This is a genomic window from Rothia sp. HMSC058E10, from assembly GCF_001809415.1.
Classification (GTDB): Bacteria; Actinomycetota; Actinomycetes; order Actinomycetales; family Micrococcaceae; genus Rothia; species Rothia dentocariosa.
Window position 1 is genome coordinate 116232 of the sequence record NZ_KV797613.1, and the last position, 57671, is coordinate 173902.

Here is a 57671-nt window from a genome sequence, read left to right on the forward strand (position 1 = left end):
TCTGACCATCGAGCCAGACGAAATTTACAATACCTTTGCGATTAACGCAGCATCCGCATCAACCGCGTTATCAGGTGCACCCTTTAGCGGGCCTATCGGTGGTGTGCGTATGGCCCTTATTGATGGGCAGTGGGTGTGCTTCCCCAAATACTCTCAGCTGGAAAACGCCGTATTCGATATGGCTGTGGCCGGTCGCATCGTGACTAAGGCCGACGGCAGCGAAGACGTTGCGATCATGATGGTAGAGGCAGAGGCAACCGATAACTCCTGGAAGCTTATTAAGGAAGACGGCCATACTGCCCCCACCGAAGAGATCGTAGCCGAAGGTTTGGAGGCTGCGAAGCCCTTTATTGCTGCTCTGTGCAAGGCGCAGGCTGATCTTGTTGAGCGTGCCGGTAAACCCGATCTGGAGCTTCCCTACTTCGGCGGGCATGGTGAAGACGTTGACGCCGCCGTGAAGGACTTCGCAGGCGAGCGCCTCGTGGAAGTTTACTCCATCGCGGGTAAACAGGACCGTGAAGCCGCTGCCGCTGAGCTTGAAGCCGAGCTGATGGAAGTCCTCACCGGGGAAGGTAAAGAGTTTGAGGAGCGCGCTAATGAAGTTTCAGTGGCGTTTGCGGCTCTTACCAAGCACACCGTGCGCCAGCGCATCCTCACCGAACAGGTGCGCATTGATGGTCGCGGACTCACCGATATTCGCCAGCTGACCGCCGAGGTTGAGGTGCTGCCGCGCGTGCATGGTTCGGCAATTTTCGAGCGCGGCGAAACCCAGATTATGGGCGTGACTACCTTGAATATGCTCAAGCTGGAACAGCAGCTCGATTCGCTGTACCCGGTCACGTCCAAGCGTTACATTCACCACTACAACTTCCCGCCGTACTCTACCGGCGAGACCGGCCGTGTTGGCTCGCCCAAGCGCCGCGAAATCGGCCACGGTGCACTTGCGGAACGTGCGCTTACCCCGGTGCTGCCCTCGCGCGAGGAGTTCCCCTACGCGATCCGCCAGGTCTCTGAAGCTCTGGGCTCGAACGGCTCCACGTCGATGGGCTCGGTCTGCGCTTCGACCCTGTCGCTGCTCAATGCCGGTGTGCCTCTGCGCGCGCCCGTTGCAGGTATCGCAATGGGTCTTGTCTCTGATGAGGTTGATGGCGAAACTCGTTACGCCGCACTGACCGATATTCTGGGTGCCGAAGATGCCCTAGGCGATATGGATTTCAAGGTTGCCGGTACCAGCGAATTTGTGACTGCTATTCAGCTGGACACCAAGCTCGACGGCATTCCTGCATCTGTGCTGGCAGGCGCACTGACCCAGGCACGTGAGGCTCGTCTGCACATTCTGGATGTGATCACCGCAGCTATTGATGCCCCCGATGAGATGAGCGAATTTGCGCCGCGCATCATCTCGGTGAAGGTTCCGGTCGCTAAGATCGGCGAGGTGATCGGCCCGAAGGGCAAGATGATTAACCAGATCCAGGAAGATACCGGTGCCGATATTTCGATTGAAGACGATGGTACTGTCTTTATCGGTGCAACCGACGGTCCTTCGGCTGAGGCTGCACGCACCGCTATCAACGCGATCGCGAACCCGCAGGTTCCCGAGGTCGGCGAGCGCTACCTGGGTACCGTTGTGAAGGTGACCGATTTCGGTGCGTTCATTTCGCTTACCCCCGGTAAGGACGGTCTGCTTCATATTTCTGAGATGCGCAAGCTCAACGGTGGTAAGCGTGTGGTGGATGCCGAAGACGTTGTTTCGGTGGGGCAGAAGGTGCAGGTTGAGATCACTAAGATTGACGATCGCGGCAAGCTTTCGCTCTCCCCAGTGATTGATGCTGAGGATGCCGAGTAGAAACTCTCCCCGATATAAACCGCACCTTGACTAAGGAACTTGCTGGTTTTTCTGTCGGATAAGCAGCGCCAGCTCGTCCTGAGACTCCTGAGGGTTGTTCTCATGATGGGCTGGCGTTTACTCTGACTTGTACGGCTCGCTATATACATTTGGTTTGCTAAGGACTATTCACTAATGCCTATTTCTCTTCCCGTTGCGCGCGATGAGATTACCGCTGAGCTCGACTATGAACGCGGTCGCCTGGTTTACGAGGGTATAAATGGTAATGAAGTTCGCCGATCGATTTTGCCCGGCGGTGTTCGGGTGATAACGGAGCGGATGCCTGGCACCCGCGGCGTTTCCCTCGGATTCTGGGTGGGGGTCGGCTCCCGGGATGAAGCACCCGGTATGTTGGGGTCTACCCACTTTTTGGAGCATCTGCTCTTTAAAGGAACTCCGTCTCGAACTGCTTTTGATATTGCCCAGGCATTCGATGCGGTGGGAGGCGAATCAAACGCCCTCACTGCGAAGGAACATACCTGCTATTATGCGCGTGTACTTGACGATGATACCCCGATGGCGGTTGATGTTCTGGCTGATATGGTGAGTAACGCTTTGCTCGATCCAGAGCATCTGGAGCAGGAGCGCGGGGTGATTCTGGAAGAGATTGCCATGGACCAGGATGATCCTACGGACGTTGCCTTCGAGAATTTTGTAGAACAGCTTATGGGCCAGAACCCCCTGGGTCGCCCGATCGGTGGTACTCCGCAGGAGATTATGCAGGTCCCGCGGGATGCTGTGTGGGAACATTACAAGCAGTATTACACGCCGGATCGCCTTGTTATCTCGGCGGCTGGGTCGCTGGAGCACTCGCACATCGTAAACCTTGTGTTGGATGCGCTCACCCGCTACGGCTGGAACCTTCTTGAGGGTGTGGCTCCGGTACCGCGCCGTGTGCGCACAGAGAGCGGTATTGTCCCGTTTTCCGAGCTGTACGAGGTGCAGAAGGGCTTTGAACAGACCAATATTGTGATGGGGTGCCCGAGTATTATCGCTGGGGATGAGCGCCGCTACGCGATGAGTGTGCTGTCGAGTGCTTTTGGGTCGGGCATGTCTTCGCGGCTTTTCCAGGAGATTCGCGAAAAACGCGGGCTGGCGTACAGTACGTTTGCGTTCTCGGGTGCCTACTCCGATGCGGGATATTTCGGCATGTACGCAGGGTGCTTGCCCGCTAAAACCGAGCAGGTGTGTGAACTCTTGCAGTATGAGTTTGATAAGTTGGTGTCCGCAGGAATTACTGAGGAAGAACTCAGTAAAGTACGCGGGCAGCTGGCCGGTTCAACTGTTTTGGGCAGTGAGGACTCGGGTTCTCGGATGTCCCGACTGGGACGTGCCGAGCTGGACTCAGGCAAGTTCACGAGCACCGATGAGTTATTGGAGAAAATTCGTGCGGTTACCCTTGACGATGTGCACGACCTTGCCAGGTATCTGGGGGAGCAGCAGATGATCACTACGATTGTGCGCTAACGTCCTTTATTATTCTCGCAAACCCCGCAGTGCGTAGACGTTCTCGTTTCTGATGACGAAAACGTCTGTGTCCCTGCGGGATTTGTTATACGGTGGCATGTAATGCGGTAGGAGTATTCATAGTAGAGAGAAGCTTGGGGGAGGAAAGAAGCTTATGCGAGACCTATATATTGACGTATCGCACGAAGTACTTGAAGACCTGAAGGTCCGTTTGCGGGGTGCACGTTTTCCTGTTGTTCTAGATGAACAGGAGAATAGCGCAGGAATCTCGGTCGAGTTTGAAAAATCTCGTGGACTATTGGCTTACCGAGTATGATTGGGCGGCGCATCAGAAAATATTGAACTCGTATCGGCATGGCATCTATACAATACAGGGCAAAGAGCTGCACGCTCTTCATGAGCAAAGTCCACAAAATCTTGGTACAGTTCTGCTGATTCACGGCTGGCCCGATTCTTTCTTACGGTATATTCCGGTGATTCATCCTCTCGTTGAGGCGGGGTATAACGTTGTTGTTCCCTCGCTTCCCGGATTCGCTTTCTCGGAACAGTTGGAAAAACATACTGTCGCAGATATTGCCGAACGGCTCCATACGTTGATGGAACAGTTGGGCTATGAGCACTATGCGGTACACGGTGGTGATTGGGGAGCCTCGATTGGTCAGCAGATGGCGTTGCGTTATCCGCAGAGTATCCTGAAACTTCACTTGACCGATGTCCCGTTTTCAAACCAGTATTCTCTCGATAAGAGCACGCTTTCGGACGCAGAACAAGATTATCTGAGCCGGGTTGCGCGTTGGTCGCAGGTTGAAGGCGGTTACTATATGCTGCTTTCCACAAAACCTTTGACTGTTTCTTACGGCTTTGCCGATTCACCAGTATTTTTGGCTGCTTTTATGGCGGAGAAAATGCAGTCGTGGAGCGAAAACGGGATTTCATGGGATATTATCATCGCAAATACGATGCTGTACTGGATAACGAATACCGGGCACTCTGCCGCAAGGATATATCGGGAGGCTTTGGGCGCCGGGAATATACAGCGGGGTAGGGTAGAGGTTCCAACCGCATTCGCGATTTTCCCGCACGATATCAGTAATCCTCCACGCGAATATGCGGAACGGTTTTTCAATGTTGTCAGGTTTACATATCCTGAGCGCGGCGGGCACTTTGCGACCTTGGAGGAGCTGGAGCTTTTCGTTCAAGACCTACTGGAATTTCTGGCAGCCTCATCGGGCTGGTCGTGATCTTTTACCGATCTGCTAGATATGCCTCTGCATCAGTGCAAAGCATATCGGCAGTGTAGTCCTCCGATAAAAGAATCCGCAGAGCCTTCAGGAGGCGCGTTTGCCCTTCACATGCGAAGAACAGCTCGTACTGGGCGTGGGCGACGCGGGCAGCAAGATCAACTTGAGAATATGCGGGGCTGCTCAATTCACCAAGCGTATCCGCGAGAATACTGTACTTTTGCATGAGCCGCTCACTGTCGGCAAAAATCTCATCGTCAGACGTGCGAAACAGCTCATGCCAGTCAAGCTTGGGAATACCGACTGGATTCACCACATCCTCCGAGCCTATTTCCTGAAGGAAGGAACGCAGATCATCCACGGGCCAGGTGACGGATTCAAGAAGACGTATACCAAGGTCCGCGAAGAATGCCAGATCTTTACCCTGATCCGCCAGCTCGCGGCAGAGGTCCGGTAGTTTAAGCAGACACGCATGCCGATCAAGGTAATCTTGAAGATCACGTGTGAGGTCTTCAACCGAATAATCTTTTCCCACAAGCCCCTCAATCGCACAGGTAACACGCCTGCGCGGGTCTGGCTCAAAATACGAGCTGTAGTGGGCATTGACGATTTTCCACAGGATGCGAAGATCGTATCCTGCCAGGGTCGTATCTCTTGGAGCGGCAGTGGATATGTGATGGGAAGTTCCCGCCTCATCGAAAGCTTCTAGAAGGATAGAATATTTGCCCATAAGCCATTCGCTCTCCAGAAACTTTGGGTTTGTTCGGAGCTCGGCAGGATCGCGTGGAGCTGCCATATCTTCGGGCTCTAAACCCCGCATAAAAGCCCTAACATCCCAACCATGCTTTGGAGACCGCGCAAGCAGACGAAGACAGAGACTTATGTAGAAACTAAAGTCTTCTCCACGCTCTACAAGCTCTTGAAGAAGAGACTCTAATATATCGTGTGATGTTTCCTGCTGTGACTCCATAGAATCCCTTTAATATCGGGTGTAGAGACGGTGCTTTTATGGTAGAGATTATCGTGTACAGCTTTCACGAGTTTCTCATGAGGAGATTCCTCCCTGTTTCACTTTACCCTTGTGCTAAGGTTGAGGGAATTCGCGAAAGGAACCCCGCTATGTTCACTATCGTTGTCCCTCCCGACTATACCGAAGAACTACAGCAAATCTGCGGTCTAGATGCATCACAACGTGAGAAACTTATCAGCCTTTTAGCATTGGCGTGGCTTGACTGGAAACAGCAGCACCTTTCAGCGCTTGAGGTGGCTGAGGATATTGTGCGTATAGTGCGTGAGCAAGAAATATTCTCCCACGCCGAACGTCTCCAGCAGTGGGCAGAGAGCATGGACGAGATGTACCTTGAGGAGCTCGACGCCGATAAACCGTACGATATTGTACAACCGCTTTTCTACCGTGCCCGGTTTGCCGCCTCTTTATCGTATGCTCAAGACGCTCTTACGGAGGATAGAAGCCTGGAATATCTGCTCTACGAGTACTCCTTCTCACAGGAGACCGACACAGATCACCTGATGCTTGATGCCTTGCGGGTAGCTCGTCAAGGCTCTTAGCGGTAGAGAACTTTCTGAGAGATTTTTAGCGACATCACCGTCTAAGAGACAACTAACATCACCGCTGGCGTATTTTCAGCATGTCAGAGAGAAAACCTATAACTCATGATGAACTTCGAAGATTTTGATCAAGCTTATGATTGGTTTGCGCCGCGTCATGAGCCGATACCATTCAAGGAAATGACTAGAGCCCAACTGCGACAGGTCGTTAAACTATTCAAAGAGGATCAAGGGCCAAGGACCGCGTATGTTGCAGAGTATCTAGGCTCTACAAGTGGCAAAGATTTTCCTACTCTCAGTGATTTAGAACAGCTGTTGCGGTTGGGGAGGGAGTCCTTAGATAGGACAGGGCCGCAGATGGATGATATTTCTGGCACTTTTTTCAGCCTGGCCAATGATTTTGCTTTCTGCCTGTGTGTATTCTTGCAGAAATACCGGAGTGATGTGGATTGGGTGGCATCGAAAACCTCAAAGAAGTCAGGTGCGTACAATCGACCATTGATAGCTCGCCCTAATTATGAAACCTCAAAAGGGTATATTGATGGTCTGCAGTTCTTTCTTGGATCAATAAGGTCATCTGTTCGGCGGGAGGAAACGGTTGATGATGTGATGGATGAGTTGAAGTTTGCAATCAAAAGGAATTTTGACATAGATCTCAGCTAACGCCTTCAGGCAGCAGGAGGGAAGACACATGCCAGACTTTAGTGAGATGATGCGCCGCAGCCCAACCATCAAGGAATTCTATTTTGAGTGGGAGGGGCTGCAGATTTTCGGAGCGATTGATATCACGGACGTCCCGAAAGAGCTGGAAATACGGTTCACGTCACCGCATCCGGCTGGAGAGGTAGCTTTACGATTAAATGCCTATGGCTGTAAGTTCACCCACCCAGACGGAAAGCTATCGGAGAGAATCAGGCTGGTTCATGGTGAGGTGAACCCGACACCGGGCGACGAGAATTACGCCCGAATACCTATTCATGGTGCCACTCAAGAATCATCAATCCTTGTGTACAACGAGTATTTAGCTGGTCCTCGGGGACTCACGGATGTAAAGCAACTAGAGTCTTTCACCGGTGATAGCGGAATGCTAGTTGAGCGCTGTGAAAACAGCATTTTGTTTCGCTGCAATTCGTGGAAACCTGCCGATAGGAAGGCTTTTACTGATATGCAGGGGAGTATTACTTTGTTGAACTAATATACCAAGCAAGCCAAAGCTGGACCCCGAAGATGTCTTGACGAAGCGGAATGGATTTAGCAGGTCATGCAGACGTACACATGATAGTACTCCAGGTAGGTGAAGTTCTTTGAAAGGTTCAATTACTCTTAAAACTCCCTCCTCCAACCTGCCAGTATCAAAACGGTTTGATTCTCTTGACCTGTGGTTTGGGGCATGTGGATTCAAAAGGTTTAAAAAACGCCACCAATACACTACACGTACGATTTCCTCCTAACTTTGTGCCCGAGCAACCGCCTCCGTCAGAATACGGGCGTAGAGCATCTGCCCCTTAACCTCCGGATGCACACCGTCCGAAGTCATCAGGCTTGGATCGCTCCGCACCGCCTGCGTTATTGCACCGTTCCAGTCTGCAATATAGACGCGGGAAGAATTTTTCTGCGCAAACTCACGAATCAGATTATTTGAAGAATCAATCCAGGTGAGGGTTCGCGGACCGTACCCCGTTGCGAGCACCAACTTCGTGTCTGCCGGAAGCACCCGCAAAACCTCTTCAAGCTGACCGGGCATCAGCGTCGAGTTAGCGGTTACCGAGAGTACTAAAACTTTCCCAATTTTTCCCTGCGATGACCAGGATTTGACCATGGGCAACGCCTGAACAATGGTGCGTCCCTCTGCCGCGTCGATCGTGGCGTCCGGCATCGCATCATAAATATCGGGCTCTGCAGAAAGCACTACAGAATCGCCGATCACGGTTACATCAGCAGAATTCACCTGCGGATATTCATCCGGCACCGCCGGGGCTGCAGAGCTAGGGGTCGCTGCTGCCGCACTTGCTGTTGGCGAGGCGCTCGCATGTGCTCGTTGTTCCTCACGCGCTTTTAAACGTTCCTGGGCGCGCTTTTTGCCTTCTTCAACGGCGCGTTGTGCACTAGTTTGATCAGGAGCAGTTCGTACCGCGACGGCAGTCGCTGAGCCTGCGCCCATCACAAGGACTAAAGCAATAACGGGTAGAGCACGATACCTGCCGTAACGAATGCTTCCAAAAAATTGTGCGAACGAGCTACGGAAACCATATCGCCGTACTGGAGTTTCAAGGTAACGATAAGAAAGCTCAGCAATAATGACGGTAACCAGCAGAACGACAACGTTCCACAGCGGTGAACGATCCACACCCAGAAGATAATGCGCCATAACGGCAAGCGGCCAGTGCCAGAGGTAAAGTCCGTAGGATCGCTGCCCAATCCAGGTGAGGGGACCGAAAGATAACACCGAACGTAATAGAGACGATGCCCCGGCGAGCATATCCGGCAGGATTCCTTGAATAACTCCAAGAGTCAGCAGCGAAGCGCCGAGGAGCCCCCAGGGGATAGTGCCCGGTGCCTTCTCCGGCATAAGAAGAGCAAGCGAAATGAGAGCAACCAAGCAGAGCCAGCTGAGAATTACACGCAGGAAAGTCACCGCTCCAAAGGGTTGCGCCACTCGATATATAACGTGTTTATCACGAGGTGGATAGAGCGACCACGGGATCGAAAAAGCTAGTAAAACACCTAGAAGCAGACCGTAAACATGGGTATCGGTACCGTAATAAATACGGCTGATGGGCGCTCCAAACGCCAACATAACCGTGCCGCTTGTTAAGGATGCAATGATAGCTATAAAGATAATGAGGCTGAATCGTCTCCACCGTCTGCCGAGGATAACACCCGCCGCCACCAGGAGAAGAGGCCAGAACAGATAGAACTGCTCTTCAACGGCAAGCGACCAAAAGTTCGTGAAAAGTTCGGGAGAAGTCTGAGCAAAATAGTCGTTACCGCTGAAAATAGAGAGCCAGTTAGATGAGAAGGTGCCTGCGCCAGTAAGTTGTCTGCCCAGATTGACCTGTATATCGCCGCCTATTGCTAGTGCGATGGGTCCGGTTACTAAAATGAGTAGCGCTATCGCAGGGAGGAGCCTGCGAGCGCGGCGCTTCCAGAAAAGGAACAGGTTAATGCGCCCGGTTATCGCCCCTTCACGGAGTAAGAGGGCGGTGATCAAATATCCCGAGATGACGAAGAAAATATCGACCCCGATCATACCGCCCGGCACCGCAGTAGGCCAGAGATGGTAAACAATTACCAAGAGTACGGCGATGGCCCTCAAGCCGTCGAGCCCGGGCAACATAAAAGAGCGGTTAGCCTCATGGGGACTGACCGCGGACGGAAAAAGTTGCTTCATGATGTGTTGTTACTCCGGGGTGATGAAAGAGTGAAGAAAAATACTGTTTACTAGTATAAAAGTTTATTTGTTAGATAGAGACGTTTGGAGCCATCGGGAAGTTTTGTGAAATTTAAGAAAAGCGGTTACCAGATATTTTGGTATCTATAAGGGTGTTGTGCTGGTACTTGAACGTTGATGGGGTTTTAGGACATAAGCAACATAGTGTCTCGATTCGTGCTGTACACCACATGCGATAATAGGGTAGAGATAACTGAGCTATTCGTAATTTTTGGAGGCAACAGAATGGTAGAAGCAACGCAGACTAAAATACGGCGGGTGGCGGTTCTCGGAGCATCGGGGCGTATGGGATCGGAAGCGGTCAAGGCTATTACCGATGCCCCCGATTTTGAATTAGTTGCCGCTTTAGGGCGTGAAGACTCTCTTGAAAAGCTCGTTGAAACCAATGCTGAGATTATGGTTGATTTGACCGTGCCGAGCGCTACCGAGACGAACGTCCGTTTTGCCGTAGAGCACGGGGTGCATGCTGTTGTGGGTACTACCGGCTGGACCGAAGAACGTGTGGAATCCTTGCGTGAGCTTCTTGATGAGCACCCGCAGGTGGGTGTGCTGATCGCCCCGAATTTTGCGTTGGGATCCATTTTGGCGACGGAATTTGCGGCTATGGCGGCACCGTATTTTGAATCGGTTGAGATTATCGAGATTCATCACCCCAATAAGGTGGATGCCCCTTCGGGAACAGCCGCTCACACAGCACGTCAAGTTGCGGCTGCGCGAGAGGAAGCTGGGCTTGGAAACAGCCCGGATGCTACCGAGAGCGATCCTCTGGGGTCTCGCGGCGGTAAAGTTGAGGGTATTAATGTGCATGCGGTGCGGCTTCGCGGCATGGTTGCGCATCAGGAAATTCTGCTGGGCGACCCCGGACAGCTTTTGACAATCCGCCACGATTCTTTCGACCGCGCATCCTTCATGCCCGGTGTGCTCTTAGGCGTTCGTCAGGTCGCGGCGCATCCGGGGTTGAGCGTTGGACTCGATAAGTATATGGATCTGTAGATCGTGCGGATACCGACTCCAATGACCTCTGAACAAGAAACGGTAAAACCCGTGCGGGGCGCCTCATGGCTGACATCGTTGAGATTATGGGTTGCGATTGCCTGTCTCTTATTAGTCTGTACCGTGCTTCTGCTGCCTCTGCCGCTGGGTATTCGTGCGTCAATACTGGGCGTGCTGATTTTTAGCGGAGTATTTATGCTGGTGGATGCGGGCGGTAAAGGTAAAATCTTTGCGGCGCTCACAGTGGCGCTCTTGGGGCTGTATCTGCTGTTTACGGCACAGCGTGGGGTCGTGCTCATTGCGTCGGGGAATATCCCAGGTATTCTGCTCGGAGCGGGACTATTGCTTTTGCCCGCAGTGGGTGCGTGGGCGCTTGTGCGCGAGGTGATATTTGGTGCGCGTATACAGCGAATGGCTCAGGAGCTTGATGTCCAGGGTAAACTTCCCGAAGATACGCTGCCGCGAAGTCCTTCCGGAAGGGTTGATCGTGAGACCGCTTCAGTAGAACTTGAAAAATTTGCCGATGTTCTCGAAGCAAATCCGGACAGCTGGGAAGCCTGGTTTAATCTCTCGTGCATGTACGATGTCTGCGGTGAACGTAAACGTGCCCGCGCCGCTATGCGAAATGCGATTTCTCTGCGCCGCGGTCGTGGTGTGACCGACCTGAAATAGCGTGTCTGTTAGGGGAGTCCATGCGTGTTCATGAAGAGTGCTTGAAGTTGTGTTTTGAGCTCAAGAACGCAGAATTCCATAAAAAGTGAAAATTTTTCGGGACAAAAGCAAAATTAATGTAGCGTAAGAATAGCTTAAGATAGTACTCTGGGGTGTATGGCTGAGAACGTGATGAACCCCGGTACTTTTGTAAACCCGCCTTTTGGGCGTCTGCTCACGGCGATGGTAACGCCCTTCGCTCAAGACGGATCTGTGGATGAAAAACAGGTTGCACACCTGGCGGAATACCTCATTGACAATGGTCATGACGGGTTGATTGTCTGTGGCACCACAGGAGAATACTCGACCATGACCGATGATGAGAACGAGCGAGTTTTCGCCATCGTCAAAGAAGCTGTAGGAGACCGTGCCTCTATTGTTGCTGGCGTGGGCTCGAACGACACCGCGCATACCATTGAGCTTGCCCGTCGCGCCGAAAAGGTTGGTGTTGACGGTTTGCTTGTGGTGACTCCCTACTATAACAAGCCCACTCAGCATGGCGTTTACGCGCATTTTAGCACCGTAGCAAAAGCCACCAGTACACCCATCATGCTCTACGATATTCCGGGGCGTGCCAGCATCCCGATTGCCCCCGACACCTACCGTCGGCTGGCAGAACTTGATAATATTGTTGCTGTTAAGGATGCGAAGGCTGACTTTGGCGCCGCAACCGACGTTATGGCAACCACAGATTTGCATTACTACAGTGGTGATGATGGTTTGACTCTGCCTTGGATGGCAGTAGGAGCCGTAGGCTTAGTTTCAGTTACCGCGCATGTGGCACCCATGCTCTTCCGTGAGCTTATTGATGCCGTTGTAGCGCAGGATCTTGTGAGTGCGCAGCGCATTAACCTGCAGCTTGTGCCCATTGTGAACGCCACCATGGGACGAGCCCCCGGCGCCGTTGCTGCCAAAGAAATCCTGGCTTGGCAAGGCGTTCTTGGCACACCTGTTGTACGCCTGCCTCATGTACTTTCCGAACCCGAAGTGGCGGAGTCTATCCGAGCGGATCTGCTTTCCTCCACTATCGCGCAGACTCTTAAAAACGCATAAGACTTTCTGCGGCTAGTTTCGGGCGGACCCAGCGTGACTCGTATGTAGCGAGAAGATCACGCGGGTCCGCTTTCCGTGCAGAAGCGGAACGTGAAGGCGTGGACCCCTCCTCTAGAGGCGAGATGCGTCCACGACCTTTAGCGAACGGACTCTCAGCCCCTCAAGCCGCATGAGCAGCACCCGCGAAGCAACCCGATACGCTTCAGAGTCTGATACTTACGGCGGGTGCGCCCTTAGACGACACGAAAAATAGAATCATAGAAAATAAGGAGATACGCATGAGCGTTTTTGAAAATGATCTGCCGGCGCCTCCCAAACTGCAGAAAGATACCCTGCGCGTGGTGCCTCTCGGTGGTCTGGGTGAAGTCGGTCGAAATATGACCGTCTACGAAATCAACGGCAAACTGCTGATTGTAGACTGCGGTGTGCTCTTCCCTGAAGAGTCCCAGCCCGGTGTAGACCTAATCCTGCCCGACTTCAGCTATGTGGTCGATCGCCTGGATGATGTAGTCGCCATGGTTCTCACTCACGGGCACGAAGACCACATTGGGGCGGTACCTTATCTGCTTAAGAAACGTCCCGATATTCCCCTCATCGGTTCCGAACTCACTCTCGCGCTGGTAGAAGCGAAGCTTGCCGAGCATCGCATCAAGCCTTATACGCTCACCGTAAAGGAACACCAGATCGAAAAATTTGGTCCTTTTGAATGCGAGTTCATCGCGGTTAACCACTCTATTCCGGATGCACTCGCCGTATTTATCCGAACCGCTGCAGGAACTGTGCTACACACCGGCGACTTTAAGATGGATCAGCTTCCACTGGATGGGCGCATCACCGACCTGCGTCACTTCTCGCGTCTGGGCGACGAAGGTGTGGATCTATTCCTGCCTGACTCCACAAACGCAGAGGTTCCCGGGTTTACACCCACCGAAAAAAATATCGGACCTGTTATATCGAGCGTATTCCGCGATGCGCCCAGCCGCATTATCGTGGCCTCGTTCTCCTCACACGTTCACCGCGTGCAGCAGGTGCTCGATGCCGCAGTCGAGCGCGGGCGCAAAGTTGTGCTGGTCGGACGCTCCATGGTGCGCAACATGACCATCGCTGAGAAACTGGGTTACCTCAAGGTACCTGAGGGCGTTCTTGTAGATTTGAAGAAGGTCGATGAATACCGCCCCGATGAGCTTGTACTCATGTGTACCGGTTCGCAGGGCGAGCCGATGGCAGCTCTGTCGCGTATGGCTAATGGCGATCACAAGGTTCAGCTTGAACCGGGCGACACCGTCGTGTTGGCTTCTTCGCTAATTCCGGGTAACGAAACCAGCGTGTACCGCATCATTAATGCCCTGATGAAACTTGGCGTGACTGTTGTGCATAAGGGCAACGCGAAGGTTCACGTTTCCGGTCACGCTGCGGCGGGAGAGCTGCTGTACTGCTACAACATTCTGGAACCGAAGAACGTGATGCCTGTTCACGGCGAGGTTCGTCACCTGATTGCTAACGGGGAACTGGCGAAAGAGACAGGTGTTCCCGAAGAAGGCGTGCTCCTGTGCGAATCCGGTACCGTTGTGGACCTCAAAGACGGCGTAGCGAAGATCGTTGGCGAAGTTCCCTGCGAATACTTGTACGTGGATGGACGTTCTGTCGGTTCGGTGACTGAGGACGATCTTAAGGCACGCCGCGTTCTGGGTGAAGAAGGATTCGTCTCTATCGTGACGGTCATCGATCGTGCTACCAAACGTGTGGTAACCGGGCCAGATATTCATGCCCGCGGTATCGCCGAAGACGATTCGGTCTTCGACGAGATCACCCCTAAAATTACCGCCGCCCTTGAGGATGCGCTTCACCGCGCGCCCGAGAAGGTGCATACGGTACAGCAGCTTCAGCAGATTGTGCGCCGTACCATTGGTGCATGGATCTCCCGCCGCCTGCGCCGTAAGCCCATGATCGTCCCGGTGGTCGTTGAGACTAAAACGGATGAGGAGCCTAGGCCGACGGTGCAGTGAGCGCATAGCCCACGGTAAAAGGCGGTGCGGGCACGCTCTGTGCGAACGCCCCCCGCACAATACATGACAAACGGGGCCGATAGCTGCTTGAGCGGTCGGTCCCGTTCCCGTGTACGGTAGCATATGAATACTATGGATGCGTATCACGTTCTTGCCCCGATTGCATCGGTCGCGAGAGAAAGACGGCATCTAGCCCCAAGCACATGGAAGGTTGCTAACCTAGTAAATATGGCTTCACGGAGTAATCAAGGGCGTAAAAGCAAAACCGGATCAGCCAAGAAAAACTCGGCACGCGGCTCCCGAGGCACGTCTAAGCGCGCGAACACCCCAGAAACCAACCCCGTAGCAAACGCTATTGCGAAAGTCTGGTTAGGCATTGCCCACACGGTGGGCGGCGCGGTGCGTGCTCTTGGGGTGCATCGCACAGATTTAGATCCACAGGCACGCCGTGACGGCGGAGCGCTCTTCATTCTGCTTTTCGGCGTTATTACGGCGGGGGTCGAATGGTATAGCTGGCGCGTCATATCCGCACCGGCCATTATTCATGCCCCAATTTCGGCATGGCACACCATGCTGGGCGGCGTTTTCGGTCAGGGTGCTATCTTGGTACCGATTCTGAGCTTTATCTTGGCATGGTGCGTTTTCCGTACGCCAGATGATGTTCGCCGCACCAATCGAGTCTCGCTCGGTCTGCTGCTTATCCTTATTGCAGCGTCGCTTTTCTTCGCGATGAATGCCGGATACCCCAGTTTTTCGGGCGGTTTTGAGGCTGTCTGGGCTGGGGGTGGCGCCATTGGTGCGCTTCTTGGACCTCTCATGCAGCGCATAGTATTTGTGCAGTGGCTCGTTATTCTGGCTCTCTTCGTCATGGGGCTCATGGTATTGACGGCTACTCCGGTGCGTCAGGTTATTCCGCGACTTACACATCTCGTTCGCATGGCCTTGGGCGAAAAGCCGGTTGCCTCCACCGATGACGACCCGACCATCGCATACCCGCAAGACGGCTATGATGCGGATTCCACGGCAGCGACTCAGACAGTCGATTTGAGTGCCTCGGAACATGATCGTAGCTATCTTTACGGTGATGAGGAAGAACGCCGTACGCCTCGCGGCGGTATCTTCGGGTCAATTAAGCGGTGGTTCGGATTCGGCCGTTCCCAACAGGCCGATCAGGGATTGGATGAATACGTTGGCGATGAGGCATTCGCCAGCCCCGTGGTTAATACTCATGAAGAGTTTTCCGCAACCTCTGCGGATGCCCCAGCGCCGCATTCTTCGGCATCGTCTCAGGGTAGGTTGAGCCGCCTGCCCAAACGCCGCACCGAGAACACCGTGTTCGATCATGAGGCTTCGGACGCGCCCTCGGCACGCCTGGCTCAGGCTCAGCGTGCCGCCGTTGAACACGGTCGTGTGGCACCAGATGCACTCTTTGATGTAGAGGCTTTTGATGACACATCGGTTCAGTCGGTTGTGCCCGCCGCATCCGAGCAGAATGTTGCGACAAAGCAGATAGCAAGCCCTCAGACGCAGCCTCCTCAACAGTCACAGCCGGAAGCAGTGCAGCAGCAAGGTACATCGGCTAAACCGCAGCAAAGTAGTGGTGCATCCCGCATGCCGCAGACGAAGCCGCAAGCTACGGTCAGCGGAACAGCGGCTGCCGGTACGGGGGCGTCACGACCCCTGCAAAACAACACGCGCACCGCGCATACCGAGCAGGCCCGCCCCGAACAATCCGTCGAGTCTTCGCAGGGCACTTATAACCTGCCCGCAGAACAGATGCTGGTGGCGGGTCCCCCTGCTAAGGAATCATCCGAAGTGAACGAACACGTGGTCGAAGCACTGACCAACGTTTTAGAGCAGTTTAAGGTTGATGCGGTTGTCACCGGATTCTCGCGCGGTCCGACCGTGACCCGCTACGAGATCGAGCTGGGTGCCGGGACGAAGGTTGAACGTGTGACCGCGCTGAGTAAGAATATCGCCTATGCAGTCGCCAGCCCGGATGTGCGTATACTATCGCCTATTCCCGGTAAATCGGCGATCGGTATTGAGATTCCAAATACTGACCGCGAGACGGTATCTCTGGGCGATGTCTTACGGTCCCCGCAGGCTCACTCGAACCCGCATCCGATGGTTATGGGCGTGGGCAAAGATGTCGAGGGCGGTTTTGTGCTTGCGAACCTGGCGAAAATGCCGCATATGCTGGTTGCGGGTGCAACCGGCGCCGGTAAGTCTTCGTTCGTGAACTCGATGATCACCTCGATTCTTATGCGTTCTACACCTGATCAGGTGCGTTTAGTGATGGTGGACCCCAAACGCGTGGAGCTTACCGCCTATGAGGGAATTCCACACCTGATTACGCCTATTATTACTAACCCGAAGAAGGCAGCGGAGGCGCTTCAATGGGTAGTACGTGAAATGGATGCACGCTATGACGACCTGGCGCATTACGGGTTTAAGCATGTGGACGATTTCAACAAGGCCGTACGCGAGGGTAAGATTCAGCCTGAGCCGGGGAGTAAACGAAAAATTCACGAGTACCCGTACCTGCTGGTTATCGTGGACGAGCTTGCCGATTTGATGATGGTTGCCCCGCGTGACGTTGAAGAGGCGATTGTTCGTATTACGCAGTTGGCGCGTGCAGCTGGTATTCACCTGGTGCTTGCAACTCAGCGTCCTTCGGTTGACGTGGTAACCGGTCTGATTAAGGCGAACGTTCCTTCGCGTATGGCGTTTGCGACATCATCGGTCACGGATTCGCGTGTGGTGCTGGATCAACCAGGCGCTGAAAAACTGATCGGTCAGGGCGATGCGCTCTTCCTGCCAATGGGTGCCTCGAAGCCGATGCGTGTGCAGGGTGCGTGGGTCTCTGAATCCGAGATTCATGCGGTTGTTGAGCACGTGAAGCAGCAGGCTCCGACAATTTACCGTGAAGATGTTATGGTCTCAGCCGCGAAGAAGCAGATTGATGAGGAAATCGGCGATGACCTTGATGACTTGCTCCGGGCGGCTGAAATCGTGATTACCACGCAGTTTGGTTCTACCTCAATGCTTCAGCGTAAACTCCGCATGGGCTTTGCGAAGGCGGGGCGCATTATGGATCTGCTGGAGTCTCAAGGCATAGTTGGTCCTTCTGAGGGGTCGAAGGCGCGCGATGTGTTGGTGCGCCCAGACGATCTGCAGAATACCTTGGCACGCATCCGGGGTGAAGAGGTGCCCGAACCCGTTGAGGAAACTTTTGAAGACCCGTATGCGCAAGCGGTGAACCCCGCAGAGCCTGCCGAATATGCGGTGGAAGAGAGCGATGAGGGCTCGGAGGACGCCTGGCAGCTCACGGGGCGATAACCCAAACAGTCGTATTCAAAGTAGTTCTCACACCCTAGAGAGATTCCCGCTTCTGCTGGCATATCGTGCTACGGAAGCGGGAATTTTTCTATTACTGCGAGCCCGAACAAGGATTTATCGGAATGCCATTCTTATAGGAACGATACCTCGTATACTGGAAAGATATGAGGCGAGGGCTACGCTCTGGGAGCTCCTTGCAGCCAACAACGAGTCGTTGGTACCAGACTGTAGAGACGAAGGGTAACAGTGAGTCAGGAATCAGCATCGGCGGTATCGCAGACCGAGCGTCATGTATCTAACTGGAATTTGCCGAATATTCTGACGGTTGTGCGTATTATTGCAGTTCCTTTTTTCGTTGTAGTGCTCCTTGCGGGCGGAACATTCGGAGCTGAAGATGTAGCACAGCGGTGGCTTGCTTTTGCCCTCTTTATCGCCGCGATGATTACCGACTGGGCGGACGGTTACCTGGCTCGAAGCCGTAACCTCATCACGAGCTTTGGGAAGATCGCTGATCCTATTGCTGATAAGCTCCTCACCGGTGCGGCGTTCATTACCCTTTCTTGGTTGGGCGAGCTGTGGTGGTGGGTAACCGCTGTAATTCTCCTTCGGGAGTGGGGAATCACCATCATGCGTTTTTTCGTTATCAAATACGGGGTTATGGCGGCAAATAAGGGCGGAAAGATCAAAACCGTTTTACAAACCATTGCTCTCGTGGTGATGCTCTTACCCTTAGGACTCCTCGGCGAGCCTTGGTTGGTTCCCGGATGGGTTCTTATGGCGGCGGTAACCGCTATTACCGTCTGGACAGGGGTAGTTTACGTGCGTGATGCCCATCAGCTTCGCCAGACATGGCTGGCGCAGCATCCCGCACAGTCATGAGGCTGGGGACGGTTCTAGATGGAGTGTCCCGGTATTTTATACGCCGGATATATCTCGTTGGGAGGAGTACTTATGGATGTACTCAAAACGGTACCGCATAGTGCGAAGGAAGCCTCTCAGATGCTTCACGATGCGTTGGTCGGTACAGGCCTGACAATCGCCACGGCGGAATCCCTCACCGGGGGAGACGTCGGGGGTACTATCTGCACCGTTGCAGGAGCCTCGGAATACTACCGCGGCGGGGTTATCTCATATGCGAGCGCGGTCAAGGCATCCGTTTTAGGCGTAAACGAGGAGCTTTTAGCTAAGAATGGTTCCGTTGATCCGGAAGTTGCCCGGCAGATGGCGCAGGGAACCGCACGAATCTGTGGAGCTGACTACGGGGTTTCGACCACTGGAGTTGCAGGGCCAGAGCCGCACGATGGTAAGCCCGTTGGTACCGTATTTTTGGGTGTGCACACTCCAGAGGCAACCTATGCCGTACAGCGGCACTATGAGGGGGATAGGGTACAGATTCGCGCCTCGGCAACGGCGGATGCAATTCTCCTGCTGACCCAGGCTGTGCACGGTGCTAAGGACGCATCGTAGCCTTATCTAGAGGTCAGCTGAAGTATCTTTTCACGGGATACTTTAATCAAGTTTCCAGGAATTTCCCAGGTACATGGGAATAAAACTATAGCTTGGTAAGTTTGAATATATACTAGCTAGGCTCATATAAACGGTACAGTACCCGAGGCTAGCCGAGAACTAAAAAATGAGTTAGGCTTAATAACTGTAAGAACCGAACACTGGTTGACCTACGTACGAGGAGAAACAACGCATATGACCAAGAAGCGTGTATCTATTAATGGTATTACCCGGTGGAAAGAAATTAACCCAGCTCCGCAGCAGGTAGCTCCCGTTGTGGAAGAGGCAAAGACTGTACCTCTGCGCCAGGCTATTGGCGAGGTTCTTCGTGACGTTCGTCAGCGCCAGGGTCGTACCCTACGCGAGGTTTCACAGAGCGCACGTGTTTCCCTGGGTTATCTCAGCGAAGTTGAGCGTGGGCAGAAGGAAGCTTCTTCGGAGCTTCTGGCATGGATTTGCCAGGCGCTTGATATCCCGATGTACCAGATGCTCCGTGAAGTCGCCGACCGTATGGCAATTCTAGAGGGCGTACATGTTCCGGATACCGTTCCCGCCGAGCTTGCTGAGCAGTACCGTAACGATTACATGATGGCTTCGCTCTAAGAGACCTATGTGAGCGAACCGCGCATCCGTTATGATGCGCGGTTCGCTTTTTTTATGCACTGACAACGGTAGAGGTCTACCTTCATAGGGGACTCTGATTGAAGCATTCTCGTAATTTTTTCTCGGACGTGCCCTGAAACAGGAGAGCGTAAGGAGGTACGATGAAACTCAGCGAGTTTTGGACAAATATGGACTACGAATTCGGTGCTGGATATGCCCGAGTTTTGGCGGGCGATTTGGTGCTTGGGTCGCTTGGGAATATGACGGCTTTAGAGGCACTTGAAGCTGGGGTTGCGCCGAAGGATGTTTGGCTTGCGGTCTGCGAGACACAGGATATTCCGGAGGTTCGCCGTTTGGGACCCGACCGTGAACCGCGCAGGTAGCCGGAATCCATGAATTGCTGCGGAATAAGTCCGGTTTTAGGGGCTGTTGAGATACCACATGGGGAGACTCTGAGATGGGCACGGCGAGCATAAATTCGAAAAAATTTGCCGAAAATTTGTGCGATTTATAGGATTTTTGTTCGAGTCATGCTAATCTATCCACAGAGTAAAAATATCTGTACTTTCTGGGGGATTTTTCCACATTCTTCCGCCGCCGGTCTTAAAGTGTCAGGCGGACTTCGTAGAGTAGTGTGCAGAGGGTGGCGAGAAGCACCTCCCGAAGAATCATTGAGACCTTCTATTGATAGAACGAGGTAACTAATCGTGGCAAAGAACAGCAAGGCACAGGGCGTCGCTCGTGTTCCTGAAGAAGGCCGTGCTAAGGCACTTGAAGCCGTAATGGCTAAAATCGACAAGGATTATGGTAAAGGCGCGATTATGCGTCTAGGCGATAAAGAGACCGTGAAAACGGAGGTTATTTCAACCGGCGCTATCGCTTTGGATGCTGCTCTCGGTATTGGTGGACTGCCTCGCGGCCGTGTGATCGAAATTTATGGTCCTGAATCTTCCGGTAAGACCACTGTCGCTCTGCACGCTGTAGCGAATGTGCAGAAAGCGGGCGGTATTGCGGCGTTTATTGATGCTGAACATGCGCTCGACCCGGTCTATGCTGCTAAACTCGGCGTTGACACCGATGCCCTCTTGGTATCGCAGCCCGATACTGGGGAACAGGCACTTGAAATTATGGATATGCTGGTTGGCTCCGGCGCTGTAGATATCGTTGTGGTCGACTCTGTAGCGGCTCTCGTTCCCCGCGCCGAGATTGACGGCGATATGGGTGATTCTCATGTGGGTCTGCAGGCTCGTTTGATGAGCCAGGCTCTCCGTAAAATTACAGGTCGCCTGGCATCCACCGGCACTACAGCAATCTTCATTAACCAGCTTCGTGAGAAGATCGGCGTGTTCTTTGGTTCTCCCGAAACCACGACCGGCGGTAAGGCTCTGAAGTTCTACGCCTCGGTGCGTATCGATATTCGACGTATTGAGACCCTAAAGGACGGGGCGAACCCCATTGGCAATAAAACCCGTGCCAAGATCGTGAAGAATAAGATGGCTCCGCCCTTCAAACAGGCCGAGTTCGACATTCTGTATGGTGAGGGTATCTCTGTCGAAGGCGGTATTCTTGACCTCGCGGTAGAGCATGACATCGTCAAGAAATCTGGCGCCTGGTTTACCTATGATGGTGAACAGCTGGGGCAGGGGCGCGAGAACGTGCGTAAACTGCTCAAGGATAACCCGGAACTAACTGAAGAACTACAGTATAAGGTCCTCGTAAAACTCGGAATTATTGATCCTGAAGGTGAGCAATCTTCGGAAGAGGCTGAAGCCACATCGGTTGAAGCCGATCCTCTCGACGAGCTCGCAGAAGAATTCTAAATAAGATGGCGTGTGCCGCGCATCCACGATAGATAGCCTAGCTTTGAGGATACGCGGCACACGCTCTAGCATATCTGCGAACACTACAAACCTTTGAGGCGTTGTACCTACAGGATTACAGCATCGAACCAGCACAGGAAGGCGGCATGGGTAACGATTGGTTGGCGGATGCCTGGGGTGATAACCCGTTGAGTGATCCTGCGATTTCTGACGCTGAAAAAACTTCTGATACTGCAGAGGACAAAGCCACAGGATTTTCTGATTGGCATCCCGCCGCACACGGATATGTGGAAGACAAACCCGACCCCGATTCTGCACCCTATCGTTCTTCCCCATCGCGCTCGTTCCCACGCACACGAGGGGGAGGGGCGGCAGCTCAACATGATGCAGAAACCCGTACACAAAACGCTTCGTCAAAACCCTCAGTAGGGCGTACATCGGGCGCCCGTAAGAAGCGTCGAAACCCGGACTGGAAAAAAGGATTCCGGCGCCCCAAGAACACCGAAAAATCCCCTTTCGCCCCGGCTATTGGGGCTCATCGTGCAGAGGAAGAACATCCAGAAAAAGTACGGAAGAAGAAACGGTCATCAGGCCCATTATTTCGTGAGGGGAGTGCCCTCAACGAACCTTTGAACACCGAAGAAGAAGCTCTCATTCGAGGTATCGCTGCCGAAGAAAAGACGAATGTTCCGGGCACCAATCGCTCAGGACGTTGGAAACAGCGCGAAGAGCCAGATCCGTACACGCAAGCAAAGACTCTGGTTTATAATCAACTGGCGTATTCCGCTAAATCCCGCGCGCAGCTGCATAAAAAACTTGCCGATAAAGGGTTTGAGGAAAGTCTTATAGAGCCGCTACTCGATAAGTTTGAGGCGGCTCACCTGATTGACGATGCCGAGTATGCGCGTTCCTTTGTGGAACAGCGGGGAAAACATAAGAAGCTTTCCCGAACCGCTCTGCGCCGTGAACTCAAAGAGCGAGGAATTACCGGAGAACTTGCTGAAGATGCGCTCGCTGCACGCACAGATGAAGATGAACGTCAGGACGCGACGGAGCTCGTGCGCAAAAAACTGCGTCCTTCCATGAACTTCTCAGATCGTACCGAGAAGGAGAAAATCATGCGCCGGCTAGTAGGTATGCTGGCACGTCGAGGATATTCTTCATCTGTAGCGTTTTCGGTGGTAAAAGAAGAAATCGAGAGGTACCGCAGCGAGCAAGAAGAAGACTGTTGAGTATTCTTCATCAGAAGAGTATCCAGCGGATCCAGCAACAGATAAGAGGTAATCTATGCAGCCGTTACAAGAACTTCGTGCCAGGCGTATGATCGCCCAGCTCCTCGCCCCAAGCGCAGCGCATCGCGATATAGGGGTAGACGCTGACACTCTGTACCAAGAGACAAGCGCCCCGATACATGTGTTAAATCATCTCTACGCTGTTCAGGGGCAAAATTACAATGCCGGTGTGCGCGCCATTGCGCTACGAGCTGCGTGCAGTGCTGAAACAGTTCTTGAAGGCATTCACGACTACAGCATTGTGCGTTCGTGGCCCATGCGCGGGACACTCCACTTTTTGACTCTCAATAGTGCAGATTCGCTGTATGCTGCTGTCGCCGGCCGAGGCGCGAAGCCTCAGCCCGCCTATATGCGTCAATGTAACTTTACGCTCAAAGACTTCGAACGGTGGCGTGAGCACCTTCATGACGCTTTACAAACCAGGGGACATCTTGAGCCGCTCACCCGCACTGATCTCTACACCATTCTGTGCGAATACGGCTATAGCGGGCCAAGTTCGCGACGTAGTCACCTCATTCGGCTCTACGGCGGTGAGGGCACGGTTCTCCAGGGGCCGCTTCGGGAAAAAGAAGAAAGCTTCGTGCACCGTGACTCCATACCTGTGCCCCGCACAAAATACGAGCGAAAACAGGCACTGGCTGAACTGGGTACACGTTATATATGCGGTCACGGGCCGGTGACCGCGGAGGATCTGCGCTGGTGGGCTGGGATTACAATAACCGATGCCCGGTATGCATTTGAACATGCTCGCCGTACCCAGACTATTGTGCTGGGTGGACAAGAATATGCGGTAGGTTCCTGGCAAGAAGGCGTTACCCGTTCGGAGCTCAGAGATGCACTCAACCGAGAGCTTAGCCTCCCGGCCTTCGACGAGTACCTGCTGGGGTACGCCGATAAGAGTTTTGCGTTGCGTGAGGAACTACGTCCGCAGGTTCTCACCTGGAACGGAATTAGTTGGGATTTTACGCTTGCCGCCGGTGAGGCAACTGGACGTGCCGTCTAATCTACTTTTCGAGGTTCTTACCGTAATCGCCAAGGCGCTGGATGAGATCGTAAAGCGCGGGGTCTTGAGTGTTCCCAAGAGTAAGCAGGATGCGCATCAGCTCAACACCCTGGCGGCAAATGCGGGGAAGAACCCGCGCCCGAGCTCCGTCGGCGTAAAGTTCCAAAAGCGTACACACCGTAATAGCTGCGCACACCGCGATGTCTTCTGCAAGCCTGGCATCTAAAGGTATTTCACCGAAGAGGACCGTATAAAATTTAGGAAGCTCCTGTTCCCTGTCTACCCGGTAAAGCGGGTACTGGGGCGACGAGGGAAACCCGAGCATCGCCTCCACAAAAGGGAATCCGCGATGGTGAATACAGGTTCCCTCCGTATCAAAGGCGCGGGTGCCGATACCGCGAGAAGGTGCCGTATCGGCAGGGGAGTACAGCACGTTATGCGGCGAAAAATCTCCCGACGAGAGCATATAGACCTGCCCGCGGCTACGTTTAAACTGCTCGGGTACCGGCGGGCGTTTGAGGAAAAATGGCTGAGTAATGCGATGGAACCGGAAGATTAGTTCTTGGAGATCGTTTGTAGGTTCTTCTACATCTTCGCTCCGTTCTGCTGGGAGATCGGGATATAGGCGTTGAAGCCCCTTCTCTGCGAGTTTCGGGGAGGGCATCGCCCCCGGGAACTGTGCCCTGCGGTCTGCCTTCGCGAGCGACGCGCGATATTGATCGACGGTGTCGTCAAAAATTCCTTGTCGGGCGAATTCACCCCACACTGCCGCGTAAGCCGCAAAAGCGCGTGCCGTATTGTTCTGGTTGAAAAGCTGCGTGGAGGTATCAGCTATGAGGGAGTTTGCAACGGGTACCGACCCTTCAAAAACCACGTCTTCGAGTGCTAAGCAGCGTAAGTCATCATCAACACCGTAGAGGGCAGGGTAAATATCTGGAACCATCTCATCGAGGGCAACTGCACCGTATTTTTCCCGAAGGTATCCAAAACCGCCTGCGTTAGTCGCCGAATCTCCGCGGCGATAACGTTTTAAGATGACAGATTCGGGCTGCCAGGGTGTATGCGGGTTAGATCCATAGCGTACTCGCAGCACTACCGAGCGCATTCCGGTTGAGAGAATCGTCAGCGAGAGCGGAATCCGATCTCCGATAGCCGGTAGGGTTGCCGCCCACGAAAGCATCTTGAGAACACTGACCCGGAACGCCTCAGAATCGGCGGGGGAGTGCGTGGGCGCGGGATGGTATTCCGCGATGGCACGCTCAAGAATAGTCGCGAGGGGATTATCAGGATATTGGCCGGAAGAATTACTAAGGGATACCTGCATAGAGCCATTATCCACCATCCGCTACCCTAATGGCGTGAGCATGACCCTAAATGATTTTTCTGCTGAATCCGCAACGTCCGCCGAAACTCCCCGAACCTATGAAGTTCGCACCTTTGGCTGTCAAATGAACGTTCACGATTCTGAACGTATGTCTGGTTTGCTAGAAGCGAACGGGTATGTACGCGCTGCCGAGGGGGAAGAACCCGACCTCGTGGTGTTTAACACATGCGCGGTGCGCGAGAACGCATCAAATCGTCTCTACGGACATTTGGGACAGTTGGCCTCCGTGAAGCGGCGCCACGAAGGCATGCAAATTGCTGTAGGCGGATGCTTGGCCCAAAAAGACCAGAACACTATTATCGAAAAAGCCCCCTGGGTAGATGTCGTGTTCGGCACCCACAATATTGGCTCGCTCCCCACGCTCCTTGAACGCGCCCGCCACAATCACGAAGCGCAGGCGGAACTGCTCGAATCGCTTGAGGTGTTCCCCTCGACCCTGCCCACGAAACGCGATCATGTGTACTCGGGCTGGGTGTCAATCTCCGTAGGATGCAACAACACTTGTACCTTCTGCATCGTGCCGTCACTGCGCGGTAAAGAGAAAGACCGCCGACCTGGCGATATCCTTGCCGAAGTTCAGGCGCTCGTCGATGACGGTGCGATCGAAGTAACTCTGCTTGGGCAGAACGTGAACTCCTACGGCGTGGAATTTGGGGACCGTCAGGCATTCTCCAAACTATTGCGCGCCTGCGGTGATATTGAGGGGCTGGAACGAGTACGGTTCACATCACCGCATCCAGCTATGTTCACCGACGACGTGATAGAAGCGATGGCAGAAACCCCGAACGTCATGCCTGTTCTGCATATGCCACTTCAATCGGGATCGGATAAGGTGCTCAAAGACATGCGCCGCTCATACCGATCCAAGAAATTCTTGGGTATTTTAGAGAAGGTGCGCGAGCGCATTCCGCACGCTGTCATTACCACCGATATTATCGTGGGATTCCCCGGTGAGAGCGAAGAGGACTTCCAGGATACGCTGCGTGTGGTGGAGCAGGCGCGGTTTTCGTCAGCGTTTACCTTCCAGTACTCAATTCGTCCCGGCACCCCGGCGGCGACTATGGAAAACCAGATTCCAAAAGATGTTGTGCAAGAGCGCTACGAACGCCTAGTGGCTCTGCAGGACCGTATTGCGGGCGAAGAGAACCGTAAACAGCTGGGGAAGACCGTTGAGCTGATGGTTGTCGCAGAGTCCGGACGTAAAGCGCAGCAGACGCATCGTCTGGCGGGCCGCGGACCGGATCAGCGCCTCGTACATTTTTCGGTGCCCGCTGGATGCGAAGAGCCTCGCCCTGGAGACATGGTGACCGTTCCTATCACTGAGGCAGGGTCATTCCATCTGATTTCAGATCCCACCGCTGAGCAGTATCAGCTTCGCCGCACCCGAGCCGGGGACGCCTGGGACCGTTCACAGGCTGAATCCTGCGGTGCCGGAACTACCCAGGCTTCGGGCGGTCCTGTGGGACTTGGCATGCCTACTATTGGGCCTAAGTCTTAGATACTGCGGGGCGTGCGTGTGGCCTTATATTATCTGTAGACCCGTACAATAGACCCATGACGTACCCCTTAGAGCCTCCTATTATCGCTATTGTCGGTGCCACTGGTACCGGTAAGAGCGCGCTCGCAACTGCTCTTGCCCGGCATCTTGGCGGTGAATGCGTAAACGCGGATTCCATGCAGTTCTATCGCGGTATGAATATCGGAACTGCCAAGATTACCGCTGAGGAAATGCAGGGGGTTCCTCACCATCTGCTCGATATTTTGGATATCACGCAGGAAGCCTCGGTAGCGGAATTTCAGCATCAGGCTCGGCAGCTCTTTGCAGATATTAGAGCGCGCGGTAAGTACCCTATTCTGGTGGGCGGATCCGGTCTCTATGTTCGGGCAGCTCTTGATAAACTCGAATTTCCCGGTACGGATTCGGCAGTACGGGCTCGGTTGGAGCAGGAAGCCACCCAGCAGGGGATCGGTGTTTTGCGCACACGCCTGGCTCAGGTCGATCCTGACTCTGCGGCGCGTGTTCACGACGGGCGGCGCGTTATCCGTGCCCTCGAAGTTTTTGAGGTGACGGGGCGTCCCTTTTCTGCCTTCATGCCAGTACGCGAATATGTCTCACCCGCCATACAGATTGGGCTGGATATGAATCGTAAGCGTCTGCACGAACGCCTGTACCGGCGGGTGGTGAACATGGCGGAATCAGGGCTTTTAGACGAAGTACGAACGCTGGAACAGCATGGTCTACGCGAGGGAAAGACCGCCTCACGTGCCATCGGGTACGCCCAGTTTTTGAAGGTTTTGGATGCGCAGACTACCGCCCCCGCCCCCGCGTTGAGCGCGACGTATACTCTGCACGATGCGATCGAAGACACCGCGACGGCAACCCGACAATTTGCGCGCCGTCAGATAACCTGGTTTCGCGGGGACGACCGCGTACACTGGTTTGACGCCGAATCGAAGAACCTGCTCAGCCAAGCGCTTGAGGTCGTGCACCAGGCGAGCCAAGGCTGTAAAGGACCGAAACCCGCTTAAGCAGCGCATCCTCTGCGGTAAACCGGTAGAATTTACAGAGATTTAGTCACGAAGAACGAAGGGTAGAGAACGAGCATGACCGATGGCGTATCCACGTGGGGAGAACTAGCCGGGCGTACTCTGACAAAGGGGCATGGAACGGGTAATGACTTTATATTTCTGACCGACCCAGCCTCTGAGATCCCGCTCGATGCTGACCTCATCGCGCGTGTCTGCGATCGTCATTTTGGAATCGGTGCCGACGGCTTTATCCGTGCAGCGTATACCGAAAATTTCAGGACCGGGCAGAATATGCTGGAAGAGCATCCAGACGCTATCTGGTTTATGGATTACCGCAATGGTGATGGCTCGATCGCCGAAATGTGCGGGAATGGTGTGCGTGCCTTCGTCGATTACTTGCGTACTGAGGGAATGATTGACCTTGAAGTGGGTGAGACCGTCAAGATTGCTACGCGAGGCGGCGTCAAAATCGTGGCGCGCACTGAAGAAGGATATGCCATTGATATGGGTCCGTGGAGTTTTATCCACGGAGACACAGCACGCGAAAGTGGTGAAGATTCGCATGTTTCGGCGCGTGGGCTGATGACTCCACGAGCCGGTCTGTCGATTTCGATGGGTAACCCCCACACCGTGGTAATGCTGGGTCAGGAAGGAAAACTGGACGGGCTCGATCTGAACAGCCAACCACAGGTAAATCCAGCACCCGAAAAAGGGACTAACGTTGAGTTTGTGGTTCCGGTTGATCTAGAAACATCCGACGAGAATAAAAATGTTGGAGCCATCAGGATGCGCGTATACGAACGCGGCGTGGGTGAGACTCTATCCTGCGGGACTGGTGCATGCGCGGCCGCTGCGGCAACCCGTTTTTGGGGCGGCGAAGAGGCGCCCGATGAATGGCTGGTTCATGTTCCCGGCGGCACGCTCGCAGTAACCTTCGTTCTAGGCCCCGACGACCTCGAACACGTCGTTCTAGCAGGGCCAGCTCAGACGGTTGCCAAGATTGAGCTCCTCTAACCCAGGATTTTTGAGAACTTATGCCCGTCAATCTTCTTCTGAAGCGAAGAAGCTGGCGGGCATTATCGAGTGAGCATCCACCTGAAGCCTTTAAGAATCTTTGGAAGAACGTACAACCTCCAAGATACGGAAGCCCTTCGACATGGCATATCGAGATACCGAAAACTCGGGTCCAAAACGTTCGGTGAGCTGCGCATCCAGCCATTTTTGCAGGGAATCAGAACCCAAATTCTTTTGAACGACAAGATAAGCCGCGCCGCCGGGGGCTAGCCGCGGAAGCCACGTGAGCAGAATATTGTGCAAAACCTCTTTACCCACGCGAATCGGAGGATTGGACCAGATAGTATCGAAACGTAACGTGGGATCTATCTCATCGGGGGTGCTCACCGAGACGTTATGCAGCCCCAAAGCGCGGGCATTCTGTTCCGTGAGCGAAAGCGACCGGGAATTGACGTCAATCCCATAAACCTCAGATTGCGGAGCAAGCATAGCTAAAGATAACGCGATGGGTCCCCAGCCGCATCCAATATCGAGCATATATTTTCCGTGCGGCTCAGGTACCTGCGCGAAAAGAACCGCAGTTCCCTTGTCTATTCCCGAAGGACTAAAAATACCGTTCGCGGTCGTCACGGAAACCTGACGACCCGCCAACTCAACCTGAACCCTTCGAGGTTTGAACTCGGCTTCGGGAGACGAGGAAAAATAATGCTGTTCGCTCATGAATCCAGTGTACCCGGATGCGCTCCGCATCATCGCTGCTACGCTGATGCGCCCACAGCGAGAGATAACCGAAAACCGCGACAACTGTGGCATGCGACCGCTAAAATAGAGGAACATATGAAATTAACAGATACCTCTTTTTCCAGCGAAAAGTTGCCCAGTGATGAGCAGCTACGCCGAACCGTAGAACGAGTCCTGGGTCATGCAGACGCAGCGGCACAGACCACTATCTACCCCGAAAGCACCGGTAGCACCGCACAACGCCGCGTGCTCGATACCCGTGCCCGAGAAATTTCCGATAATCAGCGGGAACACTCAGAATTTGACGGCGAGCAGGAAGACCTCGCCGAACGCCGCGCATTACGCCGAGTCGCCGGACTCTCCACCGAACTCGATGATGTGACCGAAGTCGAATACCGTCAGCTGCGCCTAGAACGCGTGGTTCTCGCCGGGCTATGGACCGAAGGGACCGTCGAAGATGCTGAGAACTCCCTGCGAGAACTCGCTGCACTCGCCGAAACCGCAGGATCTGAAGTGCTGGACGGGCTAGTTCAGCGCCGCCTCAAACCAGACCCCGGAACTTTTCTTGGCTCAGGAAAAGCCCTCGAACTCAAAGACATTGTTGAGGCAACCGGTGCTGATACCGTGATCGTCGATTCTGAATTAGCACCCTCACAACGACGAGCCCTCGAAGATATCGTCAAAGTCAAAGTGATCGATCGTACCGCCCTGATTCTAGACATCTTTGCTCAACACGCGAAATCTCGTGAAGGCAAAGCACAGGTCGAACTTGCCCAACTCGAATACATGCTTCCGCGTCTGCGCGGCTGGGGCGCATCCCTGTCACGCCAGGCAGGCGGGCGTGCAGCATCCGGTGAAGGTATTGGTTCACGCGGACCTGGTGAAACCAAAATTGAGATGGATCGCCGCCGTCTACGTGCCCGCATGGCAAAACTCAAGCGCGAAATAGCCGCTATGGCGCCCGCACGTGAGACAAAACGCCTAAGCCGTAAACGCAACAGGGTACCCTCGGTTGCTATCGCGGGGTATACGAACGCAGGTAAGTCGTCGTTGCTGAATCGTCTGACCGATGCCGGTGTTCTGGTGGAGAACGCTCTCTTCGCAACCCTGGATCCGACCGTGCGCAAAGCACAGACTCCGGACGGCATCGGCTATACACTTTCGGACACTGTAGGATTCGTGCGCTCGCTACCCACCCAGCTCGTGGAAGCATTCCGTTCCACGCTCGAAGAGGTAGCCGATGCAGACGTGATTCTGCATGTGGTAGACGCATCTCACCCAGACCCTGAGGGGCAGATTCGCGCCGTACGTGAGGTTATCGCAGATTTAGATGCTCGCCGTATACCCGAGATTATTGTGCTCAATAAAGCGGATGCGGCTGATCCCTTTATCCTCGAACGCATGCGACAGCGCGAACCGAACCACGTCATCGTCTCGGCGCGCACAGGGGAGGGCATTGACGAACTCAAGCAGAAGATTGCGGATACAATTCCGCGGCCATCGCTTGAAGTTAAATTACTGATCCCCTACAACCACGGTGAAGTTATTTCCCGTCTTCATGCTTGGGACGCTGAGATTAAAAGTACTGCGTTTGTCTCAGATGGAACCTTTGTCACCGCTTTGGTGCGTGAGGATGTTGCCGCAGAACTCTCTGACTATGTGATCGACGGCGAGATCCTTGAAGTGCTTGAATTGGAGCTTCAAGACTCTGCCTCTGAACCCGAAAACGTCTGTGAACTCGCGTGATGAGAGCGTGAGCGCCCCATGACCGATAATATTACTGCGCCCACCGGAGCGGAGCTTGAAACTCTGCCCGGTGCAAAACCCGTGTTAGATTTGCTCGATCGTGCGATTGAAAAAACGGGCGGGCAAAAACGCTTCGGACAACGTAGAATGGCAGCCCATGTTGCGCAGGCTTTCGACCTTGAGCGGCATCTCCTCGTGCAGGCAGGCACCGGAACCGGTAAATCCCTCGGGTATTTGGTGCCAGCCCTGCACCATGCGGGTGCAAGTACAAAACCCATTGTTGTGGCGACCGCAACCCTGGCCCTCCAAGCGCAGATCGTAAAACGAGACCTTCCAAAACTTATGGAGGCACTCTCTTCTGAGCCCGAATCTGAAAATCAGGTCGCAATCCTCAAGGGCAGGAACAACTATCTATGCCTGCACAAACTCGACGGCGGATACCCCGAAGAGGAACCCGATACCCTCTTCGACATGCCTCAGCATAGTACGTCTCGCATCGGTGAAGAGGTGCTGCGGCTCAGGTCATGGGCGGAAAAAACCGAAACCGGTGACCGCGACGAACTTAAACCCGGTGTATCGGATCGTGCCTGGGCGCAGGTATCTGTGAGCGCCTCAGAGTGTTTGGGAAAACGCTGCCCCCTCGTTGAGGAGTGCTTTAGTGAGCGGGCGCGCCAAGAAGCATATGAAGCCGATCTCGTGATTACTAATCATGCGCTGCTTGCCATCAACGCTTTTGAAGGTTTAGGTGTACTTCCCGAACACGATATCGCTATTATTGACGAGGCGCATGAGCTTGCAGACCGCGTGACCGGTGCGGTGACGGATTCCCTTTCTGCTTCCTTAATTAGGCGTGCCGCTCGCGATATCCGCAAGAACTCCAAAGCAGACTCCAGCGCGCTTGAACAAGCCGCCGGTTCTTTAGAAACCGCATGTGAAGGTGTTTCTGAGGGCTTGATAGAAAGGCTCGAAGGGCGACTTCTGAACGCACTCGCGGCTGTAGCCGATGCCGCACGGGCGGCGCTTTCCGACTCTAAGAGCGACAATAAAGAGGCGGATGCCGGGCTTCAGATGGCTCGTTCACGTGTCTCTGAGGTACACGATGCCGCAACGCGTATGCTGGAGTCTGCCGAACATCGCGAAGTGCTGTGGTTATCACGCCAGGGTGGTTGGGAAAACGGACGATATACCGCAGCTTCCGATCAGGATCCCGCCACACTCCACGTTGCTCCTTTGAACATTGGAAGCCGTTTGCGTGAGGGGCTTTTTGAGGACCGTACCGTTATTCTTACGAGTGCAACCCTTACCGTGGGTGAATCCTTCGATGCGGTAGCAGGTGCCCTAGGGTTAGCGGGGCCGCAGGCTCCGCGCTGGGAAGGTCTTGATGTGGGCTCTCCTTTTGATTATCCACGGCAGGGAATTCTGTACGTGGCTTCCGACTTGCCCAAACCGAGCTTTGGCGTGAATCCTCAGCAGCTCGAACGATTACGCGAATTATGTGAAGCTTCTGGTGGTGGGGCTCTGGGGTTATTCTCGTCGAAGCGAGGTGCCGAGCAGGCGGCTGAATATGTACGTCAGCACACGGATTTGAATATTCTCTTGCAGGGAGAGTCCTCATTGCGGGCTCTTGTCGAGGAGTTTACTGAAGATATAAATGCTTGTCTTTTCGGCACCATGAGCCTTTGGCAGGGAGTGGATGTTCCCGGAGACTCCTGTCGTCTGGTACTGATGGACCGTATACCGTTCCCGCGCCCAGACGATCCTCTCGCTCAAGCGCGTACCCGTGCCGTGGTAGAAAAAGGCGGGAATGGGTTTATGGCTGTTTCGGCATATCATGCGGCAATCCGCATGTCTCAGGGAGCAGGGCGATTGATACGTTCCGTCCACGATCGCGGGGTAGTTGCGATCCTTGACTCTAGGCTGGCGACTCAGCGATACGGTGGGTACCTGATGCGGGCGATGCCTAACCTTTGGACCACCCAGGATAAGAATGTTGTTTTGGGTGCTTTAGAACGGCTCTATCAGAGTATTGACTAAAAGCAATAAGATACGCGGGTTTAATACACGTTGTATTCCGGTACTGGTACCGAGACATAAACGTAGCGAAGCGTCCATAGATGTAATGTGGGAAAGGGAGGGTACCGTTCGACGGCACCCTCTCTGATGTATTGTGCGTTTATGGCTGCCTATAGTAATTAGTTAGTCTATCGGGGCAACTCGGATACGGTTCCCATCTAGATCACTTGCTACGAAAGTCATCCCAAATACATCACGATGGGGCTCTTCCAATATGACAACCCCTTGTTCCACCCAGGCTTGGTACTGCGTGAGGATTTCTGCATCGGAGCCCTTGAGATTTATACATACCTCAGACGTACGTGTTGAAGTTTCATGAAGAGTATTGCTTGCTCCGGTCCACAACGCTAGCGAGACTCCCGGCGCTAAATCCATGGTGACATAGCGTGGCGAGGTAAAACTGACCTCAAGATTTAGAATGCTCGTATAGAAGGACACTGAGGCCTCGATATCCGATACATAGACAATAAAAACGATCTCACGGTCAATCATTGTGCTGTTGTTCCTTCTGGACATGAGACGGTTGAATACGCAGGAACGGAACCTCTAGCGCGTGTCTTTTGAGAAAAACGCGCGCAGTTCAGAAGGTCCCTGTTAGATGCTTCGCAGAACAGAAACTACTTTACCCATCACCGTGGCGCGGTCGCCGAGTATGGGCTCATATTGGGAATTTCGGGGGAGCAGCCAAGTATGACCATCTACTTGGCGGAATACTTTGACGGTCGCTTCGTCGTCAAGAAGAGCCGCAACAATATCTCCATTATCGGCGGTGTGTTGTTCACGTACAACAACCCAGTCACCGTCGCATATGGCGGCGTCAATCATCGAATCCCCTTTGACGCGAAGCATGAAAAGCTTCCCACTGCCCACGAGCTGGCGGGGGAGAGAGAGAACATCCTCAACGGATTGCTCAGCCGTAATAGGACCACCAGCAGCAATGCGACCTACGAGGGGCACGGGAACCATATCCTCATCGCTCACCTCAAATGTAGGCAGCTCCGGAAAATGGGCTGAAGCGCCCTCAGACTCTATATCGTCAAGAATCTCGATGGCACGCGGTAGTTTTGGATCGCGGCGAATATACCCCATCTTCTCAAGACGACCGAGCTGATGAGTCACCGAAGAAAGCGAAGCCAATCCAACGATATCGCCAATCTGACGCATCGAAGGGGGGTACCCTTTCTGCTCGATTTCTGTACGAATCGCATCCAAAATTTTCTGCTGACGCGGAGTCAGCGGAGGGCGCTGAGCTTCGGGTGTCATGCGGAGCCTTCTTTCTAACTATTTACGCACGCCATGGTTCCTAGAGTATTGACTGGATCCAGGTAAGCATAACGATGAACCGTCTCGATTCTCAGTCTAAAACATCAGAGAGAAAACTTCAAACAAATATTCTATGCAAGCCGAATCTGATCGAAGAAATATTTAGTAACTTTCTACTAGACTATCGAAACTAGATTCGATATAGTTGGTGTCTACGGAAGACATATTCGATAAAAGTTGAAGTCTTTCGGTGAGATGTTCTAGTTCAAGCTCTTGCTATGCAGGGGTTATCGGTCTTCGAAGTACTTCAGTATTTCTAGAGCATCTTGAGAGAATCCGAAAGCAAAATATGTGCTTTCTGCAGGAATATGAACTCATACCAACCGCATTATGAGCATTGAGAATGGTGTGTAACGGCGAGGATATGAACTTGTCACACACCAGAGGAAAGGAAAATACTATGGCAACGGCTGCTTCTTCCTCCCGGATTCCGGCGGGGTTAACCGTCATTCACCCGGCTCGTGTTCGTCAGGGCTCTTATCGAGCACGTACACACTATGCTTCACCGAGCCGTTCCCGTGTGCCTCATCCTCATCCTCGACTGACTTTTCCTCAAGTACAAGCTGTATACGAGACTTCATTCTCAGCTGCACCACAGAAAGTGAACGTCACATCTTCCTCTCAGACTCAGCAGAGCGTAACCGGTAAAACATCAAGCGGACAGCGGCGGGTTCCAGAAAAAATTAAAGGTGTGTCGGTGGTTAATAAGCGCAATCCCTCATTTTTCACACGTGCTATACATCGCTCTAGGGCTCTGAAAAATTGGGTTTTTGGCATTCCGCTGATAACGCTGGCGGCCCTTGTCGTTCTTGGGGCGCTCATTCTTATATCGCCGCATACAGCAAACGCTGGAAATAATTCTCAAGGCGCAGGAACCCGGTACGTGACCGTTCAATCTGGAGATACGCTCTGGGATATTGCACAAGAGGTAGACCCGAAGACTGATCCACGCGACACCATGGTGCAGATCAGTAAACTTAATGATCTGCAGGGTTCAACTGTCAAAGTCGGGCAGCGTCTAGAAGTCCCAAATGTGCGATAGCAGTCATAGTTGCTATCTAGAAAACGTGACTGGATGTGCGCTTATCATAACTATTCTGCATTCTTTGTTCTCATGACTAATTTGAGACTGGTGGCTTTGAAGGGATCTGTATCGCGTAGGGCCCTTTTATGGACATATGGTGCTCAATACAGGCGACGTAACATGCGGTATGCGATGATAGCGTGAGATTAGGGGCAGAAACCTTGGAGTTTGTACCCTAGAGATACATGACATTTGTATGCTCGCCCGGTTGTTCGTCTGGAATCCGGTGGGAGCGGAACTAAGGAGTCTCTATGCCCACACGTCCCACAGTAGCTATACTTGGCGAATTTGGCACATATAGCGAGCTCCAGCAAGCGTGCGAGCGCGTCGGTGCCCAAGCGTTCGTTACCACAGATCTCGATTCTCTACGAGACGCTGATGGTATGGTGATTGCTGGTCATAAGAAATCTCTCGAAACATACGAGGCTGTGCGGAAACTCCATGGTGATCGGGTGCTTGGGAGGCGCGTTGCAGGCGGCCGTCCTGTCCTTGTTGCGGGGGCTGGTTTCGGGATGCTGTTTGAAGTTATCCGAACCGTGAACCCAGAGCTTGGAGACCTTGATATTTCTGCATTGGGAGAGTGGCCGGGTGCTGCACAAGATCTGGCCACCGCTGGGGCTCCTCCAGGACACTATAGGGTTGAGGCTGCTGCGTCCAGTAAATTTTTACAGGATCTTCCTGAACCCTTGAATTTCAAGGCAGAGGATGGCGTGTTTACCTGGGATTTTGACCAGAGTATAGACTATATGGAGCCGCCTGCTGTCAGTTGGACTGATGCAGATCCGCGTTATATTGCAGCTGTCGAGAATGGTCCTCTCACAGCAATTCAATTTTGTCCGGTAGCTTCGGGTGCTGCAGGTGAAGAATTTCTTCGCCGCTGGGTTGCGCATCTTCCCGTCATGAACCGTTTGTAGCATCATAAATTTTACGAAAAACTGCGAAGGAGCATCATATGTCACCTCTATACTCCGGACTTATTCTCATGACTGTTGGGGCATTCTTTGCCGGTGGGGGTATATCTTTCCGTAAACAGGGCATATCTCTTGGCGCGCAGATTGTGCTGTGGATTATTGCTTTAGCCCTCTTTGGGTACGGGGCATATGTAACTTTCGTATACGGGTCACAGGGATAAGAACATGGGTACTCTAGAACTTCTTCCTGCAGTCGATATTGCTCAGGGATGTGCAGTGCGTCCCGTAGGCGGTCGCCTCTCCCAACAGAGTGAGGGTACAGATCCGGTGGAAGCGGCTCTATCGTGGTGTCGTGCGGGGGCACGATGGATTCACCTTGTTGATCTGGATATGGCGTTTGGTCGTGGTAACAACACCCGCATCCTTCGAGAGGTTATTGATCGAGTTCGTGCGACAGCTCAGAATCCTATCAAAATACAGGTCAGTGGCGGTGTTAAAGATGAACGTTCTTTGGAATTCGCCTTGAGTCTTGAACCCGATCGCATCAATGTGACGTCAGCGGCGCTGCAGCATCCGGCATGGTTAGAGAAAACACTAGGGCACTATGGTGAGCGGATAGCTCTGGGTTTGGACGCTCGCAATGGAACCGTTGTAGCACGTGGGACCGAATGGTGTGGCGATTCCGTGCATAACACAGTGCGATGGCTGCAAACTGCGGGAGCATGCCGATATATTGTGACAGATGTAAGCCGAGATGGTACTCTCTCAGGACCTGGGCTACAGCTGCTTCGTGAAGTTCTCAGCCTCACTGAGCATCCCGTGGTAGCTTCGGGAGGTGTTGCTTCACTGGAAGATATTCGCACTCTTCGTGCGCTGACGAATCAGGGCTTGGAAGGTCTTGTCCTAGGGAAGGCACTGTACGTCGGCAATTTTACTTTTGAGGAGGCTCTTAAGGCGGCTAATGATGATGCCTCATAACCCACAAGAACAACGGAATCTGTCTGAACCCCAAAAGCGTGCAGCTACACAGCGCGCGTTGCCGGAGCATATTGTGGCTCAATTGCGCAGCGCTGGGAGGCAAACTGATACTGGCGGACAGCCCTGGAAAGGGAGGAACCTAGGAGAGGGAACGTCACAAACTCATCAATACTATGGAGACGATGGCTTGACGAACCCAGATTTAGCCCGGGTTCTGACCTCTTTCGAAGCTGATGAAGTTGATGAGGCAGCAGTTGTTGAAGCGTTGAGTGAAGTGCGAATATTTGCTCCGATTGTTGCTCAGCTTTCACAAGCTCATATAACCCATGATGGTCTGGTATCTGATAAAGAAGCTGACATGGCATTAGTCAGCCTGCAGGCTCCCGACGGTCGAAAAGCTCTTCCTGTTTTTACGAGTGTTGATGCTTTGACGCAGTGGCACCCACAGGCTCGCCCGGTTGCAGCCTCTATGCGTAAAACGGCATTGAGTGCTGTGGAAGATGATAACCAACTCATCGTTGTGAATCCTGGTCAGAACCTCACCTTTGTGGTACGTCGCCCCGCTGTTTGGTCTTTGGCGCAGGGGAAACCGTGGATCCCTTCGTATCTCAACGACGAGGTACTAAATGAACTAAAGCGCCTTATCTCTACACAACCCGCTCTGGTAGATATTCAGTGTGATACTGGTGATGGCGTACAGGCACGCACAGGCACGGGAAAGATCCTAAGGGGCGGAGGTGCCGGTCCTGAACTTGCGATTAAACTTGCTGTTCTTCCCGGACTCACCCGCGAACAGCTCAATATGGTAATTCAGGATTTTCAGCGGAGTCTGGCGAGCAGCGACCTTATGTCACAGGCGGTTGATTCTGTGCAAATTAAGCTTCTTTCTGCTTCATAGATTTGTGTAGTCTCAGTTGATGATGTCTTGGTGAACTTTAGAGAGTGTGAGATTCTAGAACCATGAGTAACACGACGAATAGTTTTCAATTTGGCGCATCATCAAATGAATCTGTACCTGTACACGGCGGTACAGAGCTAACTGATGAACAAATGCATGCCGTTAGTGAACAGATGCGGGATATTGCCGATGTGCCAGCCGTTGAGATTATCGGTGCTGCGGCTGTCCATCTCATGAGCGCTGCAGCCGTCAAATGCGGTCTGGCTGCCGAAGATAATGCTGCGGAGTTACAGGACTTGGATGAGGCACGCAAACTTATTACTGCATTGGCGGGGTTTGTGACGGCGGCGGCGCCGGAAATTGGTTCGCAGCATGCCGCCCCGCTGCGTGATGGGTTGCGGACGTTACAGCTGGCGTTTCGGGAAGCATCGTCAATCCCAGATGAGCCGGGGCAAGGGCCTGGCGAGAAATTTACCGGTCCTGTGTACTAATTCTGCGTGCTGAAGTACCTTGAACGATCCGTGAATGTAAATCTTCATATGTTCGCTACACAGGTTTTTAGATAAGATTTTGCCTTATGCGGGGTAGCGTAATGCGCATAGTCGTAGCTGCCCCTCACGGCAGGTTTACTGTGCTGACTGACCGGCTTCGCAGGGATAAAACGGGAATATGACGAAGAAGGTTATCGTTCTTGGCATTTTCTTGTGAATTAGCTATAAACCCGGTAGACTAGTGTACTGTTTGCAAGTGGAGTATACTCCCACCCGCATCCGCCCGCATATGGTATGAGGCAGACGGGTTAGATAACCGAATTTTCGGTATTCGATGTGTGCCTTCGCTTGTAAACGGCGAGGGCTTTTTTAGTGCTCGCCACGGATAATATTCACGGGGAAACCCACAGAGCACAGGAGCTACTCATTAGCGAACCACGCATAAACGATCGTATCCGCGTTCCGGAGGTCCGACTTGTTGGCCCCGGTGGCGAGCAGGTAGGCGTTGTTCCTCTTAAAGATGCCTTGCGTCTTGCTGAGGATGCCGAACTTGACCTTGTCGAGGTTGCCCCGAACGCGAAACCGCCCGTTTGTAAGCTCATGGACTACGGTAAGTACAAGTACGAAGCTGCGGTCAAGGCTCGTGAATCCCGCAAGAAACAGGTTAACGCCGTTCTGAAGGAAATCCGTTTCCGTCTGAAGATTGATACCCATGACTATGAAACCAAGGTTGGGCACGCTCGTCGTTTCTTGACCGGTGGGGATAAAGTCAAGGCCATGATTCAGTTCCGAGGTCGTGAACAGCAGCGCCCCGAGATGGGTGTGCGTCTGCTTGAGCGTTTGGCAGAAGAACTGGCTGAGGTGAGCACCATTGAGTCTCGTCCTCGTCAGGATGGACGCAACATGGTGATGGTTCTGGCACCGCTTCGCGGTAAAGCAGAAGTGCGCCGTGGACAGAACTCAAGCAACCGCAAGGGTCGCGAGCGTCTCGACACGACTACGGCGAAGCCCGTTAGTAACTCATTGGCAGATGCTATGCCTGCCGAGTTGAAAGCTCAGGCTTCAGCCGAGTAATAGAGCCGAAACACAGCTTGGGGGCGCCCCTCGTGGAGGTGGCGTCCTTGAACTTTGAGTTTGGCACGGCGGGTTAATCCCCGATCGTAATTCGTCCTTGGGGGAGGGCACTCTTCCCCCTCAAGTTACTCCGCTCGCGCGGGGATGAATGTAAGGAGAACGGCAGCTATGCCGAAGCAGAAGACCCACTCTGGTGCTAAGAAGCGCTTCAAGCTCACCGGTAGCGGCAAGGTTAAGCGCCAGCAGGCGAACCGCCGCCACTACCTGGAGCACAAGTCATCTCGTCTGACCCGTCGTCTGGCATCCGACCAGATTGTTACTGGTGGCCAGGCAAAGGTTGTTAAGAAGATGCTGGGTAAGTAAGCTACGCTTACAATTCGCCTAGAGAAGCGGGAAAACCCGCATCACAGACCAAGACTCGCTCCTGCACGGTATAACATGATGGCCGTTCAGGACATAAGACGAAGGAGACACACGTGGCACGTGTGAAGCGCGCGGTTAACGCGCACAAGAAGCGCCGTACTATTCTCGATCGTGCATCCGGTTACCGCGGTCAGCGTTCGCGCCTGTACCGTAAGGCTAAGGAACAGGTCACCCACTCGCTCGTATACAGTTACGACCACCGTCGTAAGAAGAAGGGCGATTTCCGTCGCCTCTGGATTCAGCGTATTAACGCTGCATCCCGTGCACAGGGGTTGACCTACAACCGTTTCATTCAGGGCCTTAAGGCTGCCGGTGTTGAGGTTGATCGCCGTATGCTGGCTGAGCTCGCTGTGAACGAGCCAGCAGCTTTCAACGCTCTGGTTGAGATCGCTAAGAAAAACCTACCTGAGGATACCTCGGCTCCTAAAGCATAACTGAGAGCCAGGTAGTACCTGCAGCAGTGCGGGTATCAAAGCGTAAACGGTCGCCGTGTCTCATGACGGCGACCGTTTTCTTACTGATATAGAAAATCCCGTAAATGCAGCCCCACTTCAGCGTGTGCGGGGGAGCGCATCGGTTACCTTTTTGCCTGTACCCTTAAAGGGTGAATTTTCTAGAACGCATAAGTTCCCCAACCGTGATGTCGAATCCGCATGCTGATCGTGTACGTGACATCGCCAAACTGAGCACTCGTCGTGGTCGTACCAAGAAAAAACAGTTCATGGTCGAAGGACCCCAAGCTGTGCGTGAGGCACTGAAAGCGCATCTGCAATCACCGGTGTTAGACGCCGTATACGTTACGGAAAGCGCCTATGAGCGTCACCCCGATATTGCTGAACTTCTGGAACAAGCGCACGGTACCCCTACACCTGAGGAAGGCCGCCGTGTCTTTATGCGTGTCGTGACCGATGAAGTCTTGGCGGCTATGGCGGATTCCGTAACCCCGCAAGGTATTATTGCCATTTCGTTCATGGTGGATACTTCGTTCTCTATCTTATGGGGTAAAAACGCTCTCAACCCTAAACTTATCGCTGTACTATCCAGGATTCAGGACCCTGGGAATGCGGGTACTATTCTGCGTGTGGCGGATGCGGCAGGGGCCGATCTCGTTATCACCACGAAGGGGTCGGTTGATCTTTATAACCCCAAGACAGTACGTTCAACGGCAGGTTCTCTCTTTCACGTTCCCATTATTCAAGGTGTTGAGCTGGAAGAATTTGCCGAGAATGTAAAATCTCAGGGAACCGTTGTGCTTGCCGCCGATGGGTACGGTACTGTAAATCTTCAAGATCTTATTGACCACGCGGCAGTTCTTCGCGCAGGTTTTAGCGATGAGACCCCGGCGGGGGTAAAAGGTGCTTTTGACCTTTCTCGTCCTACTATGTGGCTTTTTGGAAATGAAGCTCAAGGGCTTAGTGCTGAGGAGAAATCTGCGGCTATGATGCGCATTGCAGTTCCAGTGTACGGCGCGGCTGAATCGCTGAATGTGGGTACTGCTGCAGCGATATGCCTCTATGCTTCGGCAATGGCACAACACCAGACTCGATAGCTTCCAGACCTATTGGCTCACTAAAATAAGAACTTTTGAAACACAGACATGTATTGGAGAAAGAATGTCCGCTCATTCTGGTCACACCGGATCAGGCGCAATTTTTGCGGCTTTAGGCGCAAACCTAGGCATTGCGGTTCTTAAGTTTATTGCCTACCTTCTGACCCGTTCATCTTCAATGTTGGCCGAGGCTATTCACTCGGTGGCAGACTCGGGTAACCAGTTACTTCTGCTGGTAGGCGGCAAAGTAGCGCAAAAAGAAGCAGACGAAGAGCACCCTTTTGGTTACGGGCGTAACCGCTATATCTATGCCTTCATCGTATCTATTATTATCTTCGCGCTTGGTGGACTCTTCGCGCTCTACGAGGGGTACGAGAAATGGCATGACCCGCACGGAATTACGGAATGGCAGTGGGTACCGGTTGCGGTGCTTGTAGGTTCTATTCTCCTGGAAGGTAACTCATTCCGTGTTGCTATTAAAGAATCACGCGAGATGAAAGGACAGCAGAGCTGGCTTCGTTTCTTGCGTACCTCAAAGAATCCGGAGCTTCCGGTACTTCTGCTGGAGGATGCGGGCGCACTTTTTGGCTTGGTCTTGGCTCTTTTCGGTGTGTCGATGACTTTGCTGACTGGCAACGGTCTGTGGGATGCCGCCGGAACTTTGGCTATCGGTATACTTCTGGTTTTTATTGCTATATTCCTTGCTTCTGAGATGAAGTCTTTGATTCTGGGGGAGGCTGCTTCCCCGGAGGATCTCGCGAAAATTCGTGCTGCAATCGAAAACGGGGATCAGGGTCGTGTTATTCATATTAAGACTGTGCATCTGGGACCTGAAGAGATTTTAGTTGCGGCTAAGATCCGCATTCATGATGCTGATACGGGAATTACCGTTGCGAATGAGATCGACAAAACTGAAGAACGTATTCGTAAGGCGGTACCGGCGGCACGCGTTATATATCTGGAGCCGGATGTTTACCGTCCCAAAGCGCAGGACTCCACGAGCGTATCCCATTAGCCGGTAGAAAGCCCGGACTTATAGATCTTCTTGGTCTGCTGGAATGCTTATTCTCGAAAGGAACAGATGTCGGAATATTCCGTCCAAGTGGTGGGTGCTGCTATTGTAGACAGCCTTGAATCACCCTCTTGGATGCTTGTTGCGCAGCGGTCTGCACCCGAATCCCTTGCGGGTTTATGGGAGTTTCCGGGTGGCAAGGTTGAGCCGGGGGAATCTTGCGAGCAGGCGCTGGAACGTGAACTGATGGAAGAACTTGGTGTGAGCGTACATCTTGGTTCTGAGGTACAGGGAGATCATCCGCAAGGCTGGGTCTTAAACGAGAAGGCTGCTATGCGGGTGTTCCTTGCCGAGATTAGCATGGGTGAGCCTTTACCACTCCAAGATCATCGTGAACTTCGATGGGTTTCAGTGAAGAAGCAGAGCGGTCAAGATATTCTTGATTTACCCTGGATTCCTGCCGACTTGCCTATAGTGCGGGAGCTGCTGAGCATACTCCATCAGAGCTGAAATATAACGGTGCGTCTTGTGAGGCATTTCCAGAGTGTAAAGGCATAAGTATCCGTTATTTCTGGAAAAAATGAAAGGTTAACGGATATTTCTTTCTGAACAAGCGTTGGGTCCCTTGTTATTATGCAGACATTCTGTAGGTAAACTATGCCTATCCCAACACTACACTTATGGTGTGCTAAGTCTCACACGATCCTGATGGGGTCTGTAACCCGGGGAACCTTTAGAGTTAAATTAAAGAAAAGAAATTTTGTCTAATCTAACGTGGTGACGAATTATGGGTCTTGATGCACAATCATGGGGAATATTCATTGGTAACTTCCTCATCGGTTTACGGGAAGGGCTAGAAGCCGCGCTTGTCGTGGGTATCCTTATTGCCTATGTGCACAAGACCAAGCGTAATCACCTTCTCCCACCTATTTGGATTGGCGTTGCAGCCGCCATCGCTGTTTCGCTCATCTTCGGAGCAATTCTGACTTTTGGGCCTGAAACGCTGACCTTTGAAGCCCAAGAAGCCATCGGCGGTTCCCTCTCGATTATTGCGGTTGGATTTGTCACCTGGATGGTGTTCTGGATGGCGGAAAACGCTCGCGCCCTCTCTGCGGAACTTCACGGAAAACTTGATGCGGTTCAAACTAGCTCATGGGCCGTGATAGTTCTCGCGACTCTCTCAGTAGGGCGTGAAGGTCTTGAAACCACGCTCTTTATCTGGTCTGCCACTCGCGCCGCTACTCAAGGCACTGAGATAGGCACGGTGCTTCCTGTCATTGGTGCCATTGTCGGTATTTTGACGGCAGTACTCATTGCGTGGGCTATGATGCGCGGCGTTATGAAGATCAACCTTGCGAAGTTCTTCACCTGGACCGGTGCTTTCCTTATTATTATTGCTGCTGGTGTGCTCTCCTATGGTATTCACGATCTACAGGAAGCACGAATACTGCCGGGACTGAACAATATAGCATTCGCTTCTCAAGACTTTATCGAACCGGGCGGTTTCCTTGCCACGATCCTGAAAGCAGTCTTTAACCTTTCAGCCACTACCACGTGGGTCGAAGCTATAGCGTGGGTGCTGTACGTGGGTATCGTTATGCCCCTCTTCTTCTGGAAACAAAAGCGAGGTCATACCCCTTCGCGTAAAGCTGCTGATGCGTCTCAAGCATCTGGCATGGTGCACGTATCGAAGGTGGCTAATAAAATCACTGGTGAAACTGCTTCTTCCTCCAACTCTGCAGGTATTAAGACCCCTACTTCCGATGCCGGATAACTGATTTTTCATATTTCTCTGTCCCCGAACAAAGGAAAACACAATGCGAAAGTCCCTATACTCCGCAGGTGCCCTGCTGTCAGTCGGCGCTATTGCGCTGACCGGGTGCACGCCCAATAGCGCGAATAACGCCTCAGGTGGTTCTGGCGGAACCGCTGACGGTTCCATCTCGGTTACTTCAACCGATACCGAGTGCAAGCTTTCTGCCACTGAAGTTAAAGCTGGTAAAGTCACCTTCAAGGTAAAGAACGAAGGCTCGAAAGTGACCGAGTTCTACGTCCTAGGCTCCGACGGACTGCGCATTATTTCTGAGGTCGAAAACATTGGTCCCAACCTTTCTCGTGATCTCACTGTTGAACTTCCTGAAGGCTCGTATAAGACAGCCTGCAAGCCCGGTATGGTTGGCGACGGCATCAAGGGTGATCTTAAAGTTGTCAAGAACGAGAGCGCTCAGCCCATCTCTGCTGATGAGCAGGCTATGCGCGATACCGCAGTTACGCAATACTCTTCATACGTGAAAGACCAGGTCGAGGCGCTTAAAACCGATACTGACGAGTTCGCCAAGCTCTACCAAGAAGGCAAGAACGACGAGGCAAAAGCTAAGTACGCGGCGGCCCGTATACATTACGAGCGCATCGAGCCCATTGCGGAAAGCTACGGTGAGACCCTAGACCTCAAGCTGGATGCGCGTGAAACCGATCTCGAAGAAGGTAAGATTCAGGAGTGGACCGGTTGGCACAAGATCGAGAAAGACCTGTGGCAGCCTAAGGCAGATGCCAACGACGGAAAAGAATACAAGCCGCTCACCACTGAAGAACGTAAACAAGTCAGCGAAACGCTCGTGAAGGACACCCAAGAGCTGTACGATTACGTGCATTCGGATAAGTTTAAGCTTGATGCATTCCAGATCTCTAATGGTGCGAAAGAGCTCTTGGACGAGGTTGTCAACACCAAACTGACCGGTGAGGAAGAGAACTGGTCACACACTGACCTCTCCGATTTCCAGGGTAACGTAGACGGTGCGAAGGTGGACTACGAAAACCTTCTGCCGATTCTGCAGAAGAAGAACCCTGAACTTGCCAAGACTCTGCAAGAGAAATTCGACGCCGTGCAGAAGATCCTGGATAAGTACAAGCAGGGCGACGGTTTCAAGCCCTATAACGAGCTGAGCAAAGAAGAAGTCCGTGAGCTCTCCGATGCCGTGACTGCGCTCGCAGAGCCTGTCTCGCAGATGACTGAGACCGTGGCAGGCGGTGAGTCCGCAGAGGGCAAGAGCGGTGATACTTCTTCGTCGAAGCCAGCTGCGTCATCTGAGTCCTCCGCTGGAGCTTCGCAGGATGCTTCCGAGCCAGCGGCAGGTACCTCATCGGCAACAGCTAAGTAACGTATCAGCATTTCAACGTACAGATCCTGATCACACAGGGGATTGATGGCGTTGAGAGATGCTGCCTAGACGCTGAGCCGTCCGTGAGCGTTTCTACATTCGCGAGATAACTGCGGATACAGAGACGCTTGCGGGCGGTCGGTTCTCAAATACTCAACTGATACACAGTTGTCATATAATCTCCAAAATATTTAGGGAGAATATCTCATGCGTGAAGAAAAGACACCCACGACACAGATTCAGCAACCCCACACTGCTGACCAGTCAGACATATCTCGTGGTACCAGTCGACGGACTCTGATGACGGGCGCAGGTATAGCGGCTGCCTCTGTGGCAACTGTAGGCGCTCTTGCCGGATGTTCCGCAGAAGACCAAAAAAATACTGAGGCCTCGGGTAAGTCTGCTGTTAAAGACTCATATTCTTTCTTTGGTGAGCATCAGAGTGGTATCTCGACAGATGCCCAAGACCGCATGTATTTCGCGGCTCTCACTCTTAAAACCACATCGAAGGATGAGATTAAGAAGCTTTTTAAAGAATGGTCAGAAGCATCGCGTAAACTCATGGCGGGAGAAATCGTGGGGGAGGACTCCTCCTATGAAGCACCTCCAAAAGATACCGGCGAAGCTATGGATCTTTCTGCTGGGCATCTAACTATCACCTTTGGCTTGGGGCGATCGTTTTTCGTGGATTCAGAAGGCAAAGATACGTACGGGTTTAAAGATAAACTTCCGCCCGCCTTGGTAGACATTCCCAAGATGGCGGGGGATGTCATAGAACCCGAACGAAGCGGCGGCGATCTGTGTATTCAAGCCTGTGCTGATGATCCCCAGGTGGCTTTTCACGCTATCCGAAACCTAGTGCGTATTGCTGCGGGTCGTGCCGTTGTAGCGTGGAGCCAGCTCGGATTTGGGCGTACCGCATCCACGTCAAGTACGCAGGATACCCCGCGCAACCTCTTCGGGTTCAAAGACGGTACCAACAATATTAAGGTTCAGAATCCAGAGTTGTTGGAAAAGCATGTCTGGGCTTCAAAATCTAATTCGGAGGGGCACCCCGATTGGATGGACGGCGGCACCTACCTTGCGGCACGCCGCATCCGCATGATTATCGAGACATGGGACCGCTCCCGGCTACGGGAACAAGAAGAAATCGTGGGGCGCACCAAAGTAACAGGCGCGCCGCTGTCAGGCGGTGAAGAATTTACCGCTCCGGATTTTAATATGAAGGGCAAATACGGTCCCATTATTCCGGATGATTCGCATATGCGCCTGATGCACCCAGACCAAAACAACGGGGTGCAGATGCTTCGTCGTGGGTATAACTACACGGATGGTTCTGACGGGCTGGGGCACCTGGATGCCGGTCTCTTCTTTATCGCTTTTATCTGTGACCCTCGCACGCATTTTATTCCTTTGCTCAGTACCATGACGGCATCGGATGCTATGAGCGAGTATCTGCGGCATACCGGGAGCGCGGTCTTCGCTATTCCGGCAGGAGTTAAAGACGAGAACGATTTTATAGCATCAAAACTTTTTAACTAAGCTCCGTATTCAACCTTTAGCGGCTGGTCTACGTTCATATAGCGGACGTTGGCCAGCCGCTATGCGTCATATTGTGGAAATTTAATTTGTTTCCGTAAGCCCTCAGGGTACTATTGAGCTAGAAATCACATATACATCGTGGGAGACAATGATGACTACTCCAGCACCTCAGTACGATCCGAACACTTTTAGACGTGATTCAGCCCCGTCGGATACTCAAGCGATTTACATCCAAGAAGGCGGCGAATCGCACGACAGCCTATTTAATTTACCATCGAAACACCCTAAAATTTTCCGTCTTCAAGAAATTATGATTGTATCGGCGCTTTTGTGCTTTCTTCATGGTGTTATCTCAGCTTTTGCGCCAAACAACTTCAAACCGCTTGAAGGCCTTCCGGAATTTGGGGTTTGGGGCTGTCTTGTGCTTCTAGCTGTGGCAGCGGTCGTTTATCTATGGGTTTATTTCACCATTCAGAAAGGTAAACGCATCGGTCTTACTTTTGGACTGATATTTGCGATTTTGGGCGCTTTTATCGCTATTATGTCGATGATCGGCAATATTCTTAACTCCCAGCATTACGGTCTTGTTCCCATCTATGCTGGCTGGTTTATCACGAACGTCCTATGGATTCGTTCCGCTTTTGACCCCGCTGTTAAAGAGCTCCTCGTCTAAATACATAAATGACGACATAATTCCTGGCTGCATTCACAGAGGTGATGCGGCCAGGATCTATTTAAATTTAACGCTGGTTGCGCTGAGATTTTGTGGAAGGCTTTCGGCTACTCTGATCGGGAGAATGTTCTGTAGTTTTTCATGCCTAGGGCCTATAGACACAAGCTATCGTGAAAGAAGACTCCAACTGCACTAAACTAGAAAGATAGCGCGTGTCTGCGTGCCCTGCGGCGCGCCCGCCTGGTGAGAACAATGCACAAATGCAGAGAAGAGTAGTTATGACCGATTCCGTGCAGGAACATGAGAACGCGCCCGAATCAGCGCACATTCTTGCCCGTATTGCACAGGTTTTAAAAGAGAACCCTGAGAACGGTTTAGAAACCGTTCGAGAAGCCTTCGAGGCAGAACGTGAACGCGCGCAGAAAGCTCTGCGTGAGCACGCGCAAGACTTTGACTCGCTCAAGGAAGTACGTCTTGGGTTCTTTGGCGATAAAGGCAGCTTAAGCCTTGCCAACCGGCAGATGCGTGACCTTGAAAACCAGCATAAGGGGCCGGTCGGTAAACTTTTAGGACAGGCGCGTGCGGTACTCACCGAGGCTATTGAGGCCCGTACCGCAGAACTTGAAGCAGAGCGCGAGGCGCGCATCCTTGCGGAAGAAGCGGTAGATGTAACCGCTGCCACAGCACGCCATTCATTAGGCGGGCGTCACCCTGTTGCGTTGATGCAGGAAAAACTTACCGATATTTTTGTGGGTATGGGCTGGGAAGTTGCCGATGGACCGGAACTAGAATCCGAGTGGTACAACTTTGATGCTCTGAATATTAAGCCAGATCATCCGGCACGCGAGATGCAGGATACTTTCTATGTAGAGCCTAAAGAAACGCATCTTCTTTTACGTACCCATACCTCCCCGGTACAGATGCGTTCCATGCTTACCCGTGAGCTGCCACTGTACATTGTGTGCCCTGGTCAGGTTTATCGCACAGATGAGCTTGACGCTACGCATACCCCGGTATTCCATCAGATTGAAGGCTTGGCAGTCGATAAGGGACTGACCATGGCTGATCTGAAGGGAACTCTCGAATATATGGCGCGTGCAATGTTCGGTGAAGAAGCGAAGATTCGTCTGCGTCCGAACTTCTTCCCCTTCACGGAACCTTCTGCAGAGCTCGACCTATGGCACCCCCACGCGAAAGGCGGGCCCCAGTGGATTGAGTGGGGCGGTTGCGGCATGGTGCATCCCAATGTTTTACGTGCCGCAGGCATTGACCCCAATGTATATTCGGGTTTTGCGTTCGGCATGGGTATTGAGCGTACCCTCATGTTCCGTAATAATGTCCTTGATATGCACGACATGATTGAGGGCGATATCCGTTTCTCTGAACAGTTCGGGATGGAGATTTAGACACTATGCGTATACCCCTATCATGGCTGCGCGAATTTGCGCCTGTCCCCGAGGATGCTTCGGCTGAGGACGTTCTTGCAACTCTCGTGAAGGTAGGTCTAGAGGAAGAGGATGTGCATCGTCCTACCGATGAGATTTCTGGTCCCATCGTGGTCGGTCAGGTGCTTTCACTGGAGCCCGAAACTCACTCCAACGGCAAGACCGTGAATTGGTGCCAGGTGCGCGTAGTTCCCGAAGGACAAACACAGACTCTCACCGGCAAAGGCATTGAAGAATCCGGCGTGCAGGGTATTATCTGCGGTGCCCACAACTTCAAGGTCGGCGACAAAGTCGTAGTAACTCTTCCCGGCGCCGTACTGCCCGGAAACTTCGCCATTACCGCCCGCAAAACCTATGGGCACAAGTCTGCCGGTATGATCGCTTCTACCCGAGAGCTGGGGATTGGTGAAGATCACGGTGGTATTTTGGTGCTCTCTACGCTGGGTCTTGACCCGGAACTTGGTTCCGATGCGTTGGAACTTTTGGGTCTGCATGACGAAGCAGCAGAGGTTAATGTGACTCCCGACCGCGGATATGCGTTTTCGATTCGCGGTATTGCCCGTGAATATGCGCATGCGACCGGAACTTCTTTTAACGACTTCGTTCTGGAATACGGCGCTCGCGCCCCCAAGGCTAACTCTGAAGGCATCTCGGTACGTCTAGAGGATTCCGCGCCAATTCACGATAACCCGGCAACTATACGCTTCACCATGCGCCAGGTTAATGGTGTGGATGCAACCGCGCCAGTACCCACGTGGATGGCTTCACGCTTGCGCTTAGCGGGTGTGCGTTCTATCTCGCTGCCGGTTGATATTTCCAATTACGTGATGCTTGAGACTGGTCAGCCGCTGCACTTCTATGATGCCGATAAGGTACAGGGAGAAATCGTTGTGCGCCGAGCAGTCGCAGGGGAGAAGCTGACGACTTTGGACGGCGTTGAACGCGACTTGCATCCAGAGGACATCGTGATTACCGATGATTCCGGCGTTATCGGTCTTGCTGGTGTCATGGGCGGTGCTTCTACCGAGGTTACGGCTGAGACGAAGAATATTCTGATCGAGGCGGCGCGTTTCGATGAGGTATCTATTGCGCGTACTGCCCGTCGCCATAAGCTGATCTCTGAGGCATCTAAACGCTTTGAACGCGGGGTCGATACAAAACTTCAGCCAGCGGCTGCCCAGCGTGCAGTTGAGCTACTTGTCGAGCTCGCAGCAGGAGTTGCAGATGCGGGGGTGACCGATGTCGTGATTTCTCGCGATCCAGTGGTCATCGACCTTCCCCGGGATTACGTGAAGAACCGCATCGGGGTGGAGTACTCACCCGAACAGATCGTCAATACTCTCACAGAAATAGGATGTGAGGTTGAGGCGACCGCGACGGGATACACCGTAAAAGCTCCTTCGTGGCGTAATGATTTGCTGGCTCCGGAAGATCTAGCGGAAGAAATTGCTCGTTTGGATGGATACGAGAATATTCCGTACACTCTACCCGTCGCTCCCGCAGGTCACGGATATACTCCGGAACAAGCCGCCCGTCGGCGAGCTGCTAATGCGCTCGCGGCAGCTGGGTTGACCGAGGTTTTCGCTTACCCCTTCGTCTCGGAGGAAGCGAATAATCTTTGGTCTTCGCCAACCGCTGGCGAAAAAGTGAACTCGGTACGGTTAGCGAACCCAATTTCTTCTGCTGAGGGATGGCTGCGTCGCTCGCTCCTGCCCGGTTTAACAGAGGTTTTGCAGCGGAATCTCTCGCGCGGTTTCAAAAACTTGAAGATTTTTGAAGCTGGCCGCGTTTTTATTCCTGGTGAACGACAGGGCTCCGCTAGTATCCCTCCTTTGGGTGAACGGCCCAGTGATGAGGTTCTTGCGGATTTGAATGCGGGTATCCCCGAGCAGCCTGTGTATTTTAGTGGCCTATTTGCTGGCGCCGAGCACGAGCCAATGCCTGGCACTCAGGCTCGTGCCTATGACTGGCGCGATGCGCTGGATGCGGCACGCCTCATAGCGGATGTTTTAGGTGTTGAGATTGTGATTGCCCAAGGAACCCATCAGGCATTCCATCCTGGACGAACCGCTCAGCTCCGCACACAGGACGGACAAACTATTGGTTATGCTGGCGAGCTGCATCCGAAGCTCCTGCAGACCGAGAATCTCCCTGAACGTACCTGTGCTTTTGAGGTGAACTTTACTGAACTGTTTGCTTCCCGCTCGGGTGTGCCTCAGGCATCGCCTATTTACGGTTATCCGGCAGCTACTCAGGATGTTGCTCTTGTGGTCGATGAGGATATTCCTGCTTCTGAGGTAGCTCAGGCTCTTCGTGATGGCGCTGGGGAATTGCTCGAAGATTTGCGAGTCTTCGATGATTATCGTGGTCAGGGTGTCGAGAGCGGTAAAAAATCATTGGCGTTTGCTATGCGCTTCCGCGCACCTGATCGCACGCTCACTGCTGAAGAAGCAAGCGCTTCGCGTGAGGCAGCGGTTGCTGTTGCTGCGGAACGCTTTGGGGCTGTGGCGCGTGTGTAGACGCACTATGGCATAGTTCATCACTCTAGCGCCCCTTCGCCCGTTACATGGATCAGAAGGGGCGTTAGCTATGTGTTCATACGAGTCATGTACTTGCCAAGTTGTAGGTGAGCGTTAGAAAATCGTCACTCTGTGAAGGTTCTATCACGTCTTAACTTTCCGTAAGGCTAAGGCACCGGTACCCTAGTACAGGAAACACGATAAGGAGAGCGCATGACACAGCGTGATGACGAATACGAAGACGTCGATTACGAGGGTACTGAAGAATCCAGGGATGATTTTTTCGGCATGAGCGATGCCGACGATGAATACTACGAAGAACGACCCCACATCAACTGGGTATCGGTATTTAGCGTACTTCTGGCTATCGTGGTTGCAATCGTTCTGTGCGTTGTGGGTGTTCGTGCGCTTTTCTCCGCGAATCAGGACGCGGAATACGAGGGCAAAAGCTGGGTTATTGAAGGCAGTTACGTTGATTTGACCCCCGATTTAGAAACAGACTCGAATGTAGCGCAATATAAGGGTAATCTGCCGAAGGATAACCGCATCGACGGCATGAAATATCGCTCAAACCTGAAGGACACCTATGAGGTCCATGCGGGTGAAAATATCGATTTCCGTGGTACGCAGACTGGAACCTATGCGCAGGATTTCCCCCGTGAGGTAAGTGCTTTAGTCGCAGAGACCTCTGACCACCAGATTGAGGTTGTGCGTACCGGTGAAAAAGGAAGCGTTAAAGCGATTGAGCAGGGCAGTGTAGGTCAGCAGTATCTCGTTGGCTGGGGTAGTTTTGCGCTAGCTCTTGTTGTGTTGATCGGTGGATGCGCCTTCGGTATATGGTCTAATCGCCGCTCTCGTGTTGATTATGTAGATGTCGACGGATTCGAGGAATCTGACGACTATGAAGAAGACGATGAGGGCTACATCGTTGAGGAAGAATCTTCACAGGACGATGTAGAGTCGCGGCAAAAGTAGCACAGTAGTAGGCGGAACCTGACCTTGTAGAATATGCGAGGTCAGGTTCCGCTTTTGTATGCGGGAATAGAGGATATAAAGTCCACAAAGTATGCTAGAAACGTAAAAGTTTTCAAATAAAGTTGCGCATAATCGATATTTAGGTCGCATAATTATGTGTATATGTATTATCTTTGAGTATTGAGAGCGGTGCGGTACCTCGTGGGGTCCGTGACTAGACTCAACCTGTGGTTGGAACCGAAGGAAGTAGAAGACAAAATGCCTTTCCCCTCGACAAAAATCGCGCGTCAGGCACGTATCGTGGAATTGTTGCAGACCCGCCGTGTACGTTCTCAGGCTGAGCTGGCGCAATATCTTACCGATGACGGTATGAAAGTTACTCAGGCTACGCTCTCACGTGATCTTGTAGAAATTGGTGCTGAACGTATTCGTGATGAGGGTGCTGGTCTCATATATGCTGTTCCAAACTATCCTGCGCGTCGTGGGGGAGGGGCAGCTCCCGATGCGCGCATGATTTCGCTCTTTAAAGAGCTGCTTATCACGGCGGAAGGTTCGGGCAATATTACGGTTTTGCGTACCCCACCCGGTGCCGCACAATTCCTTGCCTCCTCCATTGATCAGAGCGGCTTAGAGGCAATTCTTGGCACAATAGCTGGAGACGATACCGTAATGGTAATATCCCGCGATCCTGCTGGTGGACAGGAACTTGCAGCTAGTTTCTTGGCATGGTCTACAAACTAATAAAAGACTTTATTGAATATTCAGATACGGTGAATGCCGTGTAAAGCTATGGTTTGTATGAGGCGGTGGGCGCAAAATTGAGACGTGATGGTTTGTTCCCGCTGCCTCTGTGCTATTCAGCGGTTGATGCTGCCGCAGCGAGAAGTTCTTGCATACTCGGTAGGTCGAAGAACCGGGCAACATCTGCGGGGGTTTGTGTACCTAAAGACGCATTGGCGCCAGCATCAAGAAGTAACTGAGAGATAGTGAGGTTATCGCGGAATACCGCGCAGACTAACGCCGTTTGCCCACGGTCATTGAGACGATCTAGGTCTGCACCCGCTTTGAGAAGAACGCGCACGATTTCTTCATGCTCATGGTAAGCGGCAAGGATGAGGAGGGTGTCTCCGTGGGAGTTTGTGAGATTTACCGGTATGCCTTGATCGAGGAGCGACTGGAGCGCAATAGGCTTATTATTGCGGGCAAGGTCAAAGATCGAATTGAGGAATTCGAGCTCTTGGTCTTTTAGCTCGGGGGAGACCTGAGATGATGGTGAAAAGTTATCGGTCATGGAGGCTTCCTGCATGAGAGATTATCGTTTATTTTGATTTATTCGTAAATACTATTATGAATTCATCAGAATACAAATTTGTTGAATAAATGTGACAGGTAAAAAGCTCGGTTTATAGGTATGCTGTAAACTTTGCCTGAGATTGACGGGTTTAGAATGGAGAAGGCTAAACAAGCGCCATATTGTGCTGTTAGCGCTACCCCGAGTTAGAGCTTTTTCATGCTACGCAAGAACATGCAATAGGAATAAAGAAACGATGCCCGTTACTGTTGAGAATGCCTCCGCCCCTGAACCGGCAACATCGCACAATATTGCACGTCTGCTCGCAAGCCGCATACACGAGAACACTCCAGCGCTAGTATTTTCAGCCTCCTCGAATATCGCTACGGTGACATATCGCAAACTGGGGCAGGCGGCGGCTCGGGTACAGGCACATCTGCGAAAATGTGGTGTGAAGGAAGGCGATCGAGTAGCGCTCTCTTTGCCTAATGTTCCCCTGATGCCCGCTCTATACTATGGCATTCTGGCAAGCGGTGCTCTCTGTGTTCCGTTAAACCCTCTGCTGAGTGGTGCCGAGCTTGAACATCATCTGCAGGATAGCGGCGCTACCATGCTCTTTGCCTGGGAAGGAACCCGCCTAGCAGCTGAAGCACACCAAGTGCCCCTCGTGTGTGACGGAACCGTGCATCTTGAGATATTAGGCGGCACGAGTGCAGACCCTCAATCTTCATTAGCTCCCTTTGGAATAGACCATCCGTCTGAACCAGAACTCAAATTATGCCCCGTAAGCCCGGCGGATCCGGCGCTTATTCTCTATACCTCGGGAACTACGGGAAAGCCCAAGGGCGCAACCCTAACGCACGCTAATATTCTGAGCAATGCCCAAAGCTGTGCTCAAGTGTTCGGATTTACCGCTGAAGATATTATTTTTGGTGGCTTACCTCTTTTTCATGCTTTTGGGCAAACAGTCACCCTCAACGCGGCATGCGCTGCTGGCTCAACCATCGCTCTTTTGCCAAGGTTCACCCCCGAAGAGGCAATCAAACTCATCGACCAAGCAGATGTGACGGTTCTTGCAGCAGTACCCAGTATGTATGTGGCGCTTATAGCCGCACTCGAAGAAAACCCGTCTAACGCTCGCCAGCTGAAAGGACGCATCCGATTTGGTATTTCTGGAGGCTCACCACTGCCCGCATCTGCGCACAGTGCATTTGATGCGTTAATTTCCTGTCCTATATATGAAGGGTATGGGCTGAGCGAAACCTCACCAGTTGTCAGTTTTAATCAGGCCCAGTTTGGGCACGTAACTGGCTCCGTTGGACGCGTGCTTCCGGGAGTGCAGGTGCAGATACGTGACGATGAAGGTCGGTCTTTACCTGCAGGAACTCATGGGCAGCTTTGGGTTTCGGGCGAAAATATCATGGCGGGATACTGGAATAACCCTCAGGCTACGGACGAGGTTTTCGACGGTACATGGTTTGCCACCGGAGATATAGCTCGTCTGGATAACAACGGCAATATTTATATTGTGGACCGCATTAAAGACATGGTGCTGCGTAATGGGTATTCCGTTTATCCTCGTGAAATAGAGGATGTTCTTCAAGCGCATCCGCAGGTTCGAGCCGTTGCCGTTATTGGTCTTGATGATGCGCTCGTTGGCGAGGAGATTACAGCTGTTGTCGTCTCTCGCGGGCACAAGGATGATGAATCGCTGATTCAAGAATTAGATACTCTCGCGCGTGAGAAACTCGCTGCCTATAAGTATCCGCGCCATTATCGAATTGTAGATTCCATGCCGTTGGGGCCCACTGGAAAAATCCTTAAACATGAACTACGTGCCATGTTTATCGAAAAAAGGTAGAATTCTTGAGGCTGTCAAAGCCACCGTGCCGCATTAATTCTGCGGCGAACATACATCGACTGATCCCAAAACCCGCTGACCTCCGAAAGAGAGAGTAATGAACGTTTCTGCGCTCGCATCCATGCAAGAGCTTATTCCGGCGGCATGCGCAACCATTCAGGATTACCCACATCAGGGAATCCTGTTCTACGACGTCACCACTCTCTTTGCAAACGCTGAGGTTTTTAAAGAATCTATTGACGAGATAGCACGGCTTTTTGAAGGTACTTATGACGTTGTCGCTGGTGTAGAAGCCCGTGGTTTTCTTATGGCTTCAGCGCTTGCTTATGCCTCCGGCAAAGGCATTATGACGGTACGTAAGGCTGGTAAGCTGCCCCGTGAAACATACCGCGAAGAATATGAGCTTGAGTATGGTACTGCAGCTATCGAGATTCACTGTCATGATTTCGCACCGGGAACCCGCGTGCTTCTACTCGACGATATCTTGGCAACCGGTGGCACGCTGGTGGCTGCCACGAAGCTTATTGAACGTGCGGAGCTGAAAGTAGCAGGAATTGGCACTCTCTTGGAACTCAAAGGCTTGGGCGGGCGTGAAGCTCTGGCGCAATACCGAGTAGAAACTTTAAGTGTAGTTTCTGAGTAACGTCCTGCCTCAAAGCACATAGACATAGCTTTTGAGCGTGCATATAACCCTGTAAAATAGATACTCTGTTTTCGGCATCGCCGTAAATCGTGAGTTAATCGGCGTTATGCCGTTAAAGGAGTTTTTATGCCCGCAGAAACATCTAAGAATGTTTCCGAGAATGTTGCTACACGTGTCTTTGCGCAGCAGCTTGCCCAAGAACGCGAACATGTTGCAAAAATCTATGCACGACTAGATGATTTACGGGAAGAAACCTCACAAAAACTCGCGGATGTTCGCAAGAATCAGGCGGTTGGTGGGCATCAAAACCGTTCCGAACGGGACTCTTTTGCCACCCATTACGAAGATCGCCTGGCCCAGCTTAACGCAGTGGATGCGCGGCTTGTTTTTGG

54 protein-coding genes (2 of these 54 cut by a window edge) are annotated in these 57671 nt (G+C 52.7%); 47 read left to right on the forward strand and 7 right to left on the reverse strand.

The genetic code is table 11. The features are described 5' to 3' along the window. The 4 genes from HMPREF2609_RS02670 to HMPREF2609_RS02680 form a co-directional block, all read left to right on the forward strand. Window positions 1-1846, forward strand: partial view of a polyribonucleotide nucleotidyltransferase gene (locus tag HMPREF2609_RS02670; RefSeq protein ID WP_070534907.1) — the 3' portion only. The gene continues 374 nt to the left of window position 1, outside the view; the window shows 1846 of its 2220 coding nt (coding positions 375-2220); the start codon falls outside the window, past its left edge; it ends in the stop codon at window positions 1844-1846. A gap of 174 nt (window positions 1847-2020) precedes the next feature. After that, complete coding sequence (locus tag HMPREF2609_RS02675) at window positions 2021-3352, forward strand: M16 family metallopeptidase (protein WP_070534909.1); 1332 nt, start codon at window positions 2021-2023, stop codon at window positions 3350-3352. Window positions 3353-3506: 154 nt separating this feature from the next. Further along, window positions 3507-3668, forward strand: coding sequence for a hypothetical protein (locus HMPREF2609_RS11075; protein ID WP_246825544.1), 162 nt, complete (start codon window positions 3507-3509; stop codon window positions 3666-3668). After that, on the forward strand, window positions 3643-4593 hold the full coding sequence (locus HMPREF2609_RS02680; protein WP_246825545.1) for an alpha/beta fold hydrolase: 951 nt from the start codon (window positions 3643-3645) through the stop codon (window positions 4591-4593). Before HMPREF2609_RS11075 ends, HMPREF2609_RS02680 begins: the two co-directional genes overlap by 26 nt. A gap of 4 nt (window positions 4594-4597) precedes the next feature. On the opposite strand, the gene HMPREF2609_RS02685 is transcribed toward HMPREF2609_RS02680, so the two are convergent. Further along, window positions 4598-5563 (reverse strand): hypothetical protein, encoded by a 966-nt coding sequence (locus tag HMPREF2609_RS02685; RefSeq protein ID WP_070534911.1) that lies wholly within the window; start codon window positions 5561-5563, stop codon window positions 4598-4600. A gap of 149 nt (window positions 5564-5712) precedes the next feature. Here HMPREF2609_RS02685 and HMPREF2609_RS02690 point away from each other — a divergent pair, with 149 nt between their 5' ends. The 3 genes from HMPREF2609_RS02690 to HMPREF2609_RS02700 all read left to right on the forward strand — a co-directional run bounded on the left by HMPREF2609_RS02690 (window position 5713) and on the right by HMPREF2609_RS02700 (window position 7357). Then, on the forward strand, window positions 5713-6162 hold the full coding sequence (locus HMPREF2609_RS02690) for a hypothetical protein (protein ID WP_246822533.1): 450 nt from the start codon (window positions 5713-5715) through the stop codon (window positions 6160-6162). A gap of 105 nt (window positions 6163-6267) precedes the next feature. Further along, window positions 6268-6825, forward strand: a complete 558-nt coding sequence (locus HMPREF2609_RS02695; protein WP_070534912.1) for a hypothetical protein — start codon at window positions 6268-6270, stop codon at window positions 6823-6825. Window positions 6826-6853: 28 nt separating this feature from the next. Further along, entirely contained in the window at window positions 6854-7357 is a 504-nt protein-coding gene (locus HMPREF2609_RS02700) for a hypothetical protein (RefSeq protein WP_048755086.1), read from the forward strand. A 252-nt stretch (window positions 7358-7609) separates the two neighbouring features. On the opposite strand, the gene HMPREF2609_RS02705 is transcribed toward HMPREF2609_RS02700, so the two are convergent. Next, entirely contained in the window at window positions 7610-9553 is a 1944-nt protein-coding gene (locus tag HMPREF2609_RS02705; protein ID WP_070534914.1) for an acyltransferase family protein, read from the reverse strand. A gap of 285 nt (window positions 9554-9838) precedes the next feature. Between HMPREF2609_RS02705 and dapB the strand changes: the two genes are divergently transcribed. From dapB to HMPREF2609_RS02765, 12 genes are all read left to right on the forward strand, one after another. Further along, window positions 9839-10606, forward strand: a complete 768-nt coding sequence (dapB, locus tag HMPREF2609_RS02710) for a 4-hydroxy-tetrahydrodipicolinate reductase (RefSeq protein ID WP_070534916.1) — start codon at window positions 9839-9841, stop codon at window positions 10604-10606. A gap of 21 nt (window positions 10607-10627) precedes the next feature. After that, window positions 10628-11278: a tetratricopeptide repeat protein gene (locus HMPREF2609_RS02715; protein WP_070534918.1), complete on the forward strand. Its 651-nt coding sequence runs from the start codon at window positions 10628-10630 to the stop codon at window positions 11276-11278. A 156-nt stretch (window positions 11279-11434) separates the two neighbouring features. After that, a complete protein-coding gene (dapA, locus tag HMPREF2609_RS02720) occupies window positions 11435-12370 on the forward strand; it encodes a 4-hydroxy-tetrahydrodipicolinate synthase (protein ID WP_083296675.1) in 936 nt (311 codons plus the stop codon). Between the two features lie 278 nt (window positions 12371-12648). Further along, window positions 12649-14376 carry a ribonuclease J gene (locus HMPREF2609_RS02725; protein WP_070534920.1) on the forward strand — a complete coding sequence of 576 codons (1728 nt, stop codon included), beginning with the start codon at window positions 12649-12651 and terminating at the stop codon, window positions 14374-14376. Window positions 14377-14604: 228 nt separating this feature from the next. Then, window positions 14605-17718, forward strand: coding sequence for a DNA translocase FtsK (locus tag HMPREF2609_RS02730; RefSeq protein WP_070534922.1), 3114 nt, complete (start codon window positions 14605-14607; stop codon window positions 17716-17718). A 246-nt stretch (window positions 17719-17964) separates the two neighbouring features. Further along, window positions 17965-18597 (forward strand): CDP-diacylglycerol--glycerol-3-phosphate 3-phosphatidyltransferase, encoded by a 633-nt coding sequence (gene pgsA, locus HMPREF2609_RS02735; RefSeq protein ID WP_070534924.1) that lies wholly within the window; start codon window positions 17965-17967, stop codon window positions 18595-18597. A gap of 72 nt (window positions 18598-18669) precedes the next feature. Further along, the gene (locus HMPREF2609_RS02740; protein ID WP_070534925.1) at window positions 18670-19185 is read left to right on the forward strand and encodes a CinA family protein; all 516 of its coding nucleotides are present in this window, start codon (window positions 18670-18672) and stop codon (window positions 19183-19185) included. Between the two features lie 234 nt (window positions 19186-19419). Then, a complete protein-coding gene (locus HMPREF2609_RS02745) occupies window positions 19420-19827 on the forward strand; it encodes a helix-turn-helix domain-containing protein (protein ID WP_004006266.1) in 408 nt (135 codons plus the stop codon). 161 nt (window positions 19828-19988) lie between these two features. After that, complete coding sequence (locus HMPREF2609_RS02750) at window positions 19989-20210, forward strand: DUF3046 domain-containing protein (protein ID WP_004006267.1); 222 nt, start codon at window positions 19989-19991, stop codon at window positions 20208-20210. A gap of 324 nt (window positions 20211-20534) precedes the next feature. After that, window positions 20535-21647 (forward strand): recombinase RecA, encoded by a 1113-nt coding sequence (gene recA / locus HMPREF2609_RS02755; RefSeq protein WP_048753090.1) that lies wholly within the window; start codon window positions 20535-20537, stop codon window positions 21645-21647. A gap of 146 nt (window positions 21648-21793) precedes the next feature. Beyond that, window positions 21794-22879, forward strand: a complete 1086-nt coding sequence (locus tag HMPREF2609_RS11080) for a regulatory protein RecX (protein WP_239661876.1) — start codon at window positions 21794-21796, stop codon at window positions 22877-22879. A gap of 55 nt (window positions 22880-22934) precedes the next feature. After that, the gene (locus HMPREF2609_RS02765) at window positions 22935-23942 is read left to right on the forward strand and encodes a DNA glycosylase AlkZ-like family protein (RefSeq protein WP_070534927.1); all 1008 of its coding nucleotides are present in this window, start codon (window positions 22935-22937) and stop codon (window positions 23940-23942) included. A 1-nt stretch (window position 23943) separates the two neighbouring features. Here the strand turns inward: HMPREF2609_RS02765 and HMPREF2609_RS02770 are convergent, their stop codons facing one another. Next, on the reverse strand, window positions 23944-25266 hold the full coding sequence (locus tag HMPREF2609_RS02770) for a hypothetical protein (protein ID WP_246825546.1): 1323 nt from the start codon (window positions 25264-25266) through the stop codon (window positions 23944-23946). 40 nt (window positions 25267-25306) lie between these two features. Between HMPREF2609_RS02770 and miaB the strand changes: the two genes are divergently transcribed. The 3 genes from miaB to dapF all read left to right on the forward strand — a co-directional run bounded on the left by miaB (window position 25307) and on the right by dapF (window position 28869). After that, on the forward strand, window positions 25307-26824 hold the full coding sequence (miaB, locus tag HMPREF2609_RS02775; protein ID WP_048755076.1) for a tRNA (N6-isopentenyl adenosine(37)-C2)-methylthiotransferase MiaB: 1518 nt from the start codon (window positions 25307-25309) through the stop codon (window positions 26822-26824). A gap of 56 nt (window positions 26825-26880) precedes the next feature. Next, window positions 26881-27855 carry a tRNA (adenosine(37)-N6)-dimethylallyltransferase MiaA gene (gene miaA / locus HMPREF2609_RS02780; RefSeq protein ID WP_070534931.1) on the forward strand — a complete coding sequence of 325 codons (975 nt, stop codon included), beginning with the start codon at window positions 26881-26883 and terminating at the stop codon, window positions 27853-27855. 75 nt (window positions 27856-27930) lie between these two features. Next, window positions 27931-28869: a diaminopimelate epimerase gene (dapF, locus tag HMPREF2609_RS02785; RefSeq protein WP_070534933.1), complete on the forward strand. Its 939-nt coding sequence runs from the start codon at window positions 27931-27933 to the stop codon at window positions 28867-28869. 90 nt (window positions 28870-28959) lie between these two features. On the opposite strand, the gene HMPREF2609_RS02790 is transcribed toward dapF, so the two are convergent. Then, a complete protein-coding gene (locus tag HMPREF2609_RS02790) occupies window positions 28960-29589 on the reverse strand; it encodes a class I SAM-dependent methyltransferase (protein WP_070534963.1) in 630 nt (209 codons plus the stop codon). 117 nt (window positions 29590-29706) lie between these two features. Here HMPREF2609_RS02790 and hflX point away from each other — a divergent pair, with 117 nt between their 5' ends. Together hflX and HMPREF2609_RS02800 are read left to right on the forward strand one after the other, a co-directional pair. Further along, window positions 29707-31356 carry a GTPase HflX gene (hflX, locus tag HMPREF2609_RS02795; protein ID WP_070534934.1) on the forward strand — a complete coding sequence of 550 codons (1650 nt, stop codon included), beginning with the start codon at window positions 29707-29709 and terminating at the stop codon, window positions 31354-31356. Between the two features lie 18 nt (window positions 31357-31374). Next, entirely contained in the window at window positions 31375-33390 is a 2016-nt protein-coding gene (locus HMPREF2609_RS02800) for an ATP-dependent DNA helicase (protein ID WP_070534936.1), read from the forward strand. A 162-nt stretch (window positions 33391-33552) separates the two neighbouring features. Here the strand turns inward: HMPREF2609_RS02800 and HMPREF2609_RS02805 are convergent, their stop codons facing one another. Together HMPREF2609_RS02805 and lexA are read right to left on the reverse strand one after the other, a co-directional pair. Beyond that, window positions 33553-33921 (reverse strand): VOC family protein, encoded by a 369-nt coding sequence (locus HMPREF2609_RS02805; RefSeq protein ID WP_048753101.1) that lies wholly within the window; start codon window positions 33919-33921, stop codon window positions 33553-33555. Window positions 33922-34023: 102 nt separating this feature from the next. Next, a complete protein-coding gene (gene lexA / locus HMPREF2609_RS02810; RefSeq protein ID WP_048753103.1) occupies window positions 34024-34692 on the reverse strand; it encodes a transcriptional repressor LexA in 669 nt (222 codons plus the stop codon). A gap of 460 nt (window positions 34693-35152) precedes the next feature. Here lexA and HMPREF2609_RS02815 point away from each other — a divergent pair, with 460 nt between their 5' ends. From HMPREF2609_RS02815 to HMPREF2609_RS02910, 20 genes are all read left to right on the forward strand, one after another. After that, window positions 35153-35794, forward strand: a complete 642-nt coding sequence (locus tag HMPREF2609_RS02815) for a LysM peptidoglycan-binding domain-containing protein (RefSeq protein ID WP_048755072.1) — start codon at window positions 35153-35155, stop codon at window positions 35792-35794. A gap of 293 nt (window positions 35795-36087) precedes the next feature. Further along, the gene (locus HMPREF2609_RS02820) at window positions 36088-36750 is read left to right on the forward strand and encodes an imidazole glycerol phosphate synthase subunit HisH (protein WP_070534938.1); all 663 of its coding nucleotides are present in this window, start codon (window positions 36088-36090) and stop codon (window positions 36748-36750) included. A gap of 38 nt (window positions 36751-36788) precedes the next feature. Next, on the forward strand, window positions 36789-36968 hold the full coding sequence (locus HMPREF2609_RS02825) for a hypothetical protein (RefSeq protein WP_004006282.1): 180 nt from the start codon (window positions 36789-36791) through the stop codon (window positions 36966-36968). A 4-nt stretch (window positions 36969-36972) separates the two neighbouring features. After that, a complete protein-coding gene (locus tag HMPREF2609_RS02830) occupies window positions 36973-37725 on the forward strand; it encodes a HisA/HisF-related TIM barrel protein (protein WP_070534940.1) in 753 nt (250 codons plus the stop codon). Between the two features lie 187 nt (window positions 37726-37912). Further along, window positions 37913-38623, forward strand: coding sequence for an SseB family protein (locus HMPREF2609_RS02835; RefSeq protein WP_246825547.1), 711 nt, complete (start codon window positions 37913-37915; stop codon window positions 38621-38623). 62 nt (window positions 38624-38685) lie between these two features. Continuing rightward, window positions 38686-39114, forward strand: a complete 429-nt coding sequence (locus tag HMPREF2609_RS02840; RefSeq protein ID WP_048755068.1) for a DUF1844 domain-containing protein — start codon at window positions 38686-38688, stop codon at window positions 39112-39114. A gap of 372 nt (window positions 39115-39486) precedes the next feature. Then, window positions 39487-40188 carry a translation initiation factor IF-3 gene (gene infC / locus HMPREF2609_RS02845; protein WP_080972547.1) on the forward strand — a complete coding sequence of 234 codons (702 nt, stop codon included), beginning with the start codon at window positions 39487-39489 and terminating at the stop codon, window positions 40186-40188. Window positions 40189-40356: 168 nt separating this feature from the next. Further along, entirely contained in the window at window positions 40357-40551 is a 195-nt protein-coding gene (gene rpmI / locus HMPREF2609_RS02850) for a 50S ribosomal protein L35 (protein ID WP_004006287.1), read from the forward strand. 113 nt (window positions 40552-40664) lie between these two features. After that, a complete protein-coding gene (gene rplT, locus HMPREF2609_RS02855; RefSeq protein WP_004006288.1) occupies window positions 40665-41045 on the forward strand; it encodes a 50S ribosomal protein L20 in 381 nt (126 codons plus the stop codon). Between the two features lie 170 nt (window positions 41046-41215). Beyond that, window positions 41216-42160, forward strand: coding sequence for a TrmH family RNA methyltransferase (locus tag HMPREF2609_RS02860; protein WP_246825548.1), 945 nt, complete (start codon window positions 41216-41218; stop codon window positions 42158-42160). A 64-nt stretch (window positions 42161-42224) separates the two neighbouring features. Next, complete coding sequence (locus HMPREF2609_RS02865; protein ID WP_048753117.1) at window positions 42225-43175, forward strand: cation diffusion facilitator family transporter; 951 nt, start codon at window positions 42225-42227, stop codon at window positions 43173-43175. 66 nt (window positions 43176-43241) lie between these two features. Continuing rightward, window positions 43242-43682, forward strand: coding sequence for a (deoxy)nucleoside triphosphate pyrophosphohydrolase (locus HMPREF2609_RS02870; protein ID WP_048753118.1), 441 nt, complete (start codon window positions 43242-43244; stop codon window positions 43680-43682). Window positions 43683-43959: 277 nt separating this feature from the next. Then, entirely contained in the window at window positions 43960-44946 is a 987-nt protein-coding gene (gene efeU / locus HMPREF2609_RS02875; RefSeq protein ID WP_070534946.1) for an iron uptake transporter permease EfeU, read from the forward strand. A 43-nt stretch (window positions 44947-44989) separates the two neighbouring features. Further along, window positions 44990-46330, forward strand: coding sequence for an iron uptake system protein EfeO (gene efeO, locus HMPREF2609_RS02880; protein ID WP_048755064.1), 1341 nt, complete (start codon window positions 44990-44992; stop codon window positions 46328-46330). Window positions 46331-46537: 207 nt separating this feature from the next. Then, a complete protein-coding gene (efeB, locus tag HMPREF2609_RS02885; protein WP_048753121.1) occupies window positions 46538-47872 on the forward strand; it encodes an iron uptake transporter deferrochelatase/peroxidase subunit in 1335 nt (444 codons plus the stop codon). Between the two features lie 151 nt (window positions 47873-48023). Beyond that, complete coding sequence (locus HMPREF2609_RS02890) at window positions 48024-48545, forward strand: ABC transporter ATPase (protein WP_246825549.1); 522 nt, start codon at window positions 48024-48026, stop codon at window positions 48543-48545. Between the two features lie 278 nt (window positions 48546-48823). After that, the gene (gene pheS, locus HMPREF2609_RS02895; protein ID WP_004006296.1) at window positions 48824-49951 is read left to right on the forward strand and encodes a phenylalanine--tRNA ligase subunit alpha; all 1128 of its coding nucleotides are present in this window, start codon (window positions 48824-48826) and stop codon (window positions 49949-49951) included. A 5-nt stretch (window positions 49952-49956) separates the two neighbouring features. Then, window positions 49957-52509: a phenylalanine--tRNA ligase subunit beta gene (pheT, locus tag HMPREF2609_RS02900; protein ID WP_048755061.1), complete on the forward strand. Its 2553-nt coding sequence runs from the start codon at window positions 49957-49959 to the stop codon at window positions 52507-52509. 213 nt (window positions 52510-52722) lie between these two features. After that, a complete protein-coding gene (locus HMPREF2609_RS02905; protein ID WP_004006298.1) occupies window positions 52723-53484 on the forward strand; it encodes a hypothetical protein in 762 nt (253 codons plus the stop codon). Window positions 53485-53742: 258 nt separating this feature from the next. Further along, window positions 53743-54225 (forward strand): arginine repressor, encoded by a 483-nt coding sequence (locus HMPREF2609_RS02910; RefSeq protein ID WP_048751575.1) that lies wholly within the window; start codon window positions 53743-53745, stop codon window positions 54223-54225. Window positions 54226-54337: 112 nt separating this feature from the next. On the opposite strand, the gene HMPREF2609_RS02915 is transcribed toward HMPREF2609_RS02910, so the two are convergent. Then, window positions 54338-54775 carry an ankyrin repeat domain-containing protein gene (locus HMPREF2609_RS02915; RefSeq protein ID WP_070534950.1) on the reverse strand — a complete coding sequence of 146 codons (438 nt, stop codon included), beginning with the start codon at window positions 54773-54775 and terminating at the stop codon, window positions 54338-54340. A gap of 256 nt (window positions 54776-55031) precedes the next feature. Here HMPREF2609_RS02915 and HMPREF2609_RS02920 point away from each other — a divergent pair, with 256 nt between their 5' ends. The 3 genes from HMPREF2609_RS02920 to HMPREF2609_RS02930 all read left to right on the forward strand — a co-directional run. Then, entirely contained in the window at window positions 55032-56636 is a 1605-nt protein-coding gene (locus tag HMPREF2609_RS02920) for an AMP-binding protein (RefSeq protein ID WP_070534951.1), read from the forward strand. Between the two features lie 97 nt (window positions 56637-56733). Continuing rightward, window positions 56734-57279 carry an adenine phosphoribosyltransferase gene (locus HMPREF2609_RS02925; RefSeq protein WP_070534953.1) on the forward strand — a complete coding sequence of 182 codons (546 nt, stop codon included), beginning with the start codon at window positions 56734-56736 and terminating at the stop codon, window positions 57277-57279. A 126-nt stretch (window positions 57280-57405) separates the two neighbouring features. Next, a protein-coding gene (locus HMPREF2609_RS02930) for a HelD family protein (RefSeq protein ID WP_048755058.1) crosses the window boundary here: on the forward strand, window positions 57406-57671 show its 5' end (the start). It continues 2065 nt past the right edge of the window; only the first 266 of its 2331 coding nucleotides appear in the window; it begins with the start codon at window positions 57406-57408; its stop codon lies off the right edge, out of view.

What these genes read in the sequence shown, in the direction of transcription:
- HMPREF2609_RS02675 (WP_070534909.1), top strand. Translation starts at nt 2,021, where the DNA reads ATGCCTATTTCTCTTCCCGTTGCGCGCGATGAGATTACCGCTGAGCTC.
- HMPREF2609_RS11075 (WP_246825544.1), top strand. Translation starts at nt 3,507, where the DNA reads ATGCGAGACCTATATATTGACGTATCGCACGAAGTACTTGAAGACCTG.
- HMPREF2609_RS02685 (WP_070534911.1), bottom strand. Translation starts at nt 5,563, where the DNA reads ATGGAGTCACAGCAGGAAACATCACACGATATATTAGAGTCTCTTCTT.
- HMPREF2609_RS02690 (WP_246822533.1), top strand. Translation starts at nt 5,713, where the DNA reads ATGTTCACTATCGTTGTCCCTCCCGACTATACCGAAGAACTACAGCAA.
- HMPREF2609_RS02695 (WP_070534912.1), top strand. Translation starts at nt 6,268, where the DNA reads ATGATGAACTTCGAAGATTTTGATCAAGCTTATGATTGGTTTGCGCCG.
- HMPREF2609_RS02700 (WP_048755086.1), top strand. Translation starts at nt 6,854, where the DNA reads ATGCCAGACTTTAGTGAGATGATGCGCCGCAGCCCAACCATCAAGGAA.
- HMPREF2609_RS02705 (WP_070534914.1), bottom strand. Translation starts at nt 9,553, where the DNA reads ATGAAGCAACTTTTTCCGTCCGCGGTCAGTCCCCATGAGGCTAACCGC.
- dapB (WP_070534916.1), top strand. Translation starts at nt 9,839, where the DNA reads ATGGTAGAAGCAACGCAGACTAAAATACGGCGGGTGGCGGTTCTCGGA.
- HMPREF2609_RS02715 (WP_070534918.1), top strand. Translation starts at nt 10,628, where the DNA reads ATGACCTCTGAACAAGAAACGGTAAAACCCGTGCGGGGCGCCTCATGG.
- dapA (WP_083296675.1), top strand. Translation starts at nt 11,435, where the DNA reads ATGGCTGAGAACGTGATGAACCCCGGTACTTTTGTAAACCCGCCTTTT.
- HMPREF2609_RS02725 (WP_070534920.1), top strand. Translation starts at nt 12,649, where the DNA reads ATGAGCGTTTTTGAAAATGATCTGCCGGCGCCTCCCAAACTGCAGAAA.
- HMPREF2609_RS02730 (WP_070534922.1), top strand. Translation starts at nt 14,605, where the DNA reads ATGGCTTCACGGAGTAATCAAGGGCGTAAAAGCAAAACCGGATCAGCC.
- HMPREF2609_RS02740 (WP_070534925.1), top strand. Translation starts at nt 18,670, where the DNA reads ATGGATGTACTCAAAACGGTACCGCATAGTGCGAAGGAAGCCTCTCAG.
- HMPREF2609_RS02745 (WP_004006266.1), top strand. Translation starts at nt 19,420, where the DNA reads ATGACCAAGAAGCGTGTATCTATTAATGGTATTACCCGGTGGAAAGAA.
- HMPREF2609_RS02750 (WP_004006267.1), top strand. Translation starts at nt 19,989, where the DNA reads ATGAAACTCAGCGAGTTTTGGACAAATATGGACTACGAATTCGGTGCT.
- HMPREF2609_RS11080 (WP_239661876.1), top strand. Translation starts at nt 21,794, where the DNA reads ATGGGTAACGATTGGTTGGCGGATGCCTGGGGTGATAACCCGTTGAGT.
- HMPREF2609_RS02765 (WP_070534927.1), top strand. Translation starts at nt 22,935, where the DNA reads ATGCAGCCGTTACAAGAACTTCGTGCCAGGCGTATGATCGCCCAGCTC.
- HMPREF2609_RS02770 (WP_246825546.1), bottom strand. Translation starts at nt 25,266, where the DNA reads ATGCAGGTATCCCTTAGTAATTCTTCCGGCCAATATCCTGATAATCCC.
- miaB (WP_048755076.1), top strand. Translation starts at nt 25,307, where the DNA reads ATGACCCTAAATGATTTTTCTGCTGAATCCGCAACGTCCGCCGAAACT.
- miaA (WP_070534931.1), top strand. Translation starts at nt 26,881, where the DNA reads ATGACGTACCCCTTAGAGCCTCCTATTATCGCTATTGTCGGTGCCACT.
- dapF (WP_070534933.1), top strand. Translation starts at nt 27,931, where the DNA reads ATGACCGATGGCGTATCCACGTGGGGAGAACTAGCCGGGCGTACTCTG.
- HMPREF2609_RS02790 (WP_070534963.1), bottom strand. Translation starts at nt 29,589, where the DNA reads ATGAGCGAACAGCATTATTTTTCCTCGTCTCCCGAAGCCGAGTTCAAA.
- hflX (WP_070534934.1), top strand. Translation starts at nt 29,707, where the DNA reads ATGAAATTAACAGATACCTCTTTTTCCAGCGAAAAGTTGCCCAGTGAT.
- HMPREF2609_RS02800 (WP_070534936.1), top strand. Translation starts at nt 31,375, where the DNA reads ATGACCGATAATATTACTGCGCCCACCGGAGCGGAGCTTGAAACTCTG.
- HMPREF2609_RS02805 (WP_048753101.1), bottom strand. Translation starts at nt 33,921, where the DNA reads ATGATTGACCGTGAGATCGTTTTTATTGTCTATGTATCGGATATCGAG.
- lexA (WP_048753103.1), bottom strand. Translation starts at nt 34,692, where the DNA reads ATGACACCCGAAGCTCAGCGCCCTCCGCTGACTCCGCGTCAGCAGAAA.
- HMPREF2609_RS02815 (WP_048755072.1), top strand. Translation starts at nt 35,153, where the DNA reads ATGGCAACGGCTGCTTCTTCCTCCCGGATTCCGGCGGGGTTAACCGTC.
- HMPREF2609_RS02820 (WP_070534938.1), top strand. Translation starts at nt 36,088, where the DNA reads ATGCCCACACGTCCCACAGTAGCTATACTTGGCGAATTTGGCACATAT.
- HMPREF2609_RS02825 (WP_004006282.1), top strand. Translation starts at nt 36,789, where the DNA reads ATGTCACCTCTATACTCCGGACTTATTCTCATGACTGTTGGGGCATTC.
- HMPREF2609_RS02830 (WP_070534940.1), top strand. Translation starts at nt 36,973, where the DNA reads ATGGGTACTCTAGAACTTCTTCCTGCAGTCGATATTGCTCAGGGATGT.
- HMPREF2609_RS02840 (WP_048755068.1), top strand. Translation starts at nt 38,686, where the DNA reads ATGAGTAACACGACGAATAGTTTTCAATTTGGCGCATCATCAAATGAA.
- rpmI (WP_004006287.1), top strand. Translation starts at nt 40,357, where the DNA reads ATGCCGAAGCAGAAGACCCACTCTGGTGCTAAGAAGCGCTTCAAGCTC.
- HMPREF2609_RS02865 (WP_048753117.1), top strand. Translation starts at nt 42,225, where the DNA reads ATGTCCGCTCATTCTGGTCACACCGGATCAGGCGCAATTTTTGCGGCT.
- HMPREF2609_RS02870 (WP_048753118.1), top strand. Translation starts at nt 43,242, where the DNA reads ATGTCGGAATATTCCGTCCAAGTGGTGGGTGCTGCTATTGTAGACAGC.
- efeU (WP_070534946.1), top strand. Translation starts at nt 43,960, where the DNA reads ATGGGTCTTGATGCACAATCATGGGGAATATTCATTGGTAACTTCCTC.
- efeO (WP_048755064.1), top strand. Translation starts at nt 44,990, where the DNA reads ATGCGAAAGTCCCTATACTCCGCAGGTGCCCTGCTGTCAGTCGGCGCT.
- efeB (WP_048753121.1), top strand. Translation starts at nt 46,538, where the DNA reads ATGCGTGAAGAAAAGACACCCACGACACAGATTCAGCAACCCCACACT.
- HMPREF2609_RS02890 (WP_246825549.1), top strand. Translation starts at nt 48,024, where the DNA reads ATGACTACTCCAGCACCTCAGTACGATCCGAACACTTTTAGACGTGAT.
- pheS (WP_004006296.1), top strand. Translation starts at nt 48,824, where the DNA reads ATGACCGATTCCGTGCAGGAACATGAGAACGCGCCCGAATCAGCGCAC.
- pheT (WP_048755061.1), top strand. Translation starts at nt 49,957, where the DNA reads ATGCGTATACCCCTATCATGGCTGCGCGAATTTGCGCCTGTCCCCGAG.
- HMPREF2609_RS02905 (WP_004006298.1), top strand. Translation starts at nt 52,723, where the DNA reads ATGACACAGCGTGATGACGAATACGAAGACGTCGATTACGAGGGTACT.
- HMPREF2609_RS02910 (WP_048751575.1), top strand. Translation starts at nt 53,743, where the DNA reads ATGCCTTTCCCCTCGACAAAAATCGCGCGTCAGGCACGTATCGTGGAA.
- HMPREF2609_RS02915 (WP_070534950.1), bottom strand. Translation starts at nt 54,775, where the DNA reads ATGACCGATAACTTTTCACCATCATCTCAGGTCTCCCCCGAGCTAAAA.
- HMPREF2609_RS02920 (WP_070534951.1), top strand. Translation starts at nt 55,032, where the DNA reads ATGCCCGTTACTGTTGAGAATGCCTCCGCCCCTGAACCGGCAACATCG.
- HMPREF2609_RS02925 (WP_070534953.1), top strand. Translation starts at nt 56,734, where the DNA reads ATGAACGTTTCTGCGCTCGCATCCATGCAAGAGCTTATTCCGGCGGCA.